The 57671-nt window shown below is 68.2% G+C and carries 32 protein-coding genes and 1 pseudogene (2 of these 33 cut by a window edge); 18 read left to right on the forward strand and 15 right to left on the reverse strand.

The features are described 5' to 3' along the window. Window positions 1-946 carry the 3' portion of a glycerol kinase GlpK gene (gene glpK, locus QMG86_RS26380; protein ID WP_281875349.1) on the forward strand. 554 nt of this gene lie to the left of the window's left edge, so 946 of the gene's 1500 nt are visible here — the last part of the coding sequence; its start codon lies beyond the left edge, outside the window; it ends in the stop codon at window positions 944-946. 187 nt (window positions 947-1133) lie between these two features. Here glpK and QMG86_RS26385 read toward each other — a convergent pair whose 3' ends face one another. From QMG86_RS26385 to QMG86_RS26400, 4 genes are all read right to left on the reverse strand, one after another. Further along, window positions 1134-2312, reverse strand: coding sequence for an aminotransferase-like domain-containing protein (locus QMG86_RS26385; protein WP_281875350.1), 1179 nt, complete (start codon window positions 2310-2312; stop codon window positions 1134-1136). A gap of 205 nt (window positions 2313-2517) precedes the next feature. After that, window positions 2518-3390 carry a DUF8176 domain-containing protein gene (locus QMG86_RS26390; RefSeq protein ID WP_281875351.1) on the reverse strand — a complete coding sequence of 291 codons (873 nt, stop codon included), beginning with the start codon at window positions 3388-3390 and terminating at the stop codon, window positions 2518-2520. Between the two features lie 200 nt (window positions 3391-3590). Further along, window positions 3591-4475 carry a hypothetical protein gene (locus tag QMG86_RS26395; RefSeq protein ID WP_281875352.1) on the reverse strand — a complete coding sequence of 295 codons (885 nt, stop codon included), beginning with the start codon at window positions 4473-4475 and terminating at the stop codon, window positions 3591-3593. 465 nt (window positions 4476-4940) lie between these two features. Beyond that, window positions 4941-6344 (reverse strand): NAD(P)H-quinone dehydrogenase, encoded by a 1404-nt coding sequence (locus QMG86_RS26400; RefSeq protein ID WP_063023136.1) that lies wholly within the window; start codon window positions 6342-6344, stop codon window positions 4941-4943. Window positions 6345-6517: 173 nt separating this feature from the next. Here QMG86_RS26400 and QMG86_RS26405 point away from each other — a divergent pair, with 173 nt between their 5' ends. Continuing rightward, window positions 6518-6991, forward strand: a complete 474-nt coding sequence (locus QMG86_RS26405; protein ID WP_043720454.1) for a gamma-glutamylcyclotransferase family protein — start codon at window positions 6518-6520, stop codon at window positions 6989-6991. Between the two features lie 220 nt (window positions 6992-7211). On the opposite strand, the gene QMG86_RS26410 is transcribed toward QMG86_RS26405, so the two are convergent. From QMG86_RS26410 to QMG86_RS26420, 3 genes are all read right to left on the reverse strand, one after another. Then, entirely contained in the window at window positions 7212-8417 is a 1206-nt protein-coding gene (locus QMG86_RS26410; protein WP_281881142.1) for a M20 family metallopeptidase, read from the reverse strand. A gap of 59 nt (window positions 8418-8476) precedes the next feature. Beyond that, the gene (locus tag QMG86_RS26415) at window positions 8477-9718 is read right to left on the reverse strand and encodes a M20 family metallopeptidase (RefSeq protein WP_281875354.1); all 1242 of its coding nucleotides are present in this window, start codon (window positions 9716-9718) and stop codon (window positions 8477-8479) included. 470 nt (window positions 9719-10188) lie between these two features. Beyond that, window positions 10189-10893: an enoyl-CoA hydratase-related protein gene (locus QMG86_RS26420; RefSeq protein WP_281875356.1), complete on the reverse strand. Its 705-nt coding sequence runs from the start codon at window positions 10891-10893 to the stop codon at window positions 10189-10191. 243 nt (window positions 10894-11136) lie between these two features. Between QMG86_RS26420 and QMG86_RS26425 the strand changes: the two genes are divergently transcribed. Together QMG86_RS26425 and QMG86_RS26430 are read left to right on the forward strand one after the other, a co-directional pair. After that, window positions 11137-11916 (forward strand): purine-nucleoside phosphorylase, encoded by a 780-nt coding sequence (locus QMG86_RS26425; RefSeq protein ID WP_281875357.1) that lies wholly within the window; start codon window positions 11137-11139, stop codon window positions 11914-11916. Then, window positions 11917-13413, forward strand: coding sequence for a phospho-sugar mutase (locus QMG86_RS26430; protein WP_281875358.1), 1497 nt, complete (start codon window positions 11917-11919; stop codon window positions 13411-13413). 18 nt (window positions 13414-13431) lie between these two features. Here the strand turns inward: QMG86_RS26430 and upp are convergent, their stop codons facing one another. Further along, on the reverse strand, window positions 13432-14055 hold the full coding sequence (upp, locus tag QMG86_RS26435) for a uracil phosphoribosyltransferase (protein WP_159839441.1): 624 nt from the start codon (window positions 14053-14055) through the stop codon (window positions 13432-13434). A 144-nt stretch (window positions 14056-14199) separates the two neighbouring features. Between upp and QMG86_RS26440 the strand changes: the two genes are divergently transcribed. The 5 genes from QMG86_RS26440 to QMG86_RS26460 are packed head-to-tail and all read left to right on the forward strand — an operon-like array spanning window position 14200 to window position 17620. Further along, entirely contained in the window at window positions 14200-14520 is a 321-nt protein-coding gene (locus tag QMG86_RS26440) for a type VII secretion target (RefSeq protein WP_281875359.1), read from the forward strand. A gap of 4 nt (window positions 14521-14524) precedes the next feature. Then, a complete protein-coding gene (locus tag QMG86_RS26445; protein WP_281875360.1) occupies window positions 14525-15643 on the forward strand; it encodes a C40 family peptidase in 1119 nt (372 codons plus the stop codon). Further along, on the forward strand, window positions 15640-15981 hold the full coding sequence (locus QMG86_RS26450) for a hypothetical protein (RefSeq protein ID WP_281875362.1): 342 nt from the start codon (window positions 15640-15642) through the stop codon (window positions 15979-15981). Before QMG86_RS26445 ends, QMG86_RS26450 begins: the two co-directional genes overlap by 4 nt. Then, window positions 15978-16325, forward strand: coding sequence for a YbaB/EbfC family nucleoid-associated protein (locus QMG86_RS26455; protein ID WP_063025323.1), 348 nt, complete (start codon window positions 15978-15980; stop codon window positions 16323-16325). The genes QMG86_RS26450 and QMG86_RS26455 overlap by 4 nt, the downstream gene beginning before the upstream one ends. Window positions 16326-16351: 26 nt before the next feature. Next, a complete protein-coding gene (locus QMG86_RS26460) occupies window positions 16352-17620 on the forward strand; it encodes a SatS C-terminal domain-containing protein (protein ID WP_281875363.1) in 1269 nt (422 codons plus the stop codon). Here the strand turns inward: QMG86_RS26460 and QMG86_RS26465 are convergent, their stop codons facing one another. The 4 genes from QMG86_RS26465 to QMG86_RS26480 form a co-directional block, all read right to left on the reverse strand. Beyond that, window positions 17621-18277: a hypothetical protein gene (locus tag QMG86_RS26465; RefSeq protein WP_281875364.1), complete on the reverse strand. Its 657-nt coding sequence runs from the start codon at window positions 18275-18277 to the stop codon at window positions 17621-17623. It lies immediately after the preceding gene. A gap of 106 nt (window positions 18278-18383) precedes the next feature. Beyond that, window positions 18384-19481: an adenosine deaminase gene (locus QMG86_RS26470; protein WP_281875365.1), complete on the reverse strand. Its 1098-nt coding sequence runs from the start codon at window positions 19479-19481 to the stop codon at window positions 18384-18386. A 521-nt stretch (window positions 19482-20002) separates the two neighbouring features. Then, window positions 20003-21292: a thymidine phosphorylase gene (locus tag QMG86_RS26475; RefSeq protein WP_281875366.1), complete on the reverse strand. Its 1290-nt coding sequence runs from the start codon at window positions 21290-21292 to the stop codon at window positions 20003-20005. A gap of 69 nt (window positions 21293-21361) precedes the next feature. Then, window positions 21362-21763 carry a cytidine deaminase gene (locus QMG86_RS26480; RefSeq protein ID WP_281875367.1) on the reverse strand — a complete coding sequence of 134 codons (402 nt, stop codon included), beginning with the start codon at window positions 21761-21763 and terminating at the stop codon, window positions 21362-21364. Between the two features lie 275 nt (window positions 21764-22038). Here QMG86_RS26480 and sdhC point away from each other — a divergent pair, with 275 nt between their 5' ends. The 4 genes from sdhC to QMG86_RS26500 all read left to right on the forward strand — a co-directional run bounded on the left by sdhC (window position 22039) and on the right by QMG86_RS26500 (window position 25510). Further along, window positions 22039-22437: a succinate dehydrogenase, cytochrome b556 subunit gene (gene sdhC, locus QMG86_RS26485; protein WP_281875368.1), complete on the forward strand. Its 399-nt coding sequence runs from the start codon at window positions 22039-22041 to the stop codon at window positions 22435-22437. Window positions 22438-22519: 82 nt separating this feature from the next. Next, entirely contained in the window at window positions 22520-22951 is a 432-nt protein-coding gene (locus QMG86_RS26490) for a succinate dehydrogenase hydrophobic membrane anchor subunit (RefSeq protein ID WP_039796191.1), read from the forward strand. Between the two features lie 16 nt (window positions 22952-22967). Next, entirely contained in the window at window positions 22968-24737 is a 1770-nt protein-coding gene (gene sdhA, locus QMG86_RS26495) for a succinate dehydrogenase flavoprotein subunit (protein ID WP_281875369.1), read from the forward strand. Then, the gene (locus QMG86_RS26500) at window positions 24737-25510 is read left to right on the forward strand and encodes a succinate dehydrogenase iron-sulfur subunit (protein ID WP_063025311.1); all 774 of its coding nucleotides are present in this window, start codon (window positions 24737-24739) and stop codon (window positions 25508-25510) included. The genes sdhA and QMG86_RS26500 overlap by 1 nt, the downstream gene beginning before the upstream one ends. 270 nt (window positions 25511-25780) lie before the next feature. On the opposite strand, the gene QMG86_RS26505 is transcribed toward QMG86_RS26500, so the two are convergent. Both QMG86_RS26505 and QMG86_RS26510 read right to left on the reverse strand, forming a co-directional pair. Further along, window positions 25781-25972: a hypothetical protein gene (locus QMG86_RS26505; RefSeq protein WP_281875370.1), complete on the reverse strand. Its 192-nt coding sequence runs from the start codon at window positions 25970-25972 to the stop codon at window positions 25781-25783. Beyond that, complete coding sequence (locus tag QMG86_RS26510; RefSeq protein ID WP_281875371.1) at window positions 25969-26250, reverse strand: hypothetical protein; 282 nt, start codon at window positions 26248-26250, stop codon at window positions 25969-25971. Before QMG86_RS26510 ends, QMG86_RS26505 begins: the two co-directional genes overlap by 4 nt. Window positions 26251-26439: 189 nt before the next feature. Between QMG86_RS26510 and QMG86_RS26515 the strand changes: the two genes are divergently transcribed. Then, complete coding sequence (locus QMG86_RS26515; protein ID WP_281875373.1) at window positions 26440-27804, forward strand: NsdA family TPR-like regulatory protein; 1365 nt, start codon at window positions 26440-26442, stop codon at window positions 27802-27804. On the opposite strand, the gene QMG86_RS26520 is transcribed toward QMG86_RS26515, so the two are convergent. After that, window positions 27788-28324 carry an NUDIX domain-containing protein gene (locus tag QMG86_RS26520; protein ID WP_281875374.1) on the reverse strand — a complete coding sequence of 179 codons (537 nt, stop codon included), beginning with the start codon at window positions 28322-28324 and terminating at the stop codon, window positions 27788-27790. The two genes, QMG86_RS26515 and QMG86_RS26520, sit on opposite strands and share 17 nt — an antisense overlap. A gap of 65 nt (window positions 28325-28389) precedes the next feature. On the opposite strand from QMG86_RS26520, the pseudogene QMG86_RS26525 reads away from it, so the two are divergent. The 4 genes and pseudogenes from QMG86_RS26525 to QMG86_RS26540 all read left to right on the forward strand — a co-directional run. Next, a pseudogene (locus QMG86_RS26525) lies at window positions 28390-28509 on the forward strand (succinate dehydrogenase iron-sulfur subunit); the annotation flags it as partial. A 181-nt stretch (window positions 28510-28690) separates the two neighbouring features. Next, complete coding sequence (locus QMG86_RS26530) at window positions 28691-30376, forward strand: hypothetical protein (RefSeq protein WP_281875375.1); 1686 nt, start codon at window positions 28691-28693, stop codon at window positions 30374-30376. Between the two features lie 153 nt (window positions 30377-30529). After that, window positions 30530-30964: a YbaB/EbfC family nucleoid-associated protein gene (locus QMG86_RS26535; protein ID WP_281875376.1), complete on the forward strand. Its 435-nt coding sequence runs from the start codon at window positions 30530-30532 to the stop codon at window positions 30962-30964. Between the two features lie 163 nt (window positions 30965-31127). Beyond that, window positions 31128-57671, forward strand: the 5' portion of a protein-coding gene (locus tag QMG86_RS26540) for a sigma-70 family RNA polymerase sigma factor (RefSeq protein ID WP_281875377.1). Its footprint extends 7239 nt past the window's final position; only the first 26544 of its 33783 coding nucleotides appear in the window; its start codon is at window positions 31128-31130; the stop codon falls past the right edge of the window.

The following is a 57671-nucleotide window of genomic DNA, read 5'->3' on the forward strand; positions in this document are numbered from 1 at the left end:
CACCATGCTGCTGGATCTGCGCTCGCTGCAGTGGGATTCGGAGATCTGCGCGGAGTTCGGCGTGCCGGAGTCGATGCTGCCGCAGGTACGCAGTTCCTCGGAGGTCTACGCGCCGATCGCGTCCGGGCCGCTGGCGGGGGTGCCGGTCGCGGGCATCCTGGGCGACCAGCAGGCCGCCACCTTCGGCCAGGCGTGCCTGTCGCCCGGCGAGGCCAAGAATACCTACGGCACCGGCAATTTCATGCTGCTGAACACCGGAACCACGCCGGTGTTCAGCAAGCACGGCCTGCTCACCACGGTGTGTTATCGCCTAGGCGACGCGGACGCGGTGTACGCCCTGGAGGGCTCCATCGCGGTCACCGGCTCGCTGGTGCAGTGGTTCCGCGACAACCTCGGCATCATCTCCGCCGCCGACGAGATCGAGCCGCTGGCCCGCAGCGTCGACGACAACGGCGGCGCTTACATCGTGCCGGCTTTCTCCGGGTTGTTCGCGCCCCGCTGGCGTCCCGACGCACGCGGCGTGATCGCCGGGCTGACCCGCTTCGTCACCAAGGCCCATCTGGCGCGGGCGGTGCTGGAGTCGACCGCTTTCCAGACCCGCGAGGTGGTCGACGCGATGCGCGCGGACGCCGAGTCGCAGCGGCTCGGCCTGGAGCTGACCACGCTGAAGGTGGACGGCGGCATGGTCGGCAACGACCTGCTCATGCAGTTCCAATCCGACATCCTCGATGTGCCCGTGGTGCGCCCGGTGGTCAACGAGACCACCGCCCTCGGCGCGGCGTACGCGGCCGGGCTCGCCGTCGGATACTGGTCGGGCACCGACGACATCCGGGACAACTGGGCCGCCGACAAGACCTGGCACCCGACCATGTCGGCCGCCGACCGGGACGAACGCTTCGCCGCGTGGAACAAGGCGGTCGAACGCACCTACGGCTGGGTCGACTGACGCGCCCGCGTGGGGCGATGCCGTGCGCCCGCGGGGGCCGATGTCATGCACCCGCGGGACCGATGTCGTGCACCCGCGGGGCTGATGTCGTGCACCTCGGTTGTCGCCGTCGACCGTGGCGCGGCCGAATCGACCGGAACAGTGACCCTACCGGCAGTGGCGCGCGCCGAGGCGACCGCGCGCGACATCATTCGCCTATCGCATGCGCCAGGCGGGAGACCGCCTCCCGGAGGGTCGCCTCCTCGGAGGTGGTGAAGCACAGCCGCATCGAGTTCCGATGGGCTCCGGAGACCGCGAACGCGTCGCCGGGGACGTAGGCGACGCCGAGATCGATCGCGTGGGGCAACAGGTCCACGGTGTCGGTCCCGTCGGTGAAGTCGACCCACACGAACATGCCGCCGGCCGCGTCGGTACTCACCAGCCGGTCACCGAAACGCGCGCGCAGCTCGTCCACCAGCACACGCGCTCGCGCACCGTAGACGCGCCGGATCTCCTCCACTTGCGCACCCAGCCAATCCGGGTCGGCGAGCAGATCGGCGGCGATCTGCTGGGTCAGCGCCGAACCGCACAGGTCCGCGCCTTGCTTCAGCAGCTCCACGCCCCGGCACACCGCGTCGGGCGCGGTCATCCAGCCCACCCGCAAGGTCGGTGCCAGGATCTTCGACACGCTCGACAGCCGGATGACGTTGGCCGAATACGTCGCGATGGGCTCCGGCGACGGCCGCTCGAACCACAGCTCACCGTAGGGATCGTCCTCGATCACCCAGAATCCGTACCGATCGGCGAGTCCGGCGAGTTCCCGACGTCGCCGCGGGCTCATGGTGACACCGCGCGGATTGTGGAAATTGCTCACCGTATGCACCAGCGCGGGCCGCTCGCCCCGAGCGAGCAGCTCGGCCAAGGCGTCGACTCGCATGCCGTCGGCGTCCAACGGCACCGTCACGATGCGCGATCCGGCGGCCCGGAACACCTGCAAGGCGCCGACGTAGGCCGGATCCTCGACCACGACCAGCGCACCCGGATCCACCAGCACCTCGGCGAGCAGCGACAACGCCTGCTGCGACCCGTGGGTGACGAACACCTCCTCGAGCGGCACCGGCCGCCCCAGCCGCACGGTCTCCCGTGCCGCGAGCACGTCACGCAACGGGCCCCAGCCCGCCGATTCGGTGTATTGCAGACGCGCGCGGTCCGCGAGCGCTGCCTCCGCCGCCTGCGCGATCCGGTCCCGCGGCATCAACTGCTCGTCCGGCAAGCCGCCCGCCAGGCTGATCACGTCGTCGCGCGCCGCCACCTTCAGCAAGTCCCGGATCGCCGAACTCGTCAGGCCGTCGAGACGCCGGGCCAGCGGTGGAGTGATCGCCGACATGAAACCTCCCGAAAGGACGCCACGGTACGCGAGTCCTCACTGTTTCACATCGGCTACCAGAATATGAAATTCCATTCTCAATATGTGAGAAATTGGCCGCGGGCGGAGATCTCCTCCTCGCGGATTGTCACCGGCGAGGGCGATCCACCGAGTCGGCCGGGTGGGCCCGTTGCCGATGACGTCATCACGGGTGGTCGGAGCAGACTCAATCGATCAGGTAGATGAGCGTCCGTCCGTCCAGGTTCACGGTCGTGATCACCGGGAAGTACTGAGCCTCGGTGCCGTCGGGACGGCGCTCGGTGATCTCGACGTTGAAGCGATCGGAGGAGATCTCCGCGATCCGCAGGCAATATCCGGTGCCCTGCGGGATGTGCTGGTCGATGGTCTTCTGCAGGTCCGCGGGCGGCTCGACGTTCGCGCCCGGCGCCACGAATGTGTGCGCGCGGGCTGCGCTGCGCTCGGAATAGTACGCATGCTCGAAGCCCAGAATCGCCCGGATCCCACTGCTCGTATCACCAGGACCGTTGCCGAAGGTGACCTTGCCCTCGGTGCGGGTGGGGCAGTCCATCGCCACGGCACTGCTGGTGTCCGAAGCAGCCGGGCCGTCATCACTGCCGCTGGACACCACGATGGTCACGGTCAGCGCGACCAGCGCCACCACTGCCGCGAGGGTCCCCAGCACGACCCAGCGCCGCGAGGAACCGCGCCGCGCGGGCGCGGGCGTCTCGGGAATGCGCAGCGCAAGCCGCATGGCGATCGGGTCCTCGGCCCAGGACAGGCCGGATTCGGAGGGCGGCGGAGGCTTCGGAACGCCACCTTCCTGCGTCGGCCGGTTCCACCAGGAGTCCTTTTCGCCGTCCGTGGACGTCGGGCCCGCGGCCTCCCCGGCAGGCGGCCCGGGTTGGGCAGGCGCGGGCGGTGCGGACGGCCGTTCTGCGTATACCGTCGAGTCCGGCGCGCGAAACTGCGCGGGCGGTACCGGAGGCGTCTCCGGCTCGCCCGCCGGGCGCCAAGTGAGTTCGGAGTGGTCGCTCGACTGCTGCGGCACCTGCCAGCCCGGGCCCACGTCCGGGCCCATCGGCGGACCGAATTCCGTGACAGGCGGCCCGAATTCGGAAATCGGCGGACCGAACTCCCCCACTGGCGGACCGAACGCCGAACCGGACTGATCGGATTCGTTCTCCCTCGCAGAACCCTCGGAAGTCACACCCAATCCTTTCCCAGGACACACAAGTGGGGCGGCCGCGAACGACCGCCCCACCCGTCGAACAGCACGTGTCAGTACTGGAGTGAACCACCCCACTGGGTGGTGACACCACCCACGTCGACGGTCTGCGGAGCGAAATCGCCCGGCTGAAGCGGAAGCTTAACCTGTGCGGCGGCCTCCAGGGCGGCCGCGCCGCCCGGCTGCTCGCGGATCCAGTCCTCGACCGCGGCCTTGGCCTGGTTCAGCTGGGTGGTGTCGAACACGGCGGTGGTGTTGTTCGAGGCCAAGCCCTCGCCGCCGGTGTAGGTGGTCAGCTTGACGGTGTTCTTGTCGACGAACTCCACCGAGACGCCCGCTTCACCCGCGCCGGTCGGCGTGCGGTAGCCGATGGTGCCGACGTAACCGGCCTCGTTGCTGAAGTGGTGGGTGTTGGCCACGTGGCCCGGCAGGATGGTGCCGCCGTCGATGTTCGCGCCGATCTCCGCGTGCGGGCCGGTCATCTCGACGACGGGCGCGGCCGGGGCCGCCTCCATGCGCGGCGCTTGCCAGCGCGGCTGCGCTTGCGGCTGCACCAGCGTGGAGCTCTCCGGCTGGCGGGCCTGGGCGTTGTCGTTCTCCGTGCCCAGCTGCGGAGTGGTCTGCTGGCCGGGCTGCGGCGCGGCCTGCTGACCCGGCTGCGGCGCGGCCTGGTCCGGCACGACCGCGGGCTGCGGGTCGCTCGGCTTCTGCTGGCCGGGAACCGGCAGCGGCGCGACGCGCGGCGGGGTCACGCCCGGCTGGGTCGGCTTCGCCAGCTTCGGATCCTTCTGGTCCGGCGCGGCGTGGTCCGACTCGGGGGTGGTGACGCCGGGCTGGCTCGGTGTGGGCTTGCTCTCCGGCTTCTGCGGATCCTGCTTGGACTCCGGCTTGTTCGGCTCCGGTTGCGTGGTCTCCGGGGTGCTCGGCGACTCGTTCACGCCCGGCTGCGCCGGAGCAGGCGTCGGCGGAGTGGTCGGATCGTTGGGAGCCGCCCCCGCCGGCGCAGCGAAGAGAGTGGCCACTGCAGCCGCTGTGGCCAGAGGCAACGAGGTGCTCGCCATCGCTCGCTGCGCCCGACTCGGCTTACGATGTTTCACTTTTCGCAATTCCCTTCCCGGGTGCGACCGGAACGGCCGCATGCAGTTGTCCCTGGGTGAGACGCCTGATCGTCGAACGACCCAAGCCGTTCGTTCGTGCCGATTTGGAAAGGACCCATCCCCCCACACCGAACTCCGCGACCGTCCTTCGATCGCATCTCTGCCGAGAGTGAACCACATGTGCGCACGATGGGCAACGCGGTGAATAGCCAAGGGTGGCAAGAGCGCCCGCCTCCCCTGCGCGCCCCGTGCTCACCGGGCGTGATGTCCTGAATCGGACACGGCACGGCAGACGCCGAACCGAGGTCAGTCCAAATCGTCGTGCCGCATCAGCAAACGCGCCGCCTCGGTCACCGAACCGGTGAGCGACGGGTACACCGAGAAGGTCTGGGCCAGGTCGTTGACCGTCAGATTGTTCTGCACCGCAAGCGCGATCGGCAGGATCAGCTCCGAGGCGATCGGCGCGACGACGACGCCGCCGATCACCACACCGGTCGCGGGACGGCAGAAGATCTTGACGAAACCGCGTCGCAGCCCGGACATCTTGGCGCGCGGGTTCGTGTTCAGCGGCAGCATCACCGTGCGCGCGGGGACCTCGCCGTTGTCGATGGCCGTCTGACTGACGCCGACGGTCGCGATCTCCGGCCGGGTGAACACCGCGGAGGCGACGGTCTTCAGGCGGATCGGGCTGACGCCCTCCCCGAGCGCGTGGTACATGGCGATGCGTCCCTGCATCGCGGCCACCGAGGCCAGCGGCAGCAGCCCGGTGCAGTCCCCCGCGGCGTAGATGCCGGGCACCGACGTGCGCGACACCCGGTCCACCCGGAGGTAACCACCGCGATCGAGTTCGATGCCGACCCGCTCCAGCCCGAGGTTCGCGGTGTTGGGCGTCGAGCCGACCGTCATCAGCGCGTGTGAGCCGGACACGGTACGCCCGTCGGACAGCTTGACCACGATGCCGTCGGCGGTGCGCTCCACGGCGTCGGCGCGCGCGTGCTTGACCAGCTCCACCCCACGTTCGGCGAGCGCGTCCTCCAGCACGAGCGCCGCGTCGGCGTCCTCGCCCGGCAGCACGCGGTCGCGGCTGGAGACCAGCTTCACCCGCACGCCCATCTCGGTGTAGGCCGAGACGAACTCCGCGCCCGTCACACCGGAACCGACGACGACCAGGGTCTCCGGCAGTTCCTCCAAGTCATAGAGCTGACGCCAGTTGAGGATGCGCTCGCCGTCCGGCTCCGCGCCAGGCAGCACGCGCGGGCTCGCGCCGGTGGCGATCAGCACGACCTCGGCCTCGATGGTCTGCTGCGCGCCGTCGGCCAGCTTGGCCAGCACCCGGTGCGCGGCCAGGCCGCTGCCGCGGTCGATCAGCTCGCCGTATCCGGCGAGCACGGTCACCCCGACGGTCTGCAGCTTCGAGCGGATGTCGGAGGACTGTGCCAGCGCCAGCGCCTTGACACGCGCGTTCACCTCCGGCAGCTGCACCTGCGCCTGATTCGGGTCGAGGGTGATCCCCAGATCGCGAGCGCGGCGCAGGTCGGTGCGCACGCCGGTCGAGGCGATGAAGGTCTTCGAGGGGACGCAGTCCCACAGCACGCACGCCCCGCCGATCCCGTCGGAGTCGATCAGCGTCACCGACGCGCCGTGCTGGGCCGCCACCAGGGCCGCCTCATAGCCGGCCGGTCCGCCACCGATGATCGCGATGCGGGTCATTGATACCTCCGCTCGTGCTTCGCGCCGGGATCTCCGGCACGGGTCAACGTTATCCGGCAACCACCTCGCACCATCGACCGCGTTACCGGTGCGCAACGGTTCCCCGCCGCGCGCCGCGCCGCAGGTGTGGCAATCGAACGCGGTTCGCGAAGGTTATTGGCTACCCTTTGCTGGTGCCGATCTATGCCGCCTATGGGTCCAACATGGACTCGACGCAGATGCTCGAGCGCTGTCCGCACTCCCCCATGTCCGGGACGGGCTGGTTGGAGGGCTGGCGGCTCACCTTCGCCGGTGACGATATCGGCTGGGAAGGGCCTCTCGCGACGGTCGTCGAGGATCCCGGTTCCCGGGTGTTCGTCGTGCTCTACGACGTGTCCCCGGAGGACGAGCAGCGGCTGGACCGCTGGGAGGGCTCGGACTTCGGTATCCACAAGAAGATCCGCCTGCGGGTGACCCGCAACGCCGACGGCGGCGACCCCACGCTGGCCTGGCTCTACGTGCTGGACGCCTACGAGGGCGGCCTACCCTCGGCCCGCTACCTCGGCGTGATCGCCGACGCCGCCGAGAAGGCAGGCGCGCCAGAGGATTACGTGCACGCCCTACGCACCCGCAACAGCCGCAACGTCGGCCCGGGCAATTTCGGCTGACCACGCGTCACACCGCGACGCCGGCGGCATGCCGTACCTTCCAGGTCGGCCGAGCCGTCGGCGCACTCCCGGCCTCGTCGAGCGCGAGGCCATCGAGCACCGTTCGCGGCCCGGTTCGCGTCCGAGCGGGCGAAGCGCATGCGCCGCAGAGGCGCGTCTCGCCCACTCGGACGCGAGCCACAAAGGGGCCGCGAACACCCAGCGCCGCAGGCGCTGGAAATCAGACAGAGCCAGGGTCGAGCACGAGATTGCTCAGCACCCGGACGCCGACCGCGAGCGCCCGCTCATCGATGTCGAAGGTCGGCTGGTGCAGATCCAGCTGCTCCCCCGTACCGGACCAGACGCCCAGGCGCGCCATCGCGCCCGGCACCTCCTCCAAGTACCAGGAGAAGTCCTCGCCGCCACCGGACTGCGGGGTGTCGGCCAGCGCGTCCGGACCGAGCGCGCGGATCGCGTCCTCGAAGATGCGGGTGGAGTGCTCGTCGTTGACCACCGGCGGCACGCCGCGACGGTAGTTCAACTGGTAGCGCACGCCCGTCGGGGCGAGCAGGCCGTCGACGATCTCCCGCACCATCGGCTCCAGCAACGACCACGTCGCGTGATCTCCGGTGCGGATGGTGCCGGTGAGCATCCCGGTTTGCGGAATGGCGTTCGGCGCCTTCCCCGCGCTCACCGCGCCCCACACCATCACGGTGCTGGTACGCGGGTCGATGCGGCGGCTGAGCAGGCCAGGCAACCCGGTGATGACCGAGCCGATCGCGTAGACCAGGTCACTGGTCAGGTGCGGACGCGAGGTGTGACCGCCCGGCGAGTCGAGCACCAGCTCGATCGTGTCGGCGGCGGAGGTGATCGCACCCACCCGGATGCCGACCCGGCCGACCTCGAGGCGCGGGTCGCAGTGCAGCGCGAAGATCCGCTCCACACCCGTCATTGCACCGGCGGCGACCACGTCGATCGCGCCGCCCGGCATGATCTCCTCGGCGGGCTGGAAGACCAGCCGCACGCCGACCGGCAACTCCGGCACCTCCGCCAAGGCCAGCGCCGTACCGAGCAGGATGGTGGTGTGCGCGTCGTGGCCGCACGCGTGCGACACGCCCGGCACCGTCGAGGCGAAGGGCAGTCCGGTGAACTCCTGCAGGGGCAACGCGTCCATGTCGGCGCGCAGGCCGATGCGCGGGCCGTCCGGTCCGAGGTCACAGATCAAGCCGGTGCCGCCGGGAAGTACCTGCGGCGTCAGTCCCGCCTTGGTCAGCCACGCCGAGACGAACTCGGTGGTGCCGAACTCGGTCCGGGACAGCTCCGGATTGGCGTGGATATGCCTGCGCCACTGGACGAGATCGACCGTGTGATCGGCCAGCCAGGACTCCACCGCTGCTCGCCCGGACCCCCGGGTTTCCGACGCTGCGGAGCTGCCGGGGCCCTCCATGGCCACACGGATGCCCAGTGCCGGGCCCGTCGCCGGCGCCGCCGAACGGCCGGTTGTGCTCACCGAATGTCCTCCTGTCGTTGAACTAGCCGTTGCAACAACCTGTCTCTATGGATGTCATCGCGGGCGACGGCGATTGCGGTACGCGCGAGCGCGAGCGCACCGTCGAGGACCGCACGATCCGCCGAGGCGTTGACGCTGGCCGCGGCGAAGCCTGGCTGATGTGTCACCGCACCACCGGCATCGATGCCGATGACCGGGTGAATGCCCGGAATGACGTTGGTGACGTTCCCCATGTCGGTGCTGCCCAGCGGCCGCTGCGCCTCGAACTCCGGAGCGAGCGGCACGCGTCCCGATCCGGTGAGCTGCTCGCGATAGACGAGCAGTAACTCCGGATCCGGTGTCAGCTCGGTATACGTCGGCGCGAGCGTCCGGATTTCGTGGGTGCAGCCGGTCGCGAGGGCGCCCGCCTCGAAGCAAGCCGACGCTCGTCGCATCAGATCGTCGAGGGATGCGGAGTCGACTGCGCGTAGGTAATACAGCAGTTCCGCACGTCCGGGCACGATGTTGGGAGCTACGCCACCGTCGCCGACTATACCGTGCAGTTGCTGGCCGGGCAGGAGATGTTGCCGCAGCAACCCCAGGGCGACCTGCGCGACGGTGACCGCGTCGCCCGCGTTGCGGCCCTGCTCGGGGGCCGCGCTGGCATGCGCCTCACGCCCGTGGAAGACCACCGATACGTCGGCCAGCGCCAGCGAACGGGCGCCGACGATGTCGAGCGGGCCGGGGTGCACCATCATCGCCATCGCGACGTCGTCGAACACCCCGTGCTCCAGCATGAGCACCTTGCCGCCGCCGCTCTCCTCGGCGGGCGTGCCGAACACCAGCACGGTGAGATCCAGCGCGTCGGCGACCTCGGCGAGTCCGAGCGCCGCGCCCACCGAGGCCGCGGCGATGACGTTGTGCCCGCACGCGTGCCCGATCTCGGGCAGCGCGTCGTACTCGGCGCAGAGACCGACGGTCAGCGCCCCGCTGCCGTAGCGCGCGCGGAACGCCGTGGGCAGTTCCGCGACCCCGGTCTCGATCTCGAAGCCGCGCTCGGCGAGCGGCGCGATGGTCTTCGCGACGCTGCGGGTCTCCTCGAACGCCAGCTCCGGCTCGGCGTGGATCGCGTGTGAAAGCCCGATCAGCTCGGCCGACGCCGCGCGGATCGCGGCGTCACTGCGAGCGGCAGCGTCGACCTCACATACGGCGTTGCCGTCGTGTTGCGCTTCCTGGCGCCCGCTGCGCGGTGGTGGCATGCAACACAGTCTCGCACTGTATTGGATTTCCAGCGCCTTCGGCGCTGGGTGTTCGCGGCCCTCTTGTGGCTCGCGTTTGCGCGGCCGCCGCTTGCTCCTTCGTCGCCTACGCGGCGGCCACGCAAACGCGAGCCGGGCCGCGAACGGCGCATGCTCGGTCTCGCTTCGCTCGAAAGACGTGGTTGCGGTGCGCTGGGCGCGTCACGGGCCGAGCGTCACGCCCGTGGCACGCCGTCTCGGAAGACTTCAGCGGGTGGGGCAGCTGCCATATCCGTAAGCGTCGGCCGCCCGCGATGTAGGCCCGATTCGGGATGGCGGGTCGCCAGCGGCTTTCGCGTGTTCGTCGTGTGCCCTCGATGCGAGTGGGATGCACTCCTCGCTGCATCGTGGACCCGGGGCGGGGCGGGGTGACGCGGCGGCTCCTCGCCGACGTAGCGGCGCGGTGCGCGAGCGGGGTGGGCCGTTGGCGGTCAGCTCGTGGCGAAGGCCAGGTTTTCCGGGGTGGTCGGGACGGCGAGGCCGGCCAGCGCCTTCGCGTGGAGGGCGCGCTTGATCACCGGGAGGTTGGGCTTGCGGTTGCTCGCCAGTGCGGCTGCCCGCTCGACGGCGGTCGCGAGCAACTCGGCGGCGTCCGCCTTCGCGTCCACGATGCCGACGGCGATCGCCTCGTCGGCCGGGTAGCGGTGGCCGGTGGTCATCGCCTGCACGCAGACCTGGTTGGTCAGCCGCTCGGTGAGCAAGGCGTTCATCCCGATGGTGAACGGCATGCCCAAGTGCACCTCGGGCAGGCAGTAGAAGCCGCGGTCGGCGCGCATCACCCGGAAGTCGTGCGAGGTGGCCAGCATGGCGCCCGCTCCGAAGGCATGGCCGTTGATCGCCGCGACGGTCGGCAGCGGGAAGGCGAGCAGGCGGGTGTAGAGCGAGTGCACGCGGTCGAGGTAGCCGTGCATCTTGTCCAGATTTCCGAACAGCCAGTCGGTGTCCAGGCCGTTGCTGAAGAACTTCCCCGTGGCGGTCGTCACCAGCGCCGCGGGGCCCTCGGAGCTCTCGACCTCGTCCAGCAGCCCGTGGAACGCGTCGATCCAGTCCGGGTGGAAGCGATTCTCGCTGTCCGTCTGTCCCTCACCGCCGAGGTAGACGACGAACACTTCCCCTTGGCGTTCCAGATACGGCATGCGGTGCAGCGTAACGGGCCGCGGCCGATCCCCTACTCACGGGTAGCACTCTCGTGACGACACCCTCCCACCGGCCACAATCGCCCTACCACGGGAAGGGAGACCAGGAGCGCGAGACTCCCGTGCAAACGACCCGGGTCGAAGCCGGCGCGAACAGAATCCACCGTTCGCCGCCGTCCAAACCACGAGAGGGCCGCGAACACCCAGCGCCGAAGGCGCTGGAGATCCACTATCGTGACGATCATGCTTGCCGAACAGGCCGCCGAGGCGATCGCCGAACGTACGGGAGTGTCACGCCATCGGGTCGCGGTGGTGCTGGGGTCCGGCTGGCAGGACGCGGCCGCGGAGATCGGGGCGCCGCGGGCGTCGGTGCCGATGCCGGAGCTGCCCGGGTTCGGGACGCCGACCGCGCAGGGCCATGTCGGCGTGATCCATTCGGTCCAGGTCGACGACAATCCCGTGCTGCTGCTGATGGGCCGCCAGCATCTGTACGAGGGGTACCAGCCCGCCGATGTGGTGCATCCGGTGTCGGCGGCCGTGGCGGCGGGCGCGGAGATCGTGGTGCTGACCAACGCCGCGGGCGGTATCCGATCCGGCCTCCGGGTGGGTGAGCCGGTGCTGATCAGCGATCACCTCAACTTGACCGGTCGCACGCCGCTGGCCGGCGCGACCTTCGTCGACCTGGTGGACGCCTGGGATCCCGACCTGCGCGCGCTGGCCAGGGAGATCGACCCGAGCCTGACCGAGGGCGTCTACGCGGGGCTCACCGGGCCGCAGTACGAGACGCCCGCCGAGATCCGGATGCTGCGCACGATCGGCGCGGATCTGGTCGGCATGTCCACCGTGCTGGAAGCCATCGCCTGCCGTGCGCTCGGTGCGCGACTGCTGGGCATTTCGCTGGTCACCAATCTGGCCGCGGGGGTCACCGGCGCGCATCTGTCCCATGCGGAAGTGCTCGCCGAAGGGCACGCCGCCGCTCCCCGGCTCGGCAAACTGCTGCGCGGCGTCCTGGAACGGGTGTAGATGCTGCGTTTCGGCACGGCCGGCCTGCGGGGGCCGCTGCGCGACGGTCCGGACGGCATGAACGTCACCACGGTGAGCCGGGCGACGGCCGGGATCGTGGCGTGGCTGCGCGATCGTTGTCTCGGCGGCGGCGCGGTGGTCGTCGGACGCGACGCCAGGCACGGTTCCGCCGAGTTCGCCACGGCGACGGCGGAGATCTTCGCGGCGGCGGGCTTCCGGGTCACGCTGCTGCCACGTCCGCTGCCCACGCCGGTGGTCGCGTACGCGGTGCGTGAGCTGGGCGCGGTCGCGGGTGTGCAGATCACCGCCTCGCACAATCCGGCCGCCGACAACGGCTACAAGGTCTATCTCGACGGCGGGTCGCAGTTGATCGCCCCGGCCGACTTCGAGATCGAGCGCTGTATCGAGGCGGTCGCCGAGCCGATCGACCGCGTGCCGGTCACCCCCGCCGATGACGACGTGGTGCGGCGCTACCTACGCCGGGTCGCCGGAATACCGACTCGCATCGGCGGATCGGGCGAACGCGCCGGTATCCGGATCGCACTCACGCCGCTGCACGGCGTCGGCGGTGAACTCGCCGTCGAAGCACTGCGCGCGGCGGGCTTTCCCGACGTCCATGTGGTCGACGAGCAGTTCGAACCGGACCCCGACTTCCCCACCGTCGCGTTCCCGAACCCGGAGGAACCCGGTGCGGCCGACCTGCTGCTCGCGACGGCGGCCCGGGTCGGCGCCGACGTGGCGATCGCACTGGATCCGGATGCCGACCGGTGCGCGGTGGGCGTCCGAGGGCCGGACGGTGCCTGGCGGATGCTGCGCGGCGACGAGACCGGCGTGCTCCTTGGCGACTGCGTGCTGCGCACCGCCCCGGACGACGCGCTGGTGGCGACGACCATCGTGTCGTCGCGGCTGCTGTCGAAGCTGGCGCCCGCGCGCGGCGGCCGCTACGCGGAAACGCTCACGGGCTTCAAGTGGCTGGCCCGCGCGGGCGACGGTTTGGTCTACGCCTACGAGGAGGCGATCGGCCACTGCGTCGACCCCGCGGCGGTCCGGGACAAGGACGGCATCTCCGCCGCCGTGCTGGTGGCCGACCTGGTAGCCCGGCTGAAAGCCGCGGGCCGCGATCTGAACGACGAACTCGACGGCTACGCGGTCGAATTCGGCTTGCACGCGGGCGACCAGGTGTCGCTGCGGCTCGCCTCGGCGGCCGACGCGGCCGCGGTGGTCGAGCGGTTGCGCGCGGACCCGCCGCACGAGATCGCCGGCGAGCCGGTCGAATACACCGATCAACTCCGGGTGCGCGGCCGGATGCGCACCGACGCGCTGATCTTCGAGGGCGTTTCGTCTCGCGTGGTGATCCGCCCGTCCGGGACGGAGCCGAAGCTCAAGTGTTATCTGGAGGTGGTCGAGCCGGTCGGCTCGCGGGCCGGCCTTCCGGCCGCGCGAGCCGCCGCACACGAACGCCTCTCGGCGCTGCGCGATTACTGCCACAAGTTCTGACCCGGCTACGCGAAAGATTCAGCGCGGGCCGAACTGCCGGTCGCCCGCGTCGCCGAGGCCGGGAACGATGTAGGCGTTCTCGTTCAGGCCCGTGTCGACGACGGCGGTGACCAGCCGCACGGGCAGACCGGAGTCCGCCAGTGTCGCAATACCTTCCGGTGCCGCGACGACGCACACCGCGGTGATGTCGGTGGCTCCGCGCGCCGCGAGCAGCTGCAGGGTGTGCCGCATCGAGCCGCCCGTGGCCAGCATCGGGTCGAGCACGAAGACCGGCAGCCCGGCGAGATCGGCGGGCAGCGATTCCATGTAGGGCACCGGAAGGTGGGTGTCCTCGTCCCGGGCGAGACCGACGAACCCGATTCTGGCGTCCGGGATCAGCTCGGCAGCCGCGTCGATCATGCCGAGTCCGGCGCGCAGTACGGGGACCAGCAAAGGCGGCCGGGCCAGCCGGATGCCCTCGGTGGGTGCGACCGGCGTGACGATCTCGAAACGCTCCACCTCCGCGTCGCGCAGCGCCTCGTAGATCAGGATCCCGGTCAGATCACGCAGTGCGGCACGGAAAGCCGGATTCGGCGTTCGCTCGTCCCGCATCGTGGTGAGCAGGGCGGCGACGAGTGGATGGTCCACGGTGTGGGTGCGCATGAGGGAACGATAAGGTCGGTCGCGGGTGCGCCGCCGGACGCCACCGGACTTTTTTCCGAAGCGGCGGAACCGAAACGGAACAGCGCGCGTCGAACCAAGTGGATGACGTACTCTGCCTGGGAACAACAGATGGGGGAAGCTCTGATGCGAAAGATGTCGGCGGACACCGAAGGCATTGCGGCCTACGGCGCGACCGCCCACGTCATGGCGGGTGAGATGGCGGCGGCCGGGGCGAGCGCCGCGGCGGCGGAGCCCGCGTTGCTCGGCCCGATCATGGGGTTGATCGGTGGCGACTTCATGGCCGCCTATGCCGCGGCGCACGCCGGTCACGTTGCCGCGATCGGCCAGCTGTCGGCGGTGCTGACCAGCATGGGCGGCGCGGCCACCGGTGCGGCGGCCGTCCTCACCGAGACCGACGCCACCCACGCGAGCGCGCTGCGGAACGCCGCCGGCGAACTGGAGTGAGCTCGTGATCGATGTCAACGCGCTGGCCCAACCGATCCTGGATCTGCTCGCCAGCTTCGGCAGCGGTGTGCTGCCCGCGGGCGGTCCCACCGACGCGCTGCGCAGCACTTCGTCCGTGGTGGACCAGATCCACCAGATGGGCCGCGACAGCATCAACGCGATGAACACGGCATGGGACGGCCGCGCGGCCGACGCGGCCACCGCCAAGGCGCTGCGCGTGCAGACCTCCGCGGCCACCATTTCCGATCGCGGCAACGAGATGGCGACGGTCGTCAACCAAGCCGCGGGCGAGGTCGAGACGGGACAGAAGGATCTCACCGACATCGCGCAGTCCTTCATGAACACCGCGGCGAGCATGGGTCCGGTCCTGGCGACGCCGGAAGGTCTGACGGTGCTCGTCGGCTCCGCGATCGACCATCTCAACCAAGCGCTCACCGTCGTCGGCCGCGTCCAGAACGAATTGCAGACGCACACCGCGTCCATGAACGACCTGACCCCGCCGCCGACCACTCCCTCGCTCGCCGGCGTGCCCGCCGCGGGCGTGCAGCAGGCGGCGTCCGCCGCGTCCGGCGTGCTCAACGGTGCGGGCTCGTTGCTGAGCACCGTGATGGCCACGCCGCTGCAGTCGACGTCCTCGCGGTCCTCGCGCAGTTCCAGTGGCACGCCCGGCACGACGGGTACGCCCAAACCGGACACCGGTTCGTCGGGAGCGCCCGACGACGGCAAGGGCGTGAAGATCACGCTGCCCGACGGCAGCGTCGTGGAGGCGCCCAACGAGCAGGCGGCCACGGCGGTCCGGTCGGCGATCGGGGCCGTCGGCACGCCTTACGTCTGGGGCGGCAACAGCCCGGGCTCGGGATTGGATTGCAGCGGGCTCACCAAGTACGCCTACGGCGAGGCGGGCGTCGACCTGCCCCGGCTCGCGTGCGACCAGGGCAACGGGGCCACACCGGTGTCGGCCGGTGACCTGATGCCAGGCGACCTGGCGATCTGGGACGGCCACGTGGCCATGGTGATCGGCAACGGACAGTTGGTCGAGGCGGGTGACCCGGTCCAGATCAGCTCGATTCGAACGGAGAACTCAGGCATGGACTTCTACGGTTTCTACAGGCCAACGGCATGACCCGACCCCAAGTCCCCAACGTCACGGTGGCCGCCAGCAGCAACCGCTCGGGCACCATCTCGGTGCGCGCGACCGATCAGGGTATGCCGGTGGAGATCAAGTTCGAGCGCAGCGAATACCGCTACGGCGCACAGTCGCTCGCGAAGGAGATCCTGCGGCTGACCCAGCGGTCCGCGATCGCGGCGCGGGCGCGACGGCGTGAGCTGCTCGCCGAGGCGGGCATGCCCTCGGACATCCTCGACCGGCTCGGCCTGCCCACCCGCCAGCAGGCGGTGGACGAGCTCGACCGGATCGATGACGCGGACACGGGACCGACGAGCTGGATGAGGCCGGTATGAGTGCGGAAATGGACGCCCTGGTCGCGTCGGCCACCCAGAAACTGGAGGCGCTGGAAGCCGCGCTGTACGGGCTGAAGCAGGTGCGCGGACGGTGGACCTCCGAGGACGGCGCGGTGAGCGTCGAGGTGAACAGTGACGGCGCTCTGGTCGGCCTGACCTTGGCGGAATCGGTCACGTCGCTGCCGCCGGCCGAGGTCGGACAGCTGATCGTCTGGGCGTGCAGGCAGGCCGCGGAGGACGCCGGCGCGCAGCGATCCAAGGTCGTTGCGACACTGAACGAGTCGTTCGTCCCGGCCGGGCAGCCGCCCGCGGGCACGAATGGGGGCGGGCCGGATAGTGCCTGACGCGGAAGGTCGATAGGCTTCCGCACATGGCTTCTGGAGACATCGTCCCGATCGAGCTCGGCCTGACCGACGGCGATCTCGTCACCCTGTGGGCACCGCGCTGGCGAGACGGTGACGACGAGTGGGAGGCGTTCCTCGGTCACGAGGACGCCCTCTACGGTTTCGAGTCCGTGGCGGAGCTGGCCGCGTTCATCCGCACCAACGCCGACAACGACCTCGTGGACCATCCGGCGTGGAAGGTCGTCGCCGGTCTCTCCGCGGTCGAACTGGAGCCGGAGGAGAACTTCACCTTCGACTTGGTCGCGGTGCCGGAGCTGGCGGCGGGCGATCCCGACGTCGACACCATCGCCGAGCTGGAGGACACGCTCGGCATGGTGCGCAACATCGGCGAGGTGTGCGAACTAGAGACCGTCACCAAGTTCTTCGGTTCCCATCCGGTGCTCGGCGCGCTGCCGGGCGGCGTCAGCGCGTTCGTGGGGCGCGACGGCGAGGAGTTGTGGGACCAGATCGGCGCGGCCATCGCCAAAGGCTGGGACGACGTGCTGGACGCCATCGACTCCGTCGTGCAGACGCCCGAGGTCGACGCCGAGGCGGTCGCGGTCGCCGAGGCCGAGTTGCTGGCGGCCGAGGAGAACGTGGTCGACGCCGACGACGCGGCCGACAGCGACGAGGACGAGGAGTTCGAGCCCGTCGACCTGGACGACGATGAGGAAGACGAGGAAGACGACGTCGAGGAAGACGAGGACGAGTCGTTCTGGCACGAGGTCGGCATCGACCCGGTCAAGATCGTCACGTCCGAGGGCAGCGTCTTCACGCTGCGCTGTTACCTCGACGACGAGCCGATCTTCCTCGGCTCCAAAGGCTCGATCACGGTGTTCTCCTCCGAGCGCGCGCTGGCCCGCTACCTCGCCGACGATCACGAGCACGACTTGGCCCGGGTGAGCACTTTCGCCGACGTGCAGACCGCGGCGGTGGACGGCTCGCTGGAGGTCGAGGTCACCGACGAGAACGTCTACGTGCTGCCCGGTCTGGCCGAGGACTTGGCCGAGGGCCCGGAAGCAGTCGACATCGAGCAACTCGACTTGGCGGTCGAGTTGTTCACCGACGCCGCCGACTACGCCGACGACGCCACGGTGGAGCAAGCTTTGGCGCAATCCACCCCGCTGGGCTGGTACGTCTCCTACCTGCTGAATCCCGACCCCACCCGGTTGGCGCCGAACCCGCCGTTCACCGCCGAGGCGCAGGCCTGGCGCGAACTGGAACGCAACTTGGAGTCCCGGCTCGACAAGCAGTAACTAGCTCAGCCGGATCCAGACCTGCTCGGCCTGCCCGAGCAGGCGTTCGTAGGCGCCGTAGACCGCGGTCGAGGCCCAGCATTTGCGGCCCTGCTCGCCGTGGAACTCGCCCACGACGACGCAGCGCTCCTCGATCTCGGGGATGCCGTGCACGGTGGCGGTCATCGAGCCGAGCAGTGCGGGACGCTCGAGCATGCCGGGGAGCGACCAGCCGCCGGGGCAGTCCATCGCGGCCCAGAGCAGCGGCGGCCCCAGCGGCACGGTGTCGTCGGGCACCCACGGCGCGGCCACTCGGCGCTCGTCGACCCGGCCGGGTTCGATGCGCAGCCCGTCCGCCCGGCCGCTGCCGCAGACGAAGCAGGACGCGAACATCTCGATGCTCGTGTAGCTGCGCGTCGCCTGGACCGCGTCGTCGAACGCGACAGGATGCGGTGCGTCGCGTTCGAGTTCACCGCTCTTGGACTCGGCGATCAGCCTGTCCCCGTCGTAGAGCCGTTCATCCCGCACGGCGAGCGGCGTCTCCAGCGGCGGTGGACTGCGCAGGATCACGGTGACGGTCTGCTCGTCGCGCTGGTCGGCGAGCAGACCGGCCACGTAACCGCCGTTGCCGGAGTCGGGCGGACCGTTGAAACGGCGGGGGATGCGCAAAGTCGCCATGATCGCCACGCTAGCGAACCGTTTGCCGACCGGCTGTGGAACCGCACAGCCGACCGCTGCCGTTGCCGCCCGGTGCTTCGCCACCGCCCACTCTCGAGCGTGACCGCTATCCGATGAGCACCGCGTATCCGGGTTTGATGATGTCGTCGATGATCCGCAGCCGCTCCGGGAACGGGATGAACGCCGACTTCATGGCGTTGATAGTGAACCGTTCCAGGTCACTCCAGCCGTAGCCGAACGTCTCGACCAGCTTGAGCATCTCCTGACTCATGCTGGTGTCGCTCATCAGCCGGTTGTCGGTGTTGACCGTGACCCGGAAGCGCAGGCGGGCCAGCAGGTCGAACGGGTGCTTGTCCAGCGAGGGCACGGCGCCGGTCTGCACGTTCGACGACGGACACAGCTCCAGCGGGATGCGCATGTCCCGGACATAGTTGGCGACCAGCCCGAGCTCTGCGTCCTCGACCGCGCCGGGCACGCTGATGTCGTCGGTGATCCGCACGCCGTGGCCGAGCCGGTCGCAGCCGCAGAAGGCGAGCGCCTCGTGAATCGAGGGCAGGCCGAAAGCCTCGCCGGCGTGGATGGTGAAGTGCGCGCTGTTCGCGCGCATGTATTCGAACGCGTCGAGGTGCCTGCTCGGCGGGTAACCGGCTTCCGCACCCGCGATGTCGAAGCCGCCGACCCCGCGATCACGGAAGCGCACCGTCAGTTCCGCGATCTCCCGCGAGCGCGCCGCGTGCCGCATCGCGGTGAGCAGACAGGTCACCACGATCGGGTGCCCCCGCTCCGCGGCGAGCGCCTCGCCTTCGCGGAATCCGGCCAGCGTGTGCTCGACCACCTCGTCCAGCGTCAGCCCGCGTTCCAAGTGCTGTTCGGGCGCGAAACGCACCTCCGCGTACACCACGCCGTCGGCGGCCAGATCCTCGGCGCATTCGCGGGCGACCCGGCGCAGGCCCTCGGGTGTCTGCATCACGGCGACGGTGTGGGCGAAGGTCTCCAGGTACCGCTCCAGCGACCCGCTGTCGGCCGCGTCGCGAAACCAGGCGGCCAGGGACGCCTCGTCGGTGGCGGGTAGGTCGTCGTAGCCGCTGTGCGCGGCCAGTTCGAGCACCGTAGCGGGCCGCAGACCACCATCGAGGTGGTCGTGCAGCAGCGCTTTCGGCGCTTGGCGGATCGAGGCGAGAGTCAGAGGCATCGGTCCAGTCATGTATCGACGGTAGCCGCAGCGCGCCGAAACGGCAGCCTGGTCCGGTCGTAACAACCATCTCGTCGCCCGCCGGATGCGGGCCGGTCCACCACCGGACACCGGCAGGTTGCTGCACCACCAGCGAGCCGCTCCGGCACTCGTGGGACGCGCACGGCTTCGCGACTCGGTCGTCGACCGGAGGCTCGCCGCCCGCTCGGCTCGCTCAACCACCCGGTGCGACGCGGCGACCGCGGTCGTCCCCGGACATCCCGCGCGGTGCGATGCCTGGACCTGGCGCCGTGATCACCGTCCGCCCATCGCGCCGGGCGAGTCGCGGGCCGGGGCGGCGAACCGTAGTCGGAAGGCGTGCGCTGCCTCGATGCCGGGAGACCGGCGCACACGGACACTATCGACGCCATGCCCGGCGACGGCGGCGGACAGCACGACCGAGCAGGCGGCATACGAGCAGGCATTCAGCCGAGAAGGGCGGCGAAGCAGCCACGATTCCCGCGACAGCGCTGAACCCTGCGCTCGCGGATCGCTCAGGACACGATGCGGTCGAGAATCAGCGGATCCGGAGCGGGCGCGGCATCGGTTCCGATGGTGACGGCGTCACGCAAGGCCGCGATGGCTCCGGGGAAGGCCTGGGGGGTGTCGGTGTGCAGGGTGAGCAGCGGCTGCCCCGCTGTCACGGCATCGCCCGGCTTCGCGTGCATCTCGATGCCCGCGCCGAACTGCACGGGATCGCCCTGACGGGCCCGGCCCGCACCGAGCCGCCACGCGGCGACACCGACACCCAGCGCGTCGAGCCGGGTCAGCACGCCATCGGCGTCGGCGCGCACGGTCTCGGCGTGTTTCGCGGTGGGCAGGGGCGCGTCCGGGTCGCCGCCTTGGGCGCGGATCATCGCGCGCCAGTGGTCCATGGCCCGGCCGTCGGCCAGCGCGTCGGCGGGATCGACGTCGAGCCCGGCCAACGCGACCATTTCCCGGGCCAAGGCGATGGTCAGCTCCACGACGTCGTCGGGACCGCCGCCCGCGAGCACGTCGACGGATTCCGCGACTTCCAGGGCGTTGCCCGCGGTGCGGCCGAGCGGGGTGTCCATGGCGGTGAGCAGCGCGACCGTGCGCACTCCCGCGTCGTCGCCGAGTTCGACCATGGCGGTCGCCAGGGCGCGGGCGCCGTCGATGGTCTTCAAGAACGCGCCGGAGCCCACCTTGACGTCGAGCAACAGCGCGGCGGTGCCCTCGGCGATCTTCTTGCTCATGATCGAGCTGGCGATCAGCGGGATCGACTCGACCGTGCCGGTGACGTCGCGCAAGGCGTAGAGCCGCCGGTCCGCGGGCGCCAGATCGGCGCCCGCCGCGCAGATCACGGCGCCGATGGCAGGGTCGGTCAGCAGATCCCGCATCCGGGACGTCGGCACGTCCGCCTGCCAGCCGGGAATGGACTCCAGCTTGTCCAGGGTGCCGCCGGTGTGGCCGAGACCGCGCCCGGACAATTGCGGTACCGCGGCGCCGCACGCGGCGACCAGCGGGGCCAGCGGGAGCGTGATCTTGTCGCCCACCCCACCGGTCGAGTGCTTGTCCACGGTCGGGCGGGGCAGGTCGGTGAGGTCCATGCGCCGCCCGGAGGCGATCATCGCCGCGGTCCACCGCGCCGTCTCACGGCGGGTCATCCCGCGCCAGAAGATCGCCATGGCCAGCGCGGACATCTGCTCGTCGGCCACCGCGCCGCGGGTGAACCCGTCGACCACCCAGTCGATCTGCGCGTCCGACAGTTCCCCGCCGTCGCGCTTGGTGGTGATGATCGAAACCGCGTCCAGAGCCGTCACGGTCGCCAAGTCTGGCACGCGCCGCCGCGCACCGGGTTCTCGCCGATGGGACGCAGCTGAAGGGACTCGCTACACCTGCCCGGCATCCAGGTCGTCGGGGCCGAACGCGTCCGGCAGCAGCGCGCGCAAGGGCACCGGCCCGGACTTGTGATCGACCAGGAGATCGCCGCCGCCGTGCTCGTGGAGCAGTTGGCGGCAGCGCCCGCAGGGCATGAGGATCTCCCCGCGCGAATCCGCCACCGACACGGCCACCAGACGACCTCCGCCGCCCGAAATATAGTTACCGATGAGTACACATTCGGCACACAGGCCCAATCCGTATGAGACATTTTCCACATTGCAACCGCTCACCACGCGGCCATCGGCGCTGAGAGCGGCGGCGCCGACCGGAAACCGCGAGTACGGCGCATAGGCATTTCGCATAACTCGAAATGCGTTGTCACGCAACAAGTTCCAGTCGATTTCCGGCACAGGGAACCTCTCTCCCACCGACCCGATCACGGCCGCGCGAGGGCCACGACGGAACCCCGCACCCATCAAGAAAGGTAAGCCTAACCCGATCGACTGTCGCGCAACGCACGGTACGCCGAATTAGTTCCGCGATTGCTGGAGGATTAGAGTCCAGAACAGATCGGTTCAGGTTCCTGCGACGGGCCGGAGTACAGCCACCTGGGCATTCGCCCGCCACGCCGTCGGCGTCGGACCTGCGACCGGGTCCATCAACGACGTTGGAGGCACCGCACTCTATGACCACGATTGAAGCTCCGGCCCAGCCGAAGCGGAAGACGCTGTACCGAGGCGACCCCGGAATGTGGTCGTGGGCGCTGCACCGGATCACCGGCGTCACCATCTTCTTCTTCCTCTTCGTCCACGTGCTGGACACCGCCCTGGTGCGCGTGAGCCCGGACACCTACAACGAAGCGATCGAGACCTACAAGACGCCCATCGTGGCGTTGATGGAGATGGGCCTGGTCGTCGTCGTCCTGTTCCACGCGCTCAACGGCGTCCGCGTGATCCTGGTGGACTTCTGGTCCAAGGGCCCGAAGTACCAGCGCCTGATGCTCTGGATCATCCTCGCGGTCTGGTTCCTGCTGGCCGTTCCGGCGATCGGGCGCCAGTTCTTCTACCTGTTCACGGAGCACTGACAATGAGCGAGCGAAGCGAGCGACCCATGAACACAGCCGCCAGTGCGGTCATGCCGGAGCCGAGCGCCAGCGAGGTGCAGGCATGAGCGCACCTGTCATCGGAAAGTCGTACGACCGTCCGGCCAGCCTGGACCTGCCGCGCTCGCCGCGCGCGCGCTCGAACAACAACTTCGAGAAGTACGCCTGGTTGTTCATGCGCTTCTCCGGCCTGCTGCTGATCGTGCTGGTGCTCGGCCACATGGCGATCATGCTGCTGCTCGACGGCGGCGTGAAGCGGCTCAACTTCGCCTTCGTCGCAGGCCGCTGGTCCAGCCCGTTCTGGCAGTTCTGGGACCTGACCATGCTGTGGTTGGCGCAGTTGCACGGCGGCAACGGCCTGCGCACGGTCATCGACGACTACTCCCGCAAGGACTCGACCCGCTTCTGGCTCAAGACCCTGCTGGCCGTCTCGATGATTCTGATCATGGGCGTGGGCACCTACGTCATCTTCACCTTCGACCCCAACATCAGTTAGGAACAGGCCCCCTCGCATGAGTGAATCTCGTCCTGTCCAGGAGCACCGCTACGACGTCGTCATTGTCGGCGCGGGTGGCGCGGGCATGCGCGCCGCGATCGAGGCCGGCCCGCGTGCTCGGACGGCGGTGCTGACCAAGCTGTACCCGACCCGCAGCCACACCGGCGCGGCCCAGGGCGGCATGTGCGCCGCGCTGGCCAACGTCGAAGAGGACAACTGGGAATGGCACACCTTCGACACCGTCAAGGGTGGTGACTACCTGGTCGACCAGGACGCCGCGGAGATCATGGCCAAAGAGGCCATCGACGCCGTGCTCGACCTGGAGAAGATGGGCCTGCCGTTCAACCGGACCCCCGAAGGCAAGATCGACCAGCGGCGCTTCGGCGGCCACACCCGCGATCACGGCAAGGCCCCGGTCCGCCGGGCGTGCTACGCCGCCGACCGCACCGGCCACATGATCCTGCAGACGCTGTACCAGAACTGCGTCAAGCACGACGTGGAGTTCTTCAACGAGTTCTACGTACTGGACCTGGTGCTCAGCGAGACCGATCGCGGCCCGGTCGCGACCGGCGTGGTCGCCTACGAGCTGGCCACCGGCGAACTGCACGTCTTCCACGCCAAGTCGATCGTGTTCGCCACCGGCGGCTCGGGTCGGATGTACAAGACCACCTCGAACGCGCACACCCTCACCGGCGACGGCATGGCGATCGTGTTCCGCAAGGGCCTGCCGCTGGAGGACATGGAGTTCCACCAGTTCCATCCGACGGGCCTGGCCGGGCTCGGCATCCTCATCTCCGAGGCCGTCCGCGGCGAGGGCGGCATCCTGCGCAACGCCGATGGCGAGCGGTTCATGGAGCGCTACGCTCCCACCATCAAGGACCTCGCGCCGCGCGACATCGTCGCCCGCTCGATGGTGCTCGAGGTGCTGGAGGGCCGCGGCGCGGGACCGAACAAGGACTACGTCTACATCGACGTGACCCACCTCGGCGAGGACGTGCTCGAGGAGAAGCTGCCCGACATCACCGAGTTCTCCCGCACCTACCTGGGTGTGGACCCGGTGAAGGAACTGGTGCCGGTGTTCCCGACCTGTCACTACGTGATGGGCGGCATCCCCACCCGTATCCGGGGCGAGGTGCTGCGCAACAACAGCGACATCGTCCCCGGTCTGTACGCCGCGGGCGAGTGCGCGTGCGTCTCGGTGCACGGCGCCAACCGTCTGGGCACCAACTCGCTGCTGGACATCAACGTGTTCGGCCGCCGCGCCGGCATCGCCGCCGCGGAGTACGCGCAGCGCAGCGAGTTCGTCGAGTTGCCGGAGAACCCGGCGCAGATGGTGCAGGACTGGCTGGCCCAGCTGCTGAGCGAGCACGGCGACGAGCGGGTCGCCGACATCCGCACCGAGTTGCAGCGTTCGATGGACAACAACGCTTCGGTGTTCCGCACCGAGGACACGCTCAAGCAGGCGCTCACCGACATCCACGCGCTCAAGGAGCGTTACGCGCGGATCACCGTGCAGGACAAGGGCAAGCGCTACAACAGCGACCTGCTCGAGGCCGTCGAGCTCGGCTTCCTGCTCGAACTGGCCGAGGTCACCGTGGTCGGCGCGCTCAACCGCAAGGAGTCGCGCGGCGGCCACGCCCGCGAGGACTACCCGGACCGCGACGACGTGAACTTCATGCGCCACACCATGGCCTACAAGGACGGCTCGGAACTCCTTTCGGACATCCGCCTCGACTTCAAGCCGGTGGTGCAGACCCGTTACGAGCCGATGGAGCGTAAGTACTGATGACTGCTGTTGCCGAAGCACCCTCTTCGCAGAAGCCCGCTCCGGTCCCCGAGGGCTCGGTGATGATCACCGTCAAGGTGGCCCGGTTCAACCCGGAGGACGACAAGGGCGCGCACTGGGAGTCGTTCCAGGTGCCGGTCCTGCCGACCGACCGCTTCCTGAACGTGCTGATCTACATCAAGTCCTACCTGGACGGCACGCTCACCTTCCGCCGGTCCTGCGCGCACGGCGTGTGCGGTTCGGACGCGATGCGGATCAACGGCGTCAACCGGCTGGCCTGCAAGGTGCTGATGAAGGACATGCTGCCCAAGGGCGGCAAGTCGATCACCGTCACCGTCGAGCCGATCCGCGGCCTGCCCGTGGAGAAGGACCTCGTGGTGAACATGGAGCCGTTCTTCGACGCCTTCCGCGCGGTGAAGCCCTACCTGATGACCTCGGGTAACGAGCCCACCCGCGAACGCATCCAGAGCCAGGCCGACCGCGCCCGGTTCGACGACACCACCAAGTGCATCCTGTGCGCCTGCTGCACCACCTCCTGCCCCGTGTACTGGAGCGACGGCAGCTACTTCGGCCCGGCCGCGATCGTGAACGCCCACCGCTTCATCTTCGACAGCCGCGACGAAGGCGCCCGCGAGCGCCTCGACATCCTCAACGACGTCGAAGGCGTCTGGCGCTGCCGCACCACCTTCAACTGCACCGACGCCTGCCCCCGCGGCATCGAGGTCACCAAGGCCATCCAGGAAGTCAAACGAGCGCTCCTGTTCACCCGCTGATTCCCGGCTCGGTCGTAAACGAAGGCCGCTTTCACCACCCGGTGAAGGCGGCCTTCGTGTTTCCTGGAGCGCACCGCATTCGTCACGGCCGCTCGTTCGCAGGAGACTGTCGGCACTCATCTTCTGCTAGCACTCGAAGTGGCGGGCAATCCGCTGTTGCGTCGCAGTCGTCGACAGCTTCTGAGTCGTCGGCACCGATCGGATGCGGGATTCCATACTCATCGACCGCAGCCCAGGTCCCGTCATCCCAACGCAGCCAACCGATGCGGGTCATGCCAGCGCCTCGTCCGCCAAGCCGCTGCTGTACGCCGCTGCCGCGAGGTATTGCAGGCAGTTCGAGCCGTGCCCCGAATGAGCATTGAGGACGAACCTAGCCTCATCGAGGGAACGAAAAGCGCCCTCCACGAAACAGTTGCGATGAAAATGGCGCCACTGTTCGGCGTCGGCCAAGGTGATGGTCATCGGGCGATCCGTTCCGCCCGCAGCGACGGCGTGATGTGTCCGGCGTCAACCAAAGTCCAGTAGGCAAGCCGCTTGATGTCACAGGTTTCGGCCGGGCAATCGCGATACTGCTGCATGATCCGGTGCGCTTCCGCGACGGAGACACCAGGTAAGACATCCGTGATTCGTTCCGTTGCAGCAGAGGGTTGATCCTCTCGTTCGAGGTAACGCAAACCCAGGCAAAAGGCAGCGACAGTGGCGAGGATCGTGACGACCAAAATAGGGACAAAAGGGTGCATGACTGACCTCGAGTGTTGTGGGCGCTGTGGTGCGACGCGGACAAAGCCGAACGCCGCCGGACAGTTCCAGGAGACCGTGCACATCCCGTCATTGGTAAGACGCGCAACTCGGGCGGGTGTGTGCAAGGGGTGTGTGAACGCGGGCGTGATCATGGCGTCCGTGCTGTTTTCCGTGACACACTCCCGGACATGGGACGTCAGCCCAAGCAGCCGAACAGGCACCTCGCGGAACTGTTGGAGGAAGCCGGTCTGAGTCGAAAAGGTCTCGCACGCCGCGTAGTCGAGCATGGGAGCGCGGTCGGGGTCGCACTTCGCTACGACCACAGCGCAGTAAGTCGGTGGCTGGCCGGTGAGCAGCCGAAGCCGCCGGGGCCGGAACTGGTGGCCGAAGTACTCACCGAAGTAGTGGGCCGCCGTGTAATCCCGTCCGACTGTGGAATGTCCGGCGGGGCGAGCACTGCCGACCTCGGATTGGAATTTTCGTTGAGCCTGTCGGAGGCAACAGCTGCCGCGACTGCGCTATGGAGGAGTGATGTGGAGCGACGGCGTTTCTTGATAGGAGCGTCCTACGCTGCGGCGGTCTATCCGGCCGCGTCGATGCGATGGCTGACCATGCCCGCGCCGGAACATCCGATTTCTTGCTCAGGTCTTCGCCGGATCGGCCAGTCCGATATCGACGCGGTGCGAAAGATGAACGCCGCTTTCCGCGACTTGGACAATCGTGTCGGTGGCGGCAAGGTTCGCTCGACTATCGTTCAATATCTCCACAGTTCGGTAGCGCCACTACTGCGTGGCAGCTACACCGAGCCGATCGGACGTCAGTTGTTCGCTACCACTGCTGAACTCACCAAGCTCGCAGGATGGGCCGCGTATGACTTGGAAGAGCACGGCCTCGCACAGCGCTATCTGATCCAAGCTTTACGGATGTCCCGCGCCGCAGGAGACGCCGGACTCGGCGCTGAGATCCTCGCCGCGATGAGTCATCAAGCCATCTATGTCGGCCGACCGGGCGACGCGATCGATCTCGCTCGAGCGGCGCGTATCTCAGCGCGCACCGCTGGACTGGCGGCTCTTGAATCCGAATGCCACGTGATCGAGGCACATGGTCACGCGGCGCGCGCAGACAGTTCCTCATGCGCCGGTTCCCTCAATGCGGCGGAACGAGCCTTCGCCCGCGCTGAAAGCACCCGCCCTCCCTGGCTGGAGTACTTCGATGATGCCTATTTGTCCGCCAAGACCGCACACTGCTTCCGTGACCTCGGCGACACTGCCCGTACGGCCCATTTCGCCGAACGGTCATTGAACATGTCAGACGGCTACGTCCGAGGGCGCGCGTTCAACCTGTGTCTTCTGGCATCCGCCCATGCCGATGACGACCCGCGAGAAGCAGTACGGATCGGCACCGAGGCCCTCGAGATCGCCAACGGCCTGGAATCACAGCGGACGCTCGCATACCTGCGAGAACTTCGCCATCGACTCGCTCCGTACGCCACGCTCCCGGAAGTCAGCAAATTCCGACAGCAGGTGCTCTCGATCGCTAGGCGGGCAGACTGAGCGCCCGGTACACCGCCACTACTGTCGCCGCGCCGACAATCTCGCCGCGATCAATCATCGCGGCCGCTTCCTCGAGCGGAATCCATCGAATGTCCTCGGCCTCGTTGATATCTGGTTCGGTGTCGGTCAGGTCGGCACCGCGCGCAAGGTAGACCTCCTGCGGCTGATCCAAGGTGCCAATCGCAGGCTGATAGGTAACCAGCCGTTCCATTGACCGTGGACGCCAACCCGTCTCTTCTTCCACCTCCCGCGCCGCAGCGGCGGCGACGTCCTCGGCATGATCCACATAGCCGCCCGGTAGTTCCCACACCCAACGGTCGATGATGAAGCGGTGGCGGTACATGAGCAGCGCCTCGCGTCTTTCGTTGAGCACCAACGTCATCGCGCACCGCGGCATCCGTGCCACATACTGGGTGAACTTCACTCCATCGGGTAGCTCGACGTCGACGGTCGACAACTTGATATGGCGATTCTCGTCCACGACGTGCTCACCGTGGATTGTCCACTGCGTCCGGGCCACGGTTCGACCGTATACACATACGACCATCTACAGGGCAGCAGCCCCATGCCTTGCCCCTGCGTACTGGAGCCTACTTCGACCCGGCCGCGAATATGAACGCCCACCGCTTCATCTTCGACAGCCGCGACAAAGGCGCCCGCGAACGCCTCGACATCCTCAACGACGTCGAAGGCGTCTGGCGCTGCCCGGGGGCACGAACGTCGGACGAGGCGAGCGGCCGTCACGTTCCCGCCGACGGGAACACCGGCGAACCTCGCTTATGCTTCGGCTCGGGTCGGCCTAGCGCGTGGCGGTTCACCGATGCGCGACGGCCCGTGCAGCAGCCGGAGAGGGCCGGGCCGTCTCGATATCGACCTAGGGGGTTGCGTGGCCGAATCGCTGTCGGTCGACCTGGCCCAGCTACGCGAATCGGCGGCGGAGCTGCGGCAGGCGGCCGAAGACGCCGAACGGATGGCGAACGAACTGAAGGCGGCACTCGCCGACGAGGGTGAGTTCTGGGGTGACGACGAAGCCGGCGAGACGTTCGCCCACACCTACAAGCCCGGTGCCGACCGTACGTTGGAGGGGTTCGACGACCTCGTCGCGGACATCCGCGCGATGAGTTCCGCGATGAAGCATGCGGCCGATGCGTTCGAGGACGGGGACCACTACGGCAGGCAGAACATCCGGAACTCGGCCGACGATGGCATCCCGTACCCGAACGCACCGAGCCAGAACCGGCCGGCAGGACCCATTCCGCAGGCGCCCAGCGAATCCCTCGGCCACACAGACGATGCCGCACGGGCGCCGGGCACGTCCGATCGCCCGGCGAACCGAGACTCCGCCCGTCCGCAGCCGGGCGCCCCGAACGACCGCGGCAGCGTCGATACACAGCAACCCCGGACATCGGGCCAGCAACCCCCGATATCCGGCCAGCAGCCCCCATCATCAGGCCAGCAGCCCGCGGAGTCCGGACAGCAACCTCCGGAATCCGGACAGCAGGACGACTCGACGAGCAATTCCCCAGAAACCGAATCCTCCAGGGAGAAATCCGGTGACCAACCCCCGGCAGCCGAGACCGGATCGCCGACGACGCCCCGTAACAGCGTAGAGCGACAGGGAGCGCCGGCGGATACACCGACCAGGCAGCAGGCGGGTCCACAGACGATGCCGGGCGGCCGCAACGACTCTGGCAAGCCGTCGGCGAATACGCCGTGGACGCGCAACGGGTCGGGCACCCCTTGGGCAAAGGCGCCGAGCCCTTCGGGCGCGCCGGCGAACGAAACCCCGCCTCGGGTATCTCCTCCACGCACCCCGGACCGCCCGCCCGCGGGCAAGAAGCCGGAGCGAGCTCGGCCCCCGCGGAAACGGGCCCCGAAACCTGCGGACGTGCGGACGGGCCGAGCAACCGATGCCGAGGCCATGCGGATCGCGCGGGAGATGGCCGCTCGGCACAACATCGAAATCGTCGGATTCGACGCGGCGGGGATCGCCGCGGCAACGGTCCAGGACATCGCCGATGCTGTCGACACCGTCCTTCCGCGGATCCCGGTCGTGCGCGGAATCGAGATCCGGGACGCGCCGGATTCGCTCTCTGCCGTCGAGGATCGCGGCACGGAAAAGCAATCAGGGGAGGTGGCGCCGTGGATCGTGCTGGCTCAGGCTGCTGTGATCGATCCTCGGAAGTTGGCGGGCGGTTACCGGGCGACGACCCGATCCGGTCCTCCACGGCGTCCGATGTATGCCGCGATCCTGCGGGAACTCGGCGCCGCGATCGACCTCACCGGCGGGTTCCGGGCACACAAGGAGGCGCAACGCGCGCTCATCACCGAATACGTGCGGATCAACGACCCCCGAGGCCAGACGCTGAGCCGGGTGGTCGCCGGCTACAAGCGATGGCGGGCGCAGCTCGGCGACACCTGTTTCGAGCAGGGTCTGTTCGTTCCGGGCAGAGCGCTGGCCGAGGGATTCGCCGCGGTCGAATCGAGTGAGGACGAGGCCAACGGACCGCAGAAGGTGCTGGGTCGGCTGCTGGTGGTGATGTCGCGTGCGGCGTTGCCGGACCGGCAATGAGACCCGTTGCCGCCTGGGCGGACGCCGTCTGGCCCTTCCCCCTTCCCACCAGCGGTGAAAGTTGCCACGCACCTGTCGGTCATCATTATGGGCACGTTCGGAGGTCCGCGGTCGTCGCTGCCCGCTGACGATTTCGAGTCGGAAGGTTGTGGCATGGATCGATGGGAGCGCGAAGGCCTACGCTCGGCCAACAACGGCATGCGCAACCAGCTCGAACATCTCCTCGACTCCTTCGAACGTCAGCAGGGCCGGCTCGCCGATGTGTTCCGAGAATTGGACAATGCCCGCACGCAGGCGAGTTCTCCCGACCAATCGGTAGAGGTGACCGTGGACGCCGCGGGCGTGCTGACGGACCTGCGCCTCACGGCCGCGGCAATGCGCCAGACACCGGAGCAGTTGAGCAGCGCGATCGTGGACGCCACTCGGGCCGCGGCGCACCGGGCGCAGCAGCAGGCCGAGACCCTCGCCGCACCCCTCGACGCCGACTTCGACGACCTGCCCGACCTGCCCGATATCTCCCCGGGCGCTCCCAGCCTCAACGAGATTCGCGCCTTCTTCCGCGGGGACAACAAAGACTCCCCGAGGTAGCACCGGGGCGCGTAGTGCAGACGATACTGCGTACCTGCCGACGACCGCAGTGGAACTTCCCACCGGCGGAAGGGCATGGGATTCGGGTGCGACCGTGCGACGGCGGCAGCAGTAGCGTTCACGGAGCCGCTTGCCGGATACGCATCGACGGACGCGAGCACACATGACGCTGCGTTTGCCGGACTGGCTCCCCCCGGTCGTAGTGATGTGTGTCGCCGGGCACTTCCCGCTGGGCGACGAGGACGCGGAACGACGCGCCGCCGATGCCTGGTCGGATCAGGCCGAATGGTGTCGTGGGCAGGCCGAATATCACGAAGCCAAGGCAAAGCCGCCCGAGGGCCAACACGGCGCCACCGTCACCGCGATCGCTGACAAGCACCGGAGCACGGCCGAACGCTTCCGACAGCTGGCCACCAATTGCGACAGCCTCGCCAGGCAGCTCTACGAGAGCGCCAACGCCACCGAGCTGCAGAAGATGGTCATCATCAGCATGGCCGTGATCCTGGCCATCCAGCTGGCCCGGTGCGCACTGATGTTCGCGGCCGGTGGTCCGATCCAGGCCGCCATAGCGCAGATGGCGACCCGAACCGCGGCGCAGCGCGCGTGGATGAGATTCGTGGCATTCCTTTCCGGACGCGGTGCGGAACTGGCCGCGGAACGCGGCTCGATGGTGCTGCTGCGCAACGGAATCGTGATGGGGGTGGCCCTGGGCGGCGGCACCCAAGCCGGCGCCCAGGCGGTTCAGGTCGCCAAGGGCGATCGCGAACAGATGGATTGGACGTCGGTCGGCGTGGCAACGGCCGCCGGCGCTGCCGGTGGCTTGCTCGGCATGATGTTCGGACTCTGGGCAGGGCCGAAGGTCGCCACCATCGGCGCAAACGCCAACAGCACCGCCGGACGGGTGGCCCTGCAGCTCGCCGGCACCACCATGGTCGGCGCCGGAGCCGGAGCCGTCGGCGCTCTCGGCGGCACCGCCGTCTCGCTTGCGCTGTCGGACCAGCCGTTCAGCCGCAAGGCCTTCACCGAGGGCCTGATCCCCGGTATCGGCAGCGGATTCATCGGCGCGGCAGGCTTCGCGGCACAGGGAATGCGCAGCCGGGCACCACTTCCCGACACGACCGCCGTCCCCGCCGCCGCACCGGATGCCACGGCTGAAGCGTCGCCTGCTTCGCTCGTCGACGCACTGCGCTCGCATGGCATCGTCACCGCCGACTTCGATCCGAACAACCCCTCCCCCACCCATCAGCAACAACAAATCGACAATCTTGTGGCGCTGCTGAGCCAAGCTGGGGCCACCGCGGACGCGCCAGCCCGTCCCACACTCCCATTGAACAATGCCGACTGGCAGCCCGCGAATCTGCCGAATGGGTTGGCCGACAACCTCAACCCGGCCAAGTCCGTCAAGCCACCCTCCGACGCCGTTGCCACACCCGCGGATCCGACCCCCGCAGGGACAACGCCGAAGGCTGACGGAGGCAATCAACCACCCGATGTGTCGCCGCCGAAGGAGTTCAAGCCGGCTCCGGAACAGCCGTTCTCCGTGCCGAACAACAGCATGGATTGGGAAGCACCCGCAGGCATGCCCGGCGCCCTGATCGACAACGTCAATCCCGTCAAGACGGTCACCTTCCCCGCGGCCGCCATCGCGTCCACTGTCAACCCGGTCGGCGTGCCGAACATCGGGACGGATCCGACGTCGGCGGAGGCGCCTGGGTCACGGAATGTTCCTGCCGCCCAGTCGGATTCCGAGATCGGTGGCGCCGCAAAGGCTCCTGCCGCACAGGCAGATTCCGAGGTCAATGGCACCGCAAAGGTTCCTGCCGAGGGGGAACTGCCTCCAGCACCGCACGACTCGGATAACAGCACCGCCGAGAACGCGGGCGCCGCACGGCAGACCACCGAACATGATCACCCTGCGGCCGGGCCCGACCACTCGGTGCGGCCACGCCCCATGGATACGGGCGAGGGCAGCGCTCGACCGGCCGATGCCACGCCCGGGTCGGCTCACGGCAACCGAGTCGGCTCCGAAAGCACCTCGTCGGCACCGCGTTCCACGCCGGAGCACGCCGCGGTGCCGGACAACGCCGCCGCCACGGCCCGACCGCACCCCGGCGGCCGGGACACGGCGGGCGAGGGGCCGGCCGGGCGAGGCCGCGCCGTCGCCGATGCCCGCGGCGACGATCCGGCAGCCGGGCGAGGCCGCGCCATCGCGGAGGCCCGAGGCGACGATCCGGCGGCCGGGCCGTCGTCATCGGTTCGGCAACGAGGTGTCGCAGCGGACGAGGACTCCGGTCCGCGACCCGTCGCGGCCGATCCGCACGACGCATCGGCGCAACAGAGCCCGACTGCGCCGGCGACCGAGGGTCGGGGGGCACCCCGGGTTGCCGACGGGGCCACCGATCCCGAACCGGCCGTGTCCGAGCTGGTACCGACGGTGGCACAAAAGGATTCGGTCGACGGCCTGTCATCGGACCACGACGTGTCCCCGAGTGCGACGATCACCATCGACCCGTCGCCCGCTCCACAGCGCGGTGATTCCGGTCCGCGCTCCCCCGGCGGGGACAGGCTCGTGGACGCGGGCGGGCAGCAGCGGCAGACCGCGCAGCCGTCGGGTGGCCCGGCGCGACCGGCCGCCGGCGGCCAGCCCGGCGCACCCGTTGCCGGTGGTTCGCCCGCTGCAGCCGGAGGCAATCGGCCGCCACGTGTGTCGGCCCCGAAGACTGCCGCCGCGGAGCGCCCTCCGGCCGTCGAACCGGTCGAAGGACCGCGCGGGCCGGCCGAGGACGGCCACAACCCCTCCAGGTCGGCGACCGCCCCCGACAATGACAACCGGAACACACCGCACGGCTCCGCCGAACCGGAGTCGGAGCATGGTCGCACAGCTGACGGCACCACAGGCGATGAAACCGCGCGAGCCACGCAACCGGATGAGGTGAAGGCACCGGAGCACGCACGCGCGGCCGACGACAACGTGAATGGGCCACAGGCCAAGGATCATCCCGATGTAGTCGACGAGGCGGGAACATCGCAACCGAAGCCCGGCGAGTCCGATACCCGCGGAGACGATGTCCCCGGCGGTCGTGCGGGCGACGATGCCGCGGGTGAGCAGCAAGCGAAGACGAAATCCGATCACCCCGACGACACGGACGCGCGATCGCCCGAGTCCGAGACCTCTCGCACACAGAATGATTCGGATTCGCCGCCCACCGCTCGCGATGAGGACCCCGCCGCGGACGCGCGTGCGAGGGCGAGAGCCGAAGTAGAGCAGCGTAATGCGGCCGAGCGGCAGCAGAACGAGCTGGTGCGCGAACACCACCGGCAGCGTGTCGAAGCGGCGGCCGAGCGCGAGCGGGCCGCCCTTGCCGAGCTGCGGCGGCAGGAGAAGGCCGTACGGGTCGCGGAGGAGCATGAGCGGGCCACCCGCGTCGGCTTCGGCGACAAGATGCGCGATCTGTTCGGGTCGGGCACGGCGGAGGATCGGGTGGCCGTCGAAGCCGCGCGGGCCGCTCAGGAACAGCTCCGGCAGGCTCAGGCGATGTTGGCCGAGTGCCGGGATGCGTACGAGGCGGCGGTAGCCCAGCATGACGCCGCAGCCCACGCCAGAGCCCGTGACTTGGTCGAAATCTCGGACAACGCGGGTGTATCGCTGATGAACGACTACAAGGCGGGAAGGCTCATCGATCGCGAGGCCGTGTTCGAGGTGGTTGCCCAGGATCGGGTACGCGCGGCGCTGGATGCCGGTCGCGCGATCGGGGAGTTGCGAAAGCCGGGCAGTACGGCCGACGGTAGGAGCCCGTTGGAGAACGCATCACCGGAGGCGTTGGCCGACACGATGGTGCGGGGATCCAGGGAGGAACGCGTCGCGGCGATGACGGAATGGATTCGCCGGGGCGACGACCGGCATCGGCTGGTGCGTGAGACGCAGGCCGCGGCGTTCCTGCTGCTCGAGCACGGTCCGGTCGATATGAAGACCGGTGAGGGCAAGACCATTGTCATGGTGATGAAGAAGGTGTCCGACGCCATCGATCACGGCACCGCACATGCATGGACCAGTAGTGATCTGCTGGCCGGTGAGCTGGCCGCTGAGTTGGACGCATTCGTGGTGCGGCCGGAGTCGGATACCGGGGTCGATGTGGTCCGGATGAATCAGGACGGTCCGCTGCCGGATCCGGTACCCGGCCGTAGCCGGATCGTCGTGGGCACCAAAGAGGACTACCTGTTCCGCGCGTTGAAGGTCGCGGATTCGATGATGAACGAGCTCGCGGCCAGTGGCATGTCGCACCAGGAGGTGACGGCACTGCGAGAATTCCTCAACACGAAACCATCGATCGATCTGATCAAGGAGAGGCTGGATACCGCGGCATCCGACCACGGCCTCGACCTCCGGTACGACCCGTTCCCGGCGGGCAAGCTCACCATCGACGAATTCGACACCATCTTCGACGGCAATTCCGAATGCGTACTTTCCCCCGGGGCGGCGAAGGAGGCCACACCCGAGGTGGTCGCCGAACTGCAGGGAATCTGGAATCGGCTGACGACCGCAGAGCGCGAACACGGTTTGACGGCAGCGGATTTCAAGCGGCCGGAGAACACCCGAGGGATGTGGGCCGCGGAAACGACCCCGGCGGCGGTGGCCAAGCTGGAGAAGGTGGCGGGTGGACCGGTCACCGACTCGGAGCTGAAGCTGTACGCCGATGCCGCCAACGCCCGCTGGGGGTTGGAGAAGGGCACGCACTACATCACCCGGGCGGACGACGGCGAGGGCGCGAAGATCGGCATCCTCGCTCACGAGACCAACGACAAGGCGATGTGGGACAGGACGAAGTCGACCGAGGTGCGCTGGCAGGACGTCGGTCAGTTCGTCGACCTCAAGGAAGGGCTGCCGGTCCGGGCGAATCAGGAACATTCGCTGCGCATGTCGGATCAGCAGTTGATCGGCAGCAAATTGCTGTTCGATCCGTCTGGTTTGTCCGGGACCATGAAGGGCGTGGAGGGCATCACCTACGACCTGTACGGCGTAGGGCCGGTGCCGGAGCTTCCGACTTTCTATACCTCGCAACGGGTCGTGGAACCGCCGAAATTCTACGAGAACACGCATGCGAAACTCACCCAGCTGGCCCGTGACATCGTGCGGGATGCCCATGTGGTCGACGGGGAGCAAACGGGCCGTGCGCAGTGGGTCGTGTGCATGGACAACGGCGAGATCCGGGGGGACCCGGATGCCGGGCGGATCGGACTGATCGACCTGCTCCGCACAGCGGCGAAGGAAGAACACGGCGAGGCATTCGAGCTGAAGTTCGAGGTGGTCGACGCGGAATTCTACGCCGAGCACGGCGGCAGCAATGCCGGCGCGGAGGCCCTGGTCAGGCAGAAGATCGAGGAATTCGGCGACAAGGGCACCATCTACATCACCAACAAGGACGGCGGCCGCGGCGCCGACCCGACGCCGTCGCAGGAGGTGATCGATCTCGGCGGTGTCGACGTCAAGGTCAGCGGCGGTCCGTCGTACTCCGAGCGGGTGAACGACCAGGTCGATGGTCGTGGCGCCCGTGGCGGATCCGGCGACGACCGGGAGCACGGTGGCACCCCGGGTTCGGCGGTGCACTACGTCTCCCCCGAGGACTTCCTGGGCCGGGTCACCGACCACGGCGTCACGCGGCAGATCGTCCAGTACACGGAAGCCGTCAAGGCCCACCGGGCCGCCCAGGAACAGCACGAGGCCCTCAACACCGAGGCGACGCGCATCGAACTCAACAGGACCGAAACGGCGCTGCGAAACGCCGAGTCCGACCTGTGGAAGCATGCCGTCCCGGCGATGAAGGACGCCGTCGAGCAGAATCAGCTCGCCTCCAAGTACGCGAGCGCCAACCAAGCCAACGCCCCACCCGCGGACGCACATGGCACCGCGCACCGGCAACCCCAGCAACCCCCTCCCCGATCCGCAGGGACCACGGCTCCGCATGCGACGCCGCACGCGCCTGCCGCCACCCACAACGGCGCCCCCCTTCCGACCGCCGCCGGCCTCGCCGCCGGGGCGGCATCCAACCTGGATTCCGGTAACCCACCGGTCGCACCCGCCCTGCGTGACGAGCACGGCGACAGCACCCTCCGCCACCTCCTGCAGGTGCTGGACGCACCTGGCGGACAGGCGGCCGCACCGTTGCTGCCGGTGGCGCAGGCCGTCCGCGACGCGGCATTCGATCAGGTCGAGTCGCAAGGGCTCCCCATCGGCGCCGACGTCGCCGACCACGTGCGCGAGACCGCGCGGAATCTGTTGCAGAGGAGCCTGGATCAACTCGATCCGGCGCAGCGTCAACTCGTCACCGACGCCGGGACGATGCTGCAACAAGGACGCAGGCTCGACGACGCGCACACCGCAGCCGTCGCCCAGTTGGTCGCGCAGGTACCGACCGCCCAGCCCGTCCTCGCGGCCGCCGCGGACACCACGGTCCCGTTCGACCAGCTGCCTGCCGGCGACCGCACCGAGATACTGCAGCGCGCGCAGCAGGGCGACCGGTCCGCAGCGCAGGCCCTGGACCGCCATTTCGGCCCCGCCACCGCCCAGGCCATGTGTGCCGTACTCAGCGGGAATGCGGAGCACGGCACCCCACCAACGCGCATCCAGCTCCTGGCGCACGCCGTCGCCCGGGCCACGCTCGGCGCCGCCGAAGCCGATGGCTGGCAAGTCCCCCCGGGCGTCGACATCGGCGACTGGCTGCTCGGCCGAGCGCGAAACACGTGGCTCGACAGCCTCAATCACCTGAATCCCGCCGTACGCCGACTCGTCAACGAAGCGCTCGATCCCAGATCCCGCAGCGACGACCTCACCGACGCTCAGGTCACCCTGTTCGGTTGGGTCGCGCAGGAGATCGCAATAGGGGCGGCCGATTCGGCGGCCCGGCAACGGAAACCCTCGGCCGAGAGCCGCGACCGTGCGAACTCCGCGAGGACGGCCGAGGCCGACCGAAAAACCAAGCAGGCCATCGCCCGGCAGCTGTTCGAGACGTTCGACATCGAGGTGCTCGGCCTGGACAAGCCGGGGATCACCGTGGACACGGCTCTGTCGATCAGGAATGCGATAGTCGACGGTTTCGCGGCGGGGCAGGAGATCAAGCTCGACGTCGTACTGGTCGCCCCCATGGTCGGCAATACCGGTGCCTGTATCTGGACTCCCGAAGGCATCGAAAAGGACGCCCCGACCTTCATGGTCCTGAACGAGAACCTCTTCGGTGACCCGGAGAGATTCCGGAACACCATGCGCAAGGCGGTGCAGGCAGGCCGCCTGATGGCCCCGACCGGCGATCCCGCATACGACGCCGTCAGTCACGAGATGGGCCATCTGCAGGATCGAGCCGCGCGGAAGGGGCTCTACGACGAAAAGCCGATTGCCCATCTACGAGACGGAGCCGTCCAGGGAAAGGACTACGAAGACTCCAAAGAGGCACGAGCATTCGGATTCCTGTACACCCACTTCGCTGAGTTCAAAAAAGCCGGCATGCTGCCACCGGACCTCGATTTCGACGATTGGCTGGGCCAGCTCGATTCGTACAGCAGCAGCAGGAAGAAGCTGAAACAGGCAGAGGAATACAACCGAATACTTGCGGGTGAAGAGTCGCAGGGAACGGAAATAGGCCCTTACGAGCCCAAAATGGGTGACCTCGCGGTATTCAATCCGGCAGAAGCACTGGCCGAGGCGAACAATGCGTTCGGCAGAACCGCACCGGCCGATCGCACACACCCCGCGTACGTCCTGCAAGCCCTGCTTCGAGACATTCCGTATTTCCAGGTGTTGCGGGAGGCCGAACAGCGCAATGCCTTGGCGCAGGCGGACTATCGCGGTCCGGTCCCGGCTGCGTCCGGGTTCGGCACGAGCATCGCCTCGAATGGACCGTCCGCATCCCTGGCCGCGCGATGGCGCGCCATGTCCCTCACCGCCCGCGCCGACTACGCGGAACAGCAAATCGCGTACTTGAACCCCGACACCGGTTTCGTGCTCGACGAGTTGGCCCGGCTCCAGGCCCAGTACCGCGCCATGGTCGCATCCACCCGGGATCGCACCGCGCAGACGCCCGGACAGCCCGGGCCCCAAACGGACTCATCACGTGCGGTGCCCGGACGATCTGACGGCAGGTCGGCGTTCCCACCGGAGTTCTGGCAGCAGCACAGTGAGTCCCACGCGCGGGCACCTGTCCCGGCCCCGATCCACCTCGGCGACCCCGACGACGCGCAGCCGCACCGGACGCAACCCGACCCCGACTCGCCTCGCTCGGTCCAGGCGTCGGGGCGTGCCGCTTTCGACAGCTTCCGGCGGCAGATCATGGCGATCTACGTCGCCGGTCCGTCGACCGAACGGAGCGACGCGGTAGCCCGCGCCCTGGCCGACGCCGCGCCCGAGGATCTGCGGCGTGCTCTCCGCGAGGCCGGGCTCGACCCGAACCAGCAGCGGGTACTCCGCCAGTTCTGGCCGGGCCAGTCGGACCGGACGGCCGCAGCGGTGCTACCGGCTCCCGGCGAGGACATGGACCCTCTGCTGTGGGCTCCGATTCGCAAATTCGCCTCGGCAGTCGCTCGCGTCCGGGCATCCGGGGAATCTCCCGCACAGGTGGTTCTGGAACCAGATCGGACCGAATCCGACGCTTCGATCCCCGACAGAGGCGGGCTGACTCCCCGGGAGCTCGAGGTATTGCGCCTGAGTGCGCGCGGCCTGTCGTACCCCGAAATCGGCCCTCTGATGGGGATCTCGCACAAAACCGTCCAGAGTTACGCCCGGCATGCGTGTGCCAAACTCCGCTGCCCGAGTGTGATTCCCGCGGTCCTCGCGGCAGATCGGGAGGGATGGCTGGACGAACCATCCGGCCCGCACATCGACGCCGAATTCGCTCCGGACGAGGTCGCCATCCTCCAGCTGGCGGCGAACGGCCTGGACAATCGCGAAATCGCTACCGAGCTGGCGACGACGCGGTATCGAGTGCGGACGTTCATGGCCGCGCTCCCCGGCCGGTTGGGTGTCGAGGGCAGGCTGCCCGGTCTGCTGGCGGCACAGCGGCAGGGGGCGTTCCAGCCGGGCGATCCCCACTCCGCGGCAACGCGGAAGCACGTCGACCTGTCTCCCCGCGAACGCGAGGTTCTCGACCTGGTTGCGGCCGGTCGCACGGATCAGGCGATCGGTGACCAGCTAGGAGTTACAGCAGCTACAGCGCGAGGCTATCGGATCCAGCTACAGGCCAAGCTGGGCACCTCGGATCACGAGGAACTAGCGGCCCGGGCGCGCAGCCTGGAGTCGTCGGCCGCGACGGCACGGACTGTGCAGCTGACCGAGTCCGAAGCGCTGCTCCTGCACCTGGTCACGAAGGGCGTGCCACACGAGACCCTCGCAGCAGCGCTCGGCTTGCCGAACAGTGGGTTGGATCCCGTACTGGCACGGCTGGCCGACAAGATCGGCACGCGTGGCACGATTCGGGTGTCGGCGCAGCGGCAGGAACCGTCATCGCAGCGTGAGAGGCTGGAGGCGCTCGCCGAGTCGCTACCCGGCACGAGCCGGGATCCGGCAGCGGTGTCGTGGGCCACGGTGCGCGCCTTCCGATCCCGGATCGCCACCCACCCGTCCGAACTGACCGGGCGTGAACCCGAGGTGCTGCGGCTGGCCGCACAAGGCCTGTCACTCAAAGCGATCGCTCGGACGTTGGGCGGATCGCACGCCACCGTGATCAACGAGCTCGACAGCATCGCGGTGAAGCTCGGCACCCCGGATCGGGCCGTGCTCCTGATGGCGGCGCAGCGGGCATGGTCGGCCGACCACCCGGAACCGATACCCGAACCAACGGCCGACGTCAGCCTGACATCGCAGGAAACCGAGGTCCTGCGCCTGGTGGCCCGGCGGTTCACGAACCCGGCTATCGCGGCAGAGCTGGGCATCTCGGTGCCGTTGGTGAAGTACATCCGGCGCGGCCTACGTGCAAAACTCGGTATCGACGACACCGCCGGGCTGGTCGCCTGGGCGCTGCACAGCGGTATCGCCGTCGACGATCCCGCGGACGCCCCGGACCCGGAGTTGCAGGCGCGCGTCACGGACGCGCTGCGGCGGGCAACACCCGGCTCCCACGAGGCCTCGCCCATCCCCGCCGACCTCGACGGATCCGGCGAGACACAATCGGCCAAGCCCGCCGAAGCGGCCTCGGACCCGGCCCAGACCGCGCTTGCCGAGCACCTCGGGCTGCCACCGGGTGCGGTGACACGGGGAGCTGTGCGCCTGGCCCTCGCCCTCGTCGCGGAACAGACACACGCCATGCCCACCGCCGTGACCGGCATCGACGGTCAGGCGATGCGTCGATGGATCCGGTCCCAGCTCGAACTGCATGCGGATCAGGAAGCGGCCACTCACGAGGGGGCGCTCGCCGAGCTGGAGCGGCGCGACGGCGAAGAATCCGGTCTCCGGGATGCCGCCGACCCTGAGGCTGATCCGCTGGACCAGAACGGTTTCGACAACCGGCGCCGGGCCCTCGACCAGGAATTGCGGGCACTGCTGGGGTTGCCAGACCTGAGCCCACCCCAGCCGATGACCACCGGCGAGGTGCTGGCCGAGCTGTACTGGATCACGAGCCTGACGGACTCACCGGAGCTGGAACACCTTGTCGCCGCGAGTGAGACCTTCTTGTGCGCCACTCTCGAACCGCCGGCGGCAGTCCCGCTGGACACGGTCCAGATCCACACGCTGCGCAACCAGCTGGCGCGGCAGGTGGGCGTCGCCGACGACGAACTGACCCGCACGCACGCCGAGGTGCTGGCCGCCGACGAGACCGTTGCGCCACAGACCCGCCGTCTGGCGGAGCGCTACCTCACCCTGCTCCCGAGCCGAACCGAGCAGAAACCGAACCGTGCCGATATCGCCCGGCTGGCGGGTGTAGGAGACTCGTACGTCAGCAGTGTGTTCAACGGACGGTTCGGCGCGAAGAAGCCGTGGCACGGCGAGACTACGCAACGCGTCCTGGCCGCGGCTCACCAGTTGGGCGTACCGCCGGACCGCGCGGACATCGCGGCCCTCACCGATCCGAACTTCGTGACGCGGCGCGTTCGTCCGGCGCGCTGGATCGGCAACGAGTTCGTCCCCGCGCATATCAAGCCGCAGCCGCCTCGCGACAAGTTGGCCGAGGCGGCGGGCACGGCCAAGGCCACGGTCCGTGATGCGGTGAAAGGCTCGGGCACGCCCGATGACCTGCGGCTGGTGCGCAGTGCGGCCGACGAGATCGGGTTCTGGTATCACCCGGACGGGCCGATGGGGGCAGTCGACGCAAGCACCCTGTCGGAGGGCGACCGGGCGACGACATCCGGCACCCGCATCGATCCTGTCGCCATCGACCTCGGTGATTCCGACGAGCCGGACACCGCTGTGCAGCGCGCGCGGCAGGGGGATGCGACGGCGTTCAACGAGCTGCGCGAGCGATACGGCCGGGCCTCACTCCGGGAAGTGCTTGCCCGGCTAGGTGTTCCGGCTTCGCCGGTCGGCCGCGACTTCCGGCCGCTTCTGCAGGTGGCACAGGAGCTCAACCGCATGGCGTTCGGGATCGCGGAGGCGCACCGATGGCGTGCCGATGCGGGCACGAAGCCCAGCGAATGGCTGCACAGCATCGTGGGAGGTCTGGTAGACGGCTGGTTCGAGTTGAATGCCACGCAGCGCAAACACGTCACCGAGGCGGTGGACGCAATGCGGCGTGGTGCAGCGATCAGCTTGGTGCAAAGAGGTGCGCTCAACAGATTGGTCGACGCCGGCGAGCAGGTTATAACAGACGCCGAAACGCACGCGACCGACTCGTCACAGCAGACGGATAGTGGGCTCACCAACCGTCAGTTCACGGTGCTCGAGTTGATAGCCGCGGGTATGACGAGCCCTGAGATCGCGGAGGAGCTGGGGTTGTCCCCGGGGACCGTGAGCATCTACGCGACCCAGGTTCGCCAGAAGCTCGGTGCCCGTACCCGGGCGGAAGCGGTGTACATCGCACTGAGCACAGGCATCCTCCCCGGTAGTCCCCGCGCCGACGGCGAGACACCTGGTCGCGAAGATCTCCGGCTGACCAGTCGCGAAATCCACGTACTCGCGCGGATCGCGAACGGTGACACCAGCGACGACATCGCTCAAGACCTCGAGATCTCTCCGAAAAGCGTGGACCAGTTGGTGGGTCGAGTCGGCCGGAGACTGGGCGCTCGCAACCGTCCTGGCATCGTGGCTGCCGCCGTAAGAATCGGCGATCTCCCGCTCGCCGACCCTGCCGACGCCGTCCCGGGCACCGGCCGAATATGGCTGGCAGATTACGAAACCAACGTGGTCACCCGGATCGCGAACGGTGAGACCAGCAAAGACATCGCGCAGGCGCTGGGCATGTCCTCGCTCACCGTGGACGAGTACCTGATGCGTGTCTGCCGAAAACTCCGCGTGCACAACCGGGCGGCGATGATAGCCGTCGCCATCCGCACCGGACTCTTGCCGGAGACCACCCGAGCCGCTGTGGAAGTTCCCGGATGGACTACCGCCGAGATCGATCTGCTCACGCGGATCGCGAACGGCGATACGAACGCCGATATCGCGGACGACCTCCAGATTTCGTCGAGCGCGGTCGACAAGGCGCTCGCCCTTATTCGCGACAAACTCGGCACCCGCAACCGGCCGCAGACGGTGGCAGTGGCTCTCCGCGCCGGCATTCTGCCCGGCGCGGACACGGTCGAAGCGGCTCCCGCCCCTCCCGCAAACCCGGCGGAATTGAGGGAACAGTACGGGCTCGACACGTTCGGACACGTGCTATCGCTGCTCGGGGTATCAGCGAGGGGCGGGCGGCGAAGCGAACGGCTCGCGCGCGCCGTGCGGCTGGCATTGGAGATCAATGACGATGTATTCCGGCTCTCGGACTCGAGATCGGGCGGCGACATCGCTCAACGCCTGCGCGAATCTGCGCGGGAGCTACTGGAGCAGAAGTGGTTCCACCCTCTCCGCGCGAAGATGCTGGCAGTGCTGCGCTCCGATGGCATCACCGAATCGGACCCCAGGTACGGTCGTCTCGCCGAATTGACGGTCACCGAACTCCGCAGTTACCTCGACCAGATCGGTGTCACTACGCGCTGGGTGTTTCTCGAGCTGGCGGACGGTCTGCATCACGGCCGGGACATAGGTTCGTTGTCGCGGCAGGAAAAGAACAGTGTGCTGCGGATCGCAGATATCACGCGTGCGGAGGAAGTCTCGCCACCGCTGCCGGACGCCTCGCCACAGATCGCCTCCGGAGCCTCGCGGACCGGCCGGGAGGAACCCGAAACGTCGACCGTGGCCGAAACCAACTCCGGTACAGCCCATCCCGGCATCACCGAGCACGAGATCGCCGTGCTCACCCTCGTCGCGAAAGGTCGTTCCCACCGCGACATCGCCACCGTGCTGGCACTTTCGGATCGCCAGGTCGGCGCCGCCGTCCGTTCGATCGCGGTGAAGTTGGGAACCCCGCACTGGGCGGAAATGCTGGAGGTGGCACGGCGCAGAGGGATCGATGTGTACGCCGACAGCCCGGCCACCCCCGGGCGTGACCGGCCCCGCGACGACGGCGCCGCACGATTCGACGCCTACCGCTCCGCACTGGCACATGCCTTGGCGGCAAGGACCAGGGAGCTGGGATCTGCCGCGGTGCTGGCCGAGGCCACTGCCGATCAGATCGCGCAGGCCAGTCGCCAGCTATCCTCCGCCGAGCGGCAATTGCTGGCGGAACTCCGCTCGAGACAACCAATTCCGCGGGATCCGTCCGTCCGTCCGGCCGTCGCCGCCGCTCGACGTCTGACTTCGATTCTCGTCGTCGAGCAGCACACGTCGGACATCCAACTGGCACGGCTCCTCGCCGAGGCTACCCCCGACCAACTGGAGGAAGCACTCGGCACGCTCACAGACCGGCAACGGAAGATCATCCGCGCTGTCTTCACGCGCAGGCTGTCGGTCGAAACCATGGTGTCCGGTCTCGGTTATCGGGATGAGGCGACAGCCAAGTCGTTCGTGATGAACGCACTCCGGCAACTCGGAGAGCACCTGGCCGGAATACCCGTCTCCGCACCGCCGAGTGACGCACACTCGAGTGGCGCGATGCCATTCGGGCGTGAGCGGCATACGGCTGGACGCAGCGCAGTCGCCCAGGCACCACCCGGCGAAACCGCCTTCGAGCGCGGTCGTCGTGAGGCCGAGGAGGAACGAAGGGCCGCCGCGTCAGGCATCAGCGAAGTCGAAATCGACCTGCTCAACAAGCTTCTGTCCCGCCTGGATCCACTCGCGCCAACCACCGGTCGCGCGTCCGGTCCCGACCCTGTCGCGATCGACCTCGGCGACCCCGACGCACTCGACTCGGAATCGGTGGAATCCCGGACAGGCAGGCACGGCAGCACCGAATTCCCCACGCATCGGTCGAGCCGGGATTCGGCATCACCCCGCGCCGCTCTGACCGACCGCCAGCGGGAGATACTCGTCCTGGTCGCCGCCGGACGAACGAACCAAGAAATCGCAACGCTCCTCGGCATCTCGGTGCGGACCGTGGAGAAGCACCTGGACAACCTCCGCACCGTCTACGGGCCAGGATCGCGGTGGCACCTGGTCTCGGCCGCCGAACAGGACGGTGCCATTCCTCTCACCGCACGACCCGCGCGAAAGCCGCAATCCACCAGCCAGGATCATCGAGCGTCGGAGCCCCCGGTGCCCCCGGCCAACGTCAATGCGCCGACGGCCCGCCAGCAACAGATACTCGCACTCGTCGACGCCGGCCTGACGAACCACGAAATCGCCACCGCTCTCGACATATCGAAGCGGACCGTGGAAAAGCATCTGGACAACCTCCGCAAGCTGTACGGGTCCGGTTCCCGCGCGCGGCTTGCCGCCATCGCCGAAAAGGAAGGCGCCCTTCCTCGAGCCGGGGATTCCGCAGAGCAGCACAACTGGACCGCCCAGGATCCGGACGAAAAGCCCTCGGAGGAGCCGAGAGCGAAGCCACCCGCACCGACAGCCCGCCAACTGGACATACTGGCGCTGGTGGCCGCCGGTCGAACGACTCGGGAGATCGCGGCGATCCTCGGCATCACGGGGCAGACCGTGAAAGCACATCTGGATAATGCCCGCGAGGTGTACGGTCGTGGTTCACGAGCCCAGCTCGCCGTAATTGCCGAAAAGAATGGTGACCTTCCGTGGGTCGCTCTTTCCAGCAGCGAGCACGAGTTCCTGGAGTGGTATCGAGCACGACGTGCCGACGGATCCGGTCGACCGATCCAAAGTCTCACCGATTACGCCGAGATGAATTTCCTCGAGCCGGCACAGCTGCACCGCTGGCTCGAATATGCCGGAATCGACCCGAACGGGCATGACACAGCGCCGGTGGGGACTGTTCCGCAACCCGATGGGGACACCACGACCTGGCACATCGAGTTACGCCGGTTCCTTGCAACAACACCGGCCCGGATGGACGAGTTGGTCGGCGCCGCCTCCGGCACCTGGGAGGCGGCAGAACGGGGGGAACGCGACCTCGAAGTCCGGCATGTTCGAGCAGCCCTGCGCCGGATTCCCGGTGCTCGCGCACTGTACCGCGATGTCGCCCGGCTCTATCCTGCTCTGCTCACCACGGATGGAGCGCCCGCGTATCCCGAGGGGTATGCCCGCATCGGCGACTATGTAGTATTCCGTCGAACATCCCACAATCTGAGGCGGTCACAGCTTGCCGGCCGATTGATGAAGGGGAAAAACACGGTCTCCCGCTGGGAATCCGGAGAGAGCAGACCAGCAAAAGATGACATAGTTGCACTACTCGAGGCCACAGCGACCGAAGAAGATGTGCTGTACGACGAGATCTCGGAGTGCTACCCACATCTACCAAGAGGTACAATTCTTTATCCCAGCCCATTCGACTCGGAATCTCTCGGCGCGTATTTGCGCCATTTCCGGCACGTGAACAGGCTGTCCTGGTCGGAAGTCGGGAACATATTCGGCATCTCCGCCGGTGCGGTCCAGAGCCTGGAGACCGGGGTGCGAGATCCACTCGACCTCACCGTGGTGCGGATCTACCGTCGCGCCTTGCATCGCGCCGGCCGCTGGAGTGATGTCGCCACCGCATGGGGATTGCACCACCTTCCGGACCTCGACAGTGGATCGGTTCCCCATCCCACCGACTTCGATTCCATACACGATTGGATTCGAAGCGTCCGGATCTTCCGAGGAATCCCACCGCTCGAGCTGGCCAGGAGAATTGGAAGATCTGACGCCTGGGTTGGATTCACCGAAGACAACCACAAGCCTGGCGTCGAAGATCTCCGGCGAATCCGGGATGCACTCGAAATCCCCAATGACACACTCGTATCAGCACTGATGACCTACTACTCGCGCACGGACGCCGAGGAGCGCGATCCAGAGGAAGAGCGGCTCTTCTGGGATCTGATTGCAACGCGACCGGGTTCCGCCGAGGAAAAGAGTATTCGAAACAAGATATTCGAACGATACATTCGGCTCGCGGACGAGGTCGCTGCCCGCCGGTCCATCCCGGCCGAACACCGCAACGAGTACGCCCAACAGGCAGCCGTAGCAATTCTGCTGGCCACCCGGAACTTCGTCCCACCTGGCAGCTTCTTTCCAGCCGCCTTGATGGCCGCTCATTACTCCGTTATCCGGACGCGCCTGGAGTTGCGCTATCCGGGCATGAAGCCGCAAGCGCAAAGCATTCTCGCGAAGGTGGACAAATACATTCGCGCGAATCGCGTCGGTACCGCCAATCCCGACATTGCCGAGATCAGCTCGGCACTGAATCTCACCCGCGAGGAGGTGATCACCGCCCTTCCGCTCCTCCGACAGATATCGAAGGATGCTCCGGTCGAGGGCAGGTCCGGACCGGGCGATATAAATCAGACGGATGAGCCTCAGTTCACCGATGTGGAATTCGCCGACAAGTTCGACCGAGCATTGTCGGGCATGGAGAATCCCGGCCTGGCCAAACGAATTGTGCACCTGGTCCGCTCGGCCGATTTGTCGACCGATCAGGCTGCCGCCAAGTTGGGGATAACAACGCAGCTCGTCGATCAATACCTTGCCGAGGCGGAGGAGAGGATCCGAGCGGCATTCGCCGACGAATTCGGTATGGCTGACGAGCCGGACGGCCCGAGCAGTCCCGAGCCACCGTCGACAGTCGCCGCGACGGCCGCCCCAAGGGCACCGTCGCCGACGGCGGAAAGCAATCCCTTGGGCCGGGCGAGAGTGTGGAAGTCCGGTCCGACCACCGTGTGGAAGAATTATTCCGCCGCTGCCCTGCCCGAATCCCGTGCACTGAGCACCACTTCGGATGCGGAACGCGGCGTGAAACAGGCGATTGCCGGAGATCTCTACGCTACCTACGGCATCGAGGTGCTGGGCCTGGAGAAACTTTCCGTCGATATGGCGATGTCGGTTCGGAAAGCGATATTCGACGAGTTGGAGGAAGCCGACGCCATCTGCCCCGACGCGGTGGTGGTCCTGCCTCTGGAGAGTGATACGTTCGCTGCCGCTGGGCGGATTTTCGGTGACGAACCAGAGAACTATGTGTTGCTCAACGAAACCTACTTCGGGAATCCGGAATATATTCGAGAGCTGTTCGAACGAAATTACCGATCCGGCCGACTCAACGCGCCGACCGGAGACCCGGTCTACGATATCGTCCGGCACGAGCTCGCGCACTTACGGGCGCCGAAAGACACTCCGCGGGAGGACGGAAACTTCCGGTACGAGCACCTCGCGGAGCGGCGGCAGGCAGGCGCCCTGCCTGGGGATTCCCGCTTCGACCGGAGGCATGACTACACCGACTGGTTGGACGCGAAGGCATTCGGGTTTCTGTATCAGCATTTCATCGAGTTCCGGAGGGCCGGTGCGCTACCGCCGCTGACCCGATTCGACGATTGGTTGGGACAGCTCAATGGCTACAGCCGCGTCGTACAGACGCGGCGCGATGGAGACCGGCTGTTCGCGGCATTCGACCTCTGGTTGAACGAATTCGAGAGTCGAGCGGCTTTCGATGAATGGCTACGACAGTCCGGACTCTCCCGGAGCGACGATGGCGGGGCTGCCCGCGCGCGGCGACGGACCTATCAGCATCCATGGGATGCGGACACCGACGGCACGGGTTGGGTCGATCTGAAATCCGTATACGACACCTGGCTCGGCCAGCTCGACAGCGATACCCGTAGCCGAATCTTGGCGGGTGAGGACTATGGACAACAACCCACCCAGCTGAACCTGGGCACGGTAGACCTCGGCCTGGGCGGGAACGCGGTTTTCAACCCGACGGAAGCCCTGGCCGAGGCCAACAACGCATTCGGCAAGAGCGCGCCGAAGGATTTCACACATCCGGTCTACGTATTGCAGGCACTCCTGCGGGGCATCCCGCTGGCACAGGTCTGGCGGGAGGTGCGGATTCGCACCGACCGGGCGAACGACCGCGAGCCGGTCCCCGCGGCATCCGGCTTCCACCCGAGCACGTCACCGGATGGCGTGTTGGCGCGGTTGGCGCGGAAATGGCGCGATATGCGTCCCGATGAGCAAAGGGCCCTCGAAGCCGCGGACACGCTTATGGTGGTTACCGGACGCGACGGCCGGAAGCTCTGCGCGTTCGATGAGCTGGCCCGGCTCGTGGAACGTCAACACGCCGAAAGGTACGGTGCCACCCCTCGCAGCCATGAAACGGCCGCTGTCGAGCCGCTGCCGGGATTCGCGGAGTGGGAGCAACCGCCCACCGGCGAGCTGGGGCAATGGACTCACCATATTTCCTTCCTGGCCGGGCAGCGGGCCGACCTCCTGAAGGACGTCAGACGGCTGCTGGTACAGACCGACGGCCTGGCCGAGCTCCTCGGCCTCGGCGCCTGGGCCGCAACCGGAGCCGGCCAGGCCTATCTGGACGTGGCCGACTTGTTCACCCGGATTCAAGATGCGCAGTCCCGTCCGGGAATCGACAGCGAAAGGGCGGCCGGGCTGCAGACGCTGCTCGACCATCTCGAGGCGGTCGAGCAACGATGCGAGAGTCTCGACACCGATTTGATCCTCGCACGCGCACAAGCGGAGCAGCTGGCGGTCCGCGAGGTCGCGGCCGCCCGGGGCGGTCTACAGTTCGGTCCGCGTGGGCGGATCATCGACGGAGTCCGGCTGGAGGTGTTCGAAGCCCCCTACCAACCCGTCTCCTTGAACGAGGAATTGGGGGACGAACTGCGGCAGCAGGGAATCCCGATGATCACCCGGCAGGTGCGGGTGGACCCGACCGGCAGGATCCTGGTCGAGGAGCTCCCGGAAGCGGTACGTGCGGCGACCACGCGGCGCCAGGATCGGCTGTGGCAGCTGAGCACCGCCGAACCGGCCGTGGTGCCGCCGGGGGTGCAGCCCGCTCGGGGTGCGCGGATCGCCGCCGTACAGGACAAGCTCGCGCGCACGGCCGCGGTCCGGGCGCGAGTGTTCCCCACGCCGGTCGACCCGAACCGGATGACGCCCGCCGACGAATCCAGGCAGCGAAAGCTGCTCGCACGCATGGAGATGCTCACCGAGGAGCTGCGAAACCTCCTGGTGCAGGCCACGGCCGACGCGGTGGAGCCAGGCGATCGAATCCCATCGCCACAGTTGCTCGGTCGGCGCGATGCCGTCGTGGCCGCGCGCGAACGTGCGCGAGCCGCACGAGACCGGTGGCGCGACGAACGCGACCGGCTGGCCGCTCTGATCGACTCCGCCACCGACGAGTCGAAATCGGGAATCCACGCGGCGCACGTTTCCGCCACGGGCAACACCGCGCGATTCACGCGGGAGTTCCACCGGCTGAGCGAGGAATCGGCACGGCTCACGCGGCTCGTCTTCGCCGCCGCCGACGCGGATTCACCGACACAGGATGGCCGAGAGTCGGCCCAGGGCGTGCTGCGCGCCGATGCGAAAGCACAGAGTCTGGTAGACGCCGCGCGGACGCCCGACCTGCTGCGGGTACTTCGTGAACTGCTCTTGGACCGTCTACGGGAGAAAGCCGGGCAACTGCGGTCAGCCGTGACGCCCACTCCGGAGCTGCGCGAGACAACCACCGAGCTGGTGGAGGCGTTGGAAGATGTCAACGCCCACCAAGACGCGCTGTCGCCTGACAGGGACCCGGCACCCGTCGACGCCTCCGATTTCGGAGCGGTTCAGCCCGATCCGCGCAACGGTGCCGCGCCATCTGCCGCCTCGAGCAGGCTGCACAGAAGCGCTGCGCGCCCGTCCGGCACACCGAGCGAGCCACCGAACAACCCGCAGGCATCTTCGACCGACCGTACAGATGAATCCGTCTCCGGCGCACGGATGCCGGAGGCCGACGAAAGCGCTGCGGCGGCCACGCATACCCCCGCAGATGTCGTTGCGGCCCTGGAGAACAGCCTGCCTGGCGCGGTCAAGCAGGTGCTCGACCAGATCGATGTCGAGCTGCGCTCCATGACCGATGTCGAGCGCCGCGACGCCGCAACCCGAGCCGACCTCACCCGTCTTCCCGGCTGGGTGGTCGACCGCCTCGCCCATGAAGCCAAGGCTCAGGAGCTCGCCCTCGACACAACGAGCCCCGAGCAGCGCGCCGAATGGCAGAGCCGGGCAGAACGACTCGACCACGAACTCGCTCACATCCTCGGCCTGCCACAGCCGGGTACCGGATGGACCGACCGCATCAGCAGCGACCCGCTGCACCACCTCCGCGCGCTCACGCGCCGCCCGGACGCTCCCGCCGAACTCCGTCACCTGGTCGACACAGCCACCCGTTGCCTGAATCTGCAGGACATCGCCGCAGCTGTCGAACCGCTGCACGGGGCGCTGGCCGACTGGCCCATCGCCGAACACATCGACCGGGCCGCCGCCATCGCCTGGGAACTCGCGTTGCAAGCCCGCGCCGACGGCGGCGGGACACCCGAAATCTCCGCTGCCATCCACGGACAACCAGGTCGACGCTGGATCGAGATCCACGTCGGCGACGACAGCCGCACCTTGCCGGCGCGCGAGAGCGATGACCGCTCCGGGTGGCGCGCCGTCGACCTCCTCGACGCACACACCGAAACCTGGGGATGGGTGCTCCCCCGCAACAGCGGAAAACGAGTCTGGTTCAAGTTTTTCGAAACCGCCGACACCAGCGACCCCTCCCAACCACCCCACGACCTCATCCTCGACCTGCGCATACCGCAGGACTCCTTGCAACAGGGCCCGGGCCTCGCGCGGCGAGCAGTGCGACAGCGCTTGCGACAGGCCGGCCACCCTGATCCTTACGACCTGACCGTCCTCGTATCCGACCTCGTCCAAAACGTCTACCGCTACGCCGACCAAGGCGACGCCCGGGTACGCATCCGGCTCGACGGAAACACGATTCGCGTCGGGATCACCGATACCAGCCGTGGCCTGCCCGCACGACAAGAGGCAACCACCCAGGGCACCGTCAGCGCCGCCGCTTTCACCGATGACCAAGCCGCCGAATGGGCCGAAACCGGGATCGTCGCCGACACCCACGGTTTCTTCCTGGGCATGCTCGAAGCGATGGCCTCGGCCTGGGGTGTGATCCTGGAACGCGCCGGCGGCAAAACCATCTGGTTCGAAGTGCCGATGCCGCCACCTACGGCGCCCGGCACCAGCACCGATCAACCGCCGAACACACCCGCATCCGATCCGGACACCCCCGAATCGATCGGCATCGACCTAGGCGCCATCGACCTGACCGGACTCGGCCTTGACCTTTCGACCACCAGTTCGGACCCCGATCCCACCGACGCGAACGGTGGGACGCGGAACCGCTCCACCGCGCCCACGGACACCGACGGCCGGCGCCCACCCACGCCCGGCAACCGAATCGACCCTGTCGCACTCGCCCTCGATCCCGACGAACCGGAAACGCCCGATTCGACGGCTTCTACCCACCAGGCGCCGACCGACCTGAACGAACCCGACCCCGCGCCGCTGCCCACAATCCGGGAGCTGGTCGCGGATCCGGGAAAGCTGAAGACGTTGCGGCAGGAAGTCGACGCACTGCGGCGGCAACTCCTCGAGCTCAGCAACGGGCGCGCGGATCTGTCGAGCGCAGCAGCGGTGGACAGGTTGCTGGGGGCGCTGCTGCAACTCGAGCGAGAAGGCAAGCTGAACCCTCGCCAGGCCCGCGCACTCCCGCTGGTCGAGGAGTATCGCGAGAAGTCCGGTCTCCTCGACGACGCCGAACAAGTCCGCGGCCAACACCGGGAACACAAAGCCAATGCCGCTCGAGGGACGGATCAGCCGGAAGGCGCCAGGCCGACCACCGCCCACGGACCCGACCCCGTCGCTATCGACCTCGACTCTGACGAAAACCCACCCGCGGACCGGCAGCCCGGCAACGCGGAACTCCATGACACCCAACAGCTGGGGACACTGCGTGCCGCGGTTGCCGCGAGACTCGCGGGCACACCAGAGTTCTCGAACGATCCGGTACTGAATCGAGCGCCCGGTCTGATCGATGAATTGGTGGCCGCGCGGCGCCGGCCGGATACGCAGGTCCCGGTGGAACGGCTGCGGTTGCTGGAGCAGTTCGCGCACCAGACGTCGGCGTGGTTGGCCCGCGCGGACGAAGCCGCCGACGCAAACGCCGCCTACGAGCAGGGGCTGCGGGAAGGGACGTCGGCCGTCCTGCGGGCTCGGCAGGACGCCGCGGAGATCCGGCTCGGATCGGCTCTCGCCGCCGTCGCGGAGGTCTGGGCGCGGACCCGCCCCCGAACAGACACGCCGATCGTGACCCGGCCCGCGGACCACCTCCGGCCAGGAGAGACCGAACGGCTGCGCAAGGTTTCCGAAACGATCTTCGGGGAGATGGTGGCCGCAGGGGCAGCGGTCGATGAGGTGAGCACCAAGGACGCCCAACAGCTCGCCGAGGACACGCGGCGCTATAACACGCTGCGAGATATGTCGCAGTGGCTCGAGGAATTACTGACCTTCGCGGAGCAATGGGATACGGCCCGGATAGGCCGGGAGCGCCTCTCGTTCCTGCTCGACCACTTCCGCGCGATCTCAGAGCTGTTGGCGGCGACCGAGCTGCGTGACACTGCGGCCGCCGCCTTGGCCGGTGCGACCGATCGAGAACTACGACTCGCGCAAGCCGCCGAGACCTACGGCATGGCCGACCGCGCGGTCCGCAATATCGCGGAGATGCTGGGCGAACCGCAGCATCTGGCGACGGCCACTCCTCCGGCGGCGCAACCCGGCGCACCCGTCGTCTGGCCCGGCGCGGACGGACAACCCGACTTCATCGCACAGACCCAGCCCCGGCAGCACGATCTCACCGAGCCCGGTCCCGACGAGTCGGTGTCGCGCGATCGAACCCCCGGGGACCGCGCAGCGCAGCCCGGATCGGAACACCCACGGGGACACCATGTCGAGGAACGCCGCGGCTCCGATGAAACCGCACCGCGGCGCTATGTCGAACAGAACCTGACGGTGGAGGATCTGGGTGCGGTTGCGGCAGCGAGCGATCGGGGCCGGCACGCGCACAACGAGGACGCCTTCGCCCTGATCCGAGTGAATGTCGGTGGCGAAGAGGCCACCGCACTGATCGTGAACGACGGTCTCTCCCGGCCGAAGGGCGGTCACCGCGCCTCCGCGGCCGCCAAGGCAGCCGCCCACGATTTCGTGGTGGCGGCACTGCGGGAGGCCGACCGCGACGGCCGGATCGATCCGGTGGCCATAGTCGAGGGCGCCGTGGCCGCCGCCCAGGAGGCGGTACTCGCCTTGCCCCCGGAGTCTCCCGCAGACAAGCCGCCCGCCACCACGATCGTGGTCGCGTTGCTGGAGTCGGGACGGCTCACCGTCGACTGGGTGGGCGACAGCCGCGCGTATTGGATTCCGCTGGACGGCGGCCCGGCGATCCAGCTGACCAGGGACGACTCGAAGGTCCAGGATGTGCTGGACGTCTTCGACGACACCACTCGTGAGGAAGCCGAACACTCGCCGATCGGCGGGCCGGGTCTCACCCACAACCTGGGCCGGTCCCTGGACGGGCTGAAACCGCGCGAGAAGGCCCGAGACATACGCGGCGACGGTGTCGTCCTGGCGGTGACGGACGGTGTGTGGGAACCGATCAGCCCCGACGACCCCGAACCAGTCGCGGCCATCGTCCGGCAGTCGCTCGCCGAGGCGCCGGGCGATCTCGGCGCCGTCACGCGCGCACTGGTGCGGGCAGGCATCGAAGCGGGCACAGCCGACGACGTGACCGCCGCGGCGGGATTCCTGTCGGCCGCGAAGGTCGACACCCCCGCGAGTACCGCGACGGACCACGACGGCCCCGCGACCCCGGCCGATCGAGGCGCTGACCCCGTCGCGATCGACCTCGGTCCGGACGAAGCCGATCCCACACCGGTCGGGTCGCGACAACCCGAAACCACACCGCCGCGGAACTCGCCGGAACACACCGGGACACGGCCGGACCCACAGCACGGCACGGCCGACGAGGCGAACACCGCCGGCAGAGTCGGCACCCCGTGGGACAGCGCACCGGGGCTGCGGCAGGTTCTCGAGCAGCATGTCGCGAGCGGGCGACCGGAACTCGCGACCGCCCTGCTCCGCGAACGGTTCGAGGCCGAGATACCACGTCTCACAGCGGAGTTCGGCCAGCGGACAGCGCACGACATCGCTGACGAGGTGTGCGCTACGGCAATCGCCCGCCTCAGTCGGGCGGATCGCCGGAATATTCAGTTCTGGTTGAATGACATTGCGCGACAGACTATTTGGCATCATCGCCGTATCGCGGGGCCTTGGCGCAGCATCCGGGAGTTCGTCTCCGAATGCGCACAACTCGAGCAGACCGATCCCCTGGTCCGGGTGCTGGCCGAAGCCCGAACCACGGATGTGCGGCGTATCCTGGAGGGGTTGCCGAGGCACCGGCGTGACCGCTTGGTCCGCGCCTTCTGGCCGCCCACGGGTATGGGCACGCCACCCACCGCGCCCGACGGCACCGAATCCGATCGTGATGCGCTCTGGGTCGCAGCCCGCCAAATGGCCACAGCGGTGGCGGCCGCGGCGAACTTCCCTGCCCAGTTACCGGTTCGGGCCGCAAGCAGCACACCTCGGATCGCCCGGCCCAGCATCCCCACCGCGACGACGTCCTCGCCCTGGCTCACCAGCAGGGAACTCGAGGTGCTCAACCTGATCTACCAGGGTTTGACCCCCGCGGAGATCGGGCGACGGCTGGATGTCGACACGAAGGCGGTCACGAACTACCAGAGGAACGCGGCCAAGAAGTTCGGTACCACCGGCGCGATCCGGACGGTCCTGGCGGCCAAGCGGCAGGGGTTCGTCCACGACGGGAATCGACCACCGGCCGGTACCGTCCGCCTGTCCGGCGAGCAACGCCAACTTCTCCAGTTGATGGCCGACGGCCTCACGGATCAGGCCATCGCCGAGGTGCTGGGGGTGGCCACGCTCACCGTCAAGCGCCGCCGAGCCCGGATCGGTGCCGTACTCGGCGAGACGAAGCGAACTCCGATGCTGATGAAAGCCCTGCGGCTGGGAGCCTTCGACGAAGCCGCGAGCGAAGGCACCGCGCCGAGCGCGCCCCGCAGACCGGACACCGTCGCCATTGATCTCGGCGACCTCGACGAAGCTGCGCCGGTCACACCCCAACCGTCGCGCGCCGCTGGACCCGCGGAGCAGTCAGCGCAAGGCACCGCGACGCCCGGCGCCACCCCATGGGCTCGACCCGGACAGAGCAAGACACCGCCGGGAACCGCAGCGCTCGATGCGAGCGTTTCACGGCCCGGTCCACTGCTGCATCGAGTCGGGTGGACACCTTGGAAGGCCACAGCGTCCCGTCCCGAGGCCGCGCGGAACGCAGCCAGCACTCGCAAAGAGGTGCTCAGGCGACTCGTGCAAGGCAAGACCTATAAAGAAATCGCGGCGGAACTCGAAATAACGCCGTGGGCGGTGCAGCGGCAAGCCACGTCGCTCTACGCCGGATTCGGCATCGAGGGGCGCAACGAGCTGGAAGCAGCGATCCGAGCCCGCCACGCCGGAAACACCGACCCCCGCAATCCGGCCGCGCCGACCGAGACCACCGATCAGACACCGCAGACGGACCCAGCGCGCCGCCCCGGTGGCATCGACCCCGTAGCGATCGACCTCGGCGATGACACCGAGTCCGAGCATCCCGCACCCGCGCAGCCGAACACGCACGAAGCCCGGGACGACGCGAACATCCCCGAGCGGTGGCGCCGGGAACGTGCCTGGGATCAAGAGGTGATCACCGCGGTTCGCGCGGGCGACCTCGGCGCTTACCACCAGCTGTACGAGCGGTACTACGGATGGGGTATCGCTACCGCCATGGAGGTTCTCGGCGACCGGTCCGACGCCGAGGACGTCGTGGCCGACTGCTTCGCCGACCTGCTCGTGAGGATCCGCCGAGGTGAGGGTCCACAGGTCAGTTTCGGCGCCTACCTGCGTACGGCCGTTCGTCACCGGGCGTACACCGCCAGCGCTCGCGCCGGCCGTCAGGTCCCCACCGACGATATGGCGAAACTCGATCGAATCCAGCTGGGCGATGACCGAGCACCGGAGATCTCCGAGGACACCCCTATCGGTCTGGCATTCGAATCCATGCCGGAGGAATTTCGCACCGTGCTCTGGCTCACCGCGGTCGAAGGCTATTCCCCGGAGGAAGTAGCTGACCACTTGGGGTCTGCACGGGGTGAAGTGAAGGAGCTGATC

Origin of the sequence: Nocardia sputorum (genome assembly GCF_027924405.1) — a bacterium.
Taxonomy (GTDB): domain Bacteria; phylum Actinomycetota; class Actinomycetes; order Mycobacteriales; family Mycobacteriaceae; genus Nocardia; species Nocardia sputorum.

Coding starts and splice junctions, on each gene's coding strand:
- QMG86_RS26430 (WP_281875358.1), top strand. CDS start 11,917: ATGCTGCGTTTCGGCACGGCCGGCCTGCGGGGGCCGCTGCGCGACGGT.
- QMG86_RS26465 (WP_281875364.1), bottom strand. CDS start 18,277: ATGGCGACTTTGCGCATCCCCCGCCGTTTCAACGGTCCGCCCGACTCC.
- QMG86_RS26400 (WP_063023136.1), bottom strand. CDS start 6,344: ATGACCCGCATCGCGATCATCGGTGGCGGACCGGCCGGCTATGAGGCG.
- QMG86_RS26455 (WP_063025323.1), top strand. CDS start 15,978: ATGAGTGCGGAAATGGACGCCCTGGTCGCGTCGGCCACCCAGAAACTG.
- QMG86_RS26470 (WP_281875365.1), bottom strand. CDS start 19,481: ATGACTGGACCGATGCCTCTGACTCTCGCCTCGATCCGCCAAGCGCCG.
- QMG86_RS26510 (WP_281875371.1), bottom strand. CDS start 26,250: ATGCACCCTTTTGTCCCTATTTTGGTCGTCACGATCCTCGCCACTGTC.
- QMG86_RS26500 (WP_063025311.1), top strand. CDS start 24,737: ATGACTGCTGTTGCCGAAGCACCCTCTTCGCAGAAGCCCGCTCCGGTC.
- sdhA (WP_281875369.1), top strand. CDS start 22,968: ATGAGTGAATCTCGTCCTGTCCAGGAGCACCGCTACGACGTCGTCATT.
- QMG86_RS26385 (WP_281875350.1), bottom strand. CDS start 2,312: ATGTCGGCGATCACTCCACCGCTGGCCCGGCGTCTCGACGGCCTGACG.
- upp (WP_159839441.1), bottom strand. CDS start 14,055: ATGCGCACCCACACCGTGGACCATCCACTCGTCGCCGCCCTGCTCACC.
- QMG86_RS26535 (WP_281875376.1), top strand. CDS start 30,530: ATGGATCGATGGGAGCGCGAAGGCCTACGCTCGGCCAACAACGGCATG.
- QMG86_RS26415 (WP_281875354.1), bottom strand. CDS start 9,718: ATGCCACCACCGCGCAGCGGGCGCCAGGAAGCGCAACACGACGGCAAC.
- sdhC (WP_281875368.1), top strand. CDS start 22,039: ATGACCACGATTGAAGCTCCGGCCCAGCCGAAGCGGAAGACGCTGTAC.
- QMG86_RS26420 (WP_281875356.1), bottom strand. CDS start 10,893: ATGCCGTATCTGGAACGCCAAGGGGAAGTGTTCGTCGTCTACCTCGGC.
- QMG86_RS26450 (WP_281875362.1), top strand. CDS start 15,640: ATGACCCGACCCCAAGTCCCCAACGTCACGGTGGCCGCCAGCAGCAAC.
- QMG86_RS26440 (WP_281875359.1), top strand. CDS start 14,200: ATGCGAAAGATGTCGGCGGACACCGAAGGCATTGCGGCCTACGGCGCG.
- QMG86_RS26515 (WP_281875373.1), top strand. CDS start 26,440: ATGGGACGTCAGCCCAAGCAGCCGAACAGGCACCTCGCGGAACTGTTG.
- QMG86_RS26390 (WP_281875351.1), bottom strand. CDS start 3,390: ATGGGCCCGGACGTGGGCCCGGGCTGGCAGGTGCCGCAGCAGTCGAGC.
- QMG86_RS26425 (WP_281875357.1), top strand. CDS start 11,137: ATGCTTGCCGAACAGGCCGCCGAGGCGATCGCCGAACGTACGGGAGTG.
- QMG86_RS26505 (WP_281875370.1), bottom strand. CDS start 25,972: ATGACCATCACCTTGGCCGACGCCGAACAGTGGCGCCATTTTCATCGC.
- QMG86_RS26410 (WP_281881142.1), bottom strand. CDS start 8,417: ATGGAGGGCCCCGGCAGCTCCGCAGCGTCGGAAACCCGGGGGTCCGGG.
- QMG86_RS26460 (WP_281875363.1), top strand. CDS start 16,352: ATGGCTTCTGGAGACATCGTCCCGATCGAGCTCGGCCTGACCGACGGC.
- QMG86_RS26490 (WP_039796191.1), top strand. CDS start 22,520: ATGAGCGCACCTGTCATCGGAAAGTCGTACGACCGTCCGGCCAGCCTG.